The following is a 57671-nucleotide window of genomic DNA, read 5'->3' on the forward strand; positions in this document are numbered from 1 at the left end:
GACCCAGATCACGCCCAGGAACATCAAGACGCCCTCCCCGAACAGCGCCTGATATTGCGCCGCCTGCATCCCGACCTGATAAAGGCTCATCAGTGCCAAGCCGATCAGCGAGACGAGAAAGGCGGTGACCGCGTGTCGGTTACGGAGCAGCAGCAGCAAGGTACCGGCCATCGCACCCCAGACGCCGAGCGCCCAGCCGATATCGGCCCAAACCGGATAGGCGTCGACCCACGCAATCTGCTCGGGCTTCAGGCCTGAGCTTTCGAGATACCAGGCCGCCTTGGTCTTGAAGCCGACATAGTCGGAAACCGGAATGCAGTGCCACAGGAACGACAGGATACCGACGGCCCACAAATGCCACGGCGTTTTTTGCGCTTCGGTCATATTCGTCTCCCCCTCCAGAAAGATGGGGCGAAACTATCATCCTTTGCCGTCGCCAGCAACGTGGTGATTTAGACCCGCAATACAGCTCCTCAGGACGCTTCGCGTTGCCACGAAGGCTTGGCAAGCGCGCGGCGAACCCCGATATGCGTCGGCATGTGCGTCGTCGCCCTTGCCCACCAGGTCCATCCCGACTGGCCGCTCATCCTCATCGGCAATCGCGACGAGTTCCACGCGCGCCCCGCCGCGCCGCTCGCCGCATGGGACGACGGCAGCAGGATCGTCGCAGGCCGCGACATGCAGGCGGGCGGGACGTGGCTGGGGGTGCATCGCCCGAGCGGACGCGTCGTCGTCGTCACCAATGTCCGCGGCGCAATGCCCGATCCCGCGAAGGAGTCGCGCGGCGCGCTGGTATCGGACCTGCTGCGCGGCGAAGGACGATTTGCCGACCCCACGGCCGACGACCTGCCGCGCTTCAACGCGTTCAACCTGTTCGCGGTGGACGGCAGCAAGGCGCGGCTGCTGACCAACCGCCCCGTCCCGCTGATCATGCCGCTCGCCCCCGGCATCCATGCACTCGCCAATGAACCCGTCGACGCGCCCTGCCCGCGCGCCGAGCGGCTGCGCCTTGCCCTCGAAGCGACCGTCGCGGCCGGCAGCGACCCCGAGGGCCTGCTCGACACGCTGATGGCCGAAGACGATCCCGCGCTGTTCCTGCGCGGCGACGTCTATGGCACGCGCGCCTCGACGCTCGTCGCAGTGTCGCCCGGAGGCGACGTCAAAATGATCGAGCGCCGATACGAAAAGGGCGGCCGTCCCGCTGGAACGACCGCCCTCACATTTCGTATCGGCTGAGCCGGTCGCGCTTATTTCGGCGCAATCACCATCAGCATCTGACGGCCTTCGGTGCGGGGATGCGCCTCGACCTTCGCGATTTCCGACGTCAGTTCGGCGACGCGCTGCAGCACGTTGAGACCAAGCTGGGTGTGGCTCATCTCGCGGCCGCGGAAGCGCATGGTCATCTTGACCTTGTCGCCTTCGCCGAGGAAGTCGAAGACCTTCTTCATCTTCACGTCGAAATCATGATCGTCGATGTTCGGACGCATCTTGATCTCTTTGATTTCCTGCGTCTTCTGGCTCTTGCGCGCGAGGTTCGCCTTTTTCTGCGCCTCATACTTGAACTTGCCGACGTCGAGGAACTTGCACACCGGCGGATCGGCGTTCGGAGACACTTCCACCAGGTCGAGACCCACCTCGGCCGCCTGCTCGATCGCTTCGGCCGTCAGCATTACGCCCAGATTTTCGCCTTCCTCGTCGATCACGCGGACCTTCGGAGAGGAGATGAATTCATTGTAACGCGGGCCGTTTTTCGGCGGCATCGGTGCCATTGGGCGACGGGTCATGGGCGGTGGTATAGCTGTATCTCCTGGGTCGTTTAAAAAAGGCGTGCAGCATCGACGCAAAAACACGCGTGACGGTCATATAGTGATCACGGAGCCGTCGTAAAGACCGCCCCGTGCACCTTTTAGCGCTTTTCGGACCGACTGTGGCTGGTCTGCCACTGTCGGCGGACGGCTACCATTTCGTCGGCGCGGGATCGACGACGCGGAAACCGCCGGCGCCGATTTCGCTGACTTCGAGCGCGCGCTCGGCGATGCCGCGATTGCTGAAACGGAAGATGCCGTCGATGCCGCCGAAACCGTCGGCCGCGAGCAGGCGATTCGCCGGGAAATTGGTGCCCGGCTTCCAGTCGCGCGCGATCCGCACCGTCAGCAGCACCGAATCATAGCCGAGGCTGGCAAGGCGGTACGGCGCCTTGCCGAAACGAGTGCGATATTTGGTCGCGAGCTGGCCATAGAGACCGTCGGAGACGCTGGCGAACCACGATCCGCGCATCACCGCGCTGCTGCCGAGCGCGGCGTCGGTGTTCCAGAGTTCGGTGCCGAGGATCTGCTTGCTGCCCGTGCCCTTGATCACCGGCACCGCGCGAATGGCGTTGCCGCCGCTGTCGGCGATCAGCACCGCGTCCATCGCGCCGGCGTTGGCAATCCGCCGCGCCGCGCCGGTGAGCGCCGTCGCGCTCCGATCATAGCTTTCGACCGCGACGAGCGTGCCGCCCGCTTCGGCGACCGCGGCGCGGAACGCGGCGGCCGAGCGGTCGCCATAGACATTCTTGGGCACGAGCGCGCCGAAGCGCTGATGACCTTTCGATCGCGAAAAGGCGACGACGCGCTCGACCGACTGGCCGGGGACGAAGCCCATGATGAAAACGCCGTTGCCCGCGACGCTGCTGTCGTTCGAGAAGCTCAGCACCGGCACCTTCGCCTCGCGCGCGACCGGCGCGACCGCGGTGACATCTTCGCTGAGCAAGGGGCCGAGAATCAGCTTGTTGCCGTCGGCGACCGCCTGCCGCGCCGCCGCGGCGGCGCCGAGCGCGGTATCATAGGTGGTGATACGGACGCGCTCGGTGCGCGAATCGAGCAGCGCCAGCGTCGTCGCATTGGCGATCGCGGTGCCGACGTCGGCGTTCGGACCGGTCTGCGGCACGAGCAGCGCGACGCGGTGGCGATCGGTGTCGGTGGGCAGGCCGGGGCCGACATTGTCGTCGGGATTCGTCGGCGGCGGCGGGGTCGCCGGGCCATTGCTCTTCGGAACGACCTGACACGCCGCAAGCAGCCCCGCCATTGCCACCGCCCCAAGGCCGCGCAACATCTGACGGCGCGGCGATGCTTTATTTTGGCGCTGGTCGGCAGTTTCTGCCATTTTCGGCGTCATGCCAGATTCGAACATCTCAGATTCTCCCTTGCCCGGTCTCTATATCGTCGCGACGCCCATCGGCAACCTTGGCGACATCACTCCGCGTGCCGCCAAAACGCTCGCCTCCGCCGGCGTGATCGCCGCAGAGGATACGCGCGTGACCGCGAAACTGCTGTCGCACCTGGGTTTGCGTGTGCCGATGACCCCCTATCATGATCATAGCGACGAACGCACCCGCGCCGCGCTGGTTGCGCGCATGGAGAGCGAAATTGTCGTTTTGGTGTCGGATGCCGGCACGCCGCTGATTTCGGACCCCGGATACAAGCTGGTGCGCGACGCGCGCGACGCGGGGCGCCACGTCACCACCCTGCCCGGCCCGTGCGCCGCGATCGCCGCGATCACTTTATCGGGGCTGCCGAGCGATCGTTTCCTGTTCGCGGGCTTCCTGCCCAACAAGGCGAAAGCGCGCGCCGACACGCTCGCCGAATTCGCAGCCCTGCGCGCCACGCTGGTCTTCTACGAAAGCGGGCCGCGGCTGTCGGCGTCGCTCGCAGCGATGGCCGAAGGGCTCGGCGACCGCGAGGCGGCGGTCGCGCGCGAGATCAGCAAGATGTTCGAGGAATGCGTCACCGGCACGCTGACCGAACTCGCCGCGCGCTATGCCGACGCGCCGCCGAAGGGCGAGATCGTCGTGATCGTCGGCCCGCCCGGCGAAGCGGCCGCCGAAGAGGCCGACGACGATACGCTCGATGCGGCGCTGCGCGAGGCGATGGCCGACAAGCCCGTTGCGCAGGCGGCGAAGGCGGTCGCGAAACGTTTCGGGCTCGACCGCCACGACGTGTACGCGCGCGCGCTGACGCTGAAAGAGCAGGCTTGAACCGCGCTGCCGCCGAGGCGCGCGGACGCAAGGCCGAGCGCCGCGCCGCCTGGTGGCTGCGCCTCCACGGCTGGCGCATCCTCGGCGAGCGGCTCCGCGTTCCCGTCGGCGAGGTCGACCTCGTCGCGCGGCGCGGCCGCACCGTCGCCTTTATCGAGGTCAAATGGCGCGACCGCGCCGCCGACCTCGACCTCGCGATCGACCATTATCGGCTGCGCCGCGTCGCCGCGGCTGCCGAAATGCTGCGCCCGCGCTTCGCCGGCCCGCGCGACGACATAAGGATCGACGTGATGCTCCTTGCACCAAAGCGCCTGCCACGCCATCTGGTCCACGTCTGGCAACCCTGAGGAAGATCGAATGACCCTGCGCGCCGCGGTACAAATGGACCCGATGGACAATATCAACATCGGGGGCGACAGCAGTTTCGCGCTGATCCTGAAGGCGCTCGAGCGCGGGTACGAGCTCTATCACTATGACGTCCGCGGCCTGACGTGGGAGGCCGGGCGGCTGACGACGAAGGCGCACCGCATCCTCGAGGCACAGCGCGAGGCCGGCGCCCATTATAAATTCGGCGACGAGGTGGTGCTCGACCTCGGCCGCGATATCGATGTCGTGCTGATGCGGCAGGACCCGCCCTTCGACCTCGGCTATCTCACCGGCACCTGGCTGCTCGAACGGCTCGCGGGCGAGACATTGGTCGTCAACGATCCGGTTTCCGTACGCAACGCGCCCGAAAAGGTCTTCGTGCTCGACTTCGCCGAGTTCATGCCGCCGACGATGGTGACACGCGATCTCGACGCCGTGAAGGATTTCCAGGCGCGCCATGGTGCCGTCGTGATCAAGCCGCTCCACGGCAATGGCGGCAAGGCTGTGTTCAAGATCGATGCCGACGGCAGCAATTTGGGCGCGCTCGTCGAGCTGTTCGGGCAGGTCTGGCCCGAACCCTTCATGGTCCAGCAATTCCTGCCCAGCGTGTCGAAGGGCGACAAGCGCATCGTGCTCGTCGACGGCGAGGTCGCGGGCGCGATCAACCGCAAGCCCGGCGAAGGCGAATTCCGGTCGAACCTCGCGGTCGGCGGTTATGCCGAGGCGGCCGAACTCACCCCGCGCGAGCAGGAGATTTGTGACGTCCTGGGGCCGCAGCTTCGCGAACGCGGGCTGGTCTTTGTCGGCATCGACGTGATCGGCGGCGAATGGCTGACCGAAATCAACGTCACTTCGCCCACGGGGATCGTCGCGATCGACCGTTTCAACAACAGCGATACGGCGGGCATGATCTGGGACGCGATCGTCCGCCGGATCGGCTGACGTTTCCGCGCGTTGCCCCCGCATGACCGATTTCATCCTGAACCTGATCCAGAGCTGGGGCTATGTGGGGATTTTCATCCTCATGTTCCTCGAAAATGTGTTCCCGCCGATCCCGTCCGAAGTGATCATGGGGCTCGGCGGCATCGCCGTTTCCAAGGGCCATTTCGATTTCTGGACGCTCGTCGCGGTTGCCGTCGCGGGGACGACAGCGGGTAACTGGATCTGGTACGGCGTCGGTCGCTGGATCGGCTATGAACGGCTCAAACCTTTCATCGACCGCCACGGCCGCTGGCTGACGCTCGACTGGGGCGAGGTCGAGCGGATGCACAATTTCTTCCTGAAATATGGCCCCGCGATCGTCTTCGTCGCGCGCTTCATGCCCGTCGCACGCACGATGGTGTCGCTGCCCGCGGGCATGGTGAAGATGAACCAGGCGAAATTCCTGCTCTGGACCGCCGCCGGCTCGACGATCTGGATCGCGGCGCTCGCGGGCGCGGGCAACTGGTTCGGGGGGCAGTTCGCGAACCTCGACGCCTTCGTCGGTCCCGTCGCGCTGGTGGCGATCGGCTCGCTCGTCGTCGTCTATATCTATCGCATCATCACCTGGAAGCCGAAACAGGCCGACTAGGCCCTGCCCTAAGCGCGCGGGTGCGCGCTCCGGTAGATGTCGAGCAGATGCGCCGCATCGACCGCGGTATAGACCTGCGTCGAGGCGAGGCTCGCATGGCCGAGCAATTCCTGCAAACTGCGAAGATCCGCGCCGCCCGCGAGCAAATGCGTCGCGAAACTGTGGCGCAGCGCATGCGGGGTCGTGCGTTCGGGCAAGCCCAGCGCGCGCCGCGCCGCGCGCACGCTCGCGCGCACGACACCGGGTTGCAGCGGCCCGCCGCGCGCGCCGAGAAACAGCGGCGTTTCCTTCGCGATCGGCCAGGGACAAGCCTCGACATAGCGCGACACCGCGGCAGCAACCGCGGGCAGGATCGGGACGATGCGCGTCTTGTTCCGCTTACCGGTCACGCGCAGCGTCTCGCCAAGCGGCAGCACCGCGCCGGTCAGGCCCAGCGCCTCGCCGATGCGCAATCCCGCGCCATAGAGCAGCAACAGCAGCGCAAAGTCGCGCGCGCCGACCCAGCCCTCGCGCGCATGATCCTCGACATCCTGCACCAGCGCGAGCGCCTCAGCGGGCGAAACCGGACGCGGCAGGCCCTTTTTGACGCGCGGTCCGCGCATCTGCGGCACGCTCGCGTTCGATCCGCCGACGAAGCGCAGGAAGGTGCGCAGCGCCGAAAGCTCCCGCGCCGCCGACGCATTGCCCAGCCCCTCGGCGCGCCGCTCGGCCAGATAGGCGCGCAGGTCGTTCGGGGTCAGCGCCGCCAGCATATGCGCATCGACCGCGCCGCCGCGATGCCGCGACAGGAAAGCGTAGAAGCGTGTCGCGGTGGCGATATAGGCGCGGCGCGTGTGCTCCGACCGGCGCTTCTCGTGCGCCAGATGGGCATCCCAGTCGCGGATCAACATGTCGCTCAAATCGGCCTCGCTTCGGCGCGAGTCTAGCCGGTCCGCACGACCTCGGAAAGGATCGAGTCGAGGAGGAGGATGCCGTCGCCGGTGACGGCGAGCCAATCGCCGTCCCGCCGCATCAGCCCCTGCCCGGTCAGCCGCGCCACCGCCCCGACATCGACGAACGCTGCGTGCGGCAACCCGCTGCGTGCCTCGATCCGCGCGAGGTCGATCCCTTCGGTCAGTCGCAGCCCCATCAGCATCGCCTCGGTCGCGCGTTCGTGCGCCGGCAGATCGCTCTCGACCTTTAACCCGTGGCCGTTGCGTGTCACCGCCGCGACGAAATTCTCGGGCTTCTTGTGCCGCTCGGTCGCCTGCCCCAGCCGCCTTCCATGCGCGCCGGGACCAACCCCCGCATAATCGGCGTAGCGCCAGTAAGCGAGATTGTGGCGGCTCTCCTGCCCGATGCGCGCGTGGTTCGACACTTCGTAGCGCGGCAGCCCCGCAGCGCGCGTCATCGCCTGCGTCGCGTCGAACAGGTCGGCGGCCGCATCGCCGTCGGGAATGGTGAGGTCGCCCTTCGCGGCGAGCGTCGCGAAGCGCGTGCCGGGTTCGATCGTGAGCTGGTAGAGCGAGAGATGGCTGGTGCCGAAGGCGAGCGCCCCCGCCAGCTCGCCTTCCCAAGCGCCGACCGACTGACCCGGCCGCGCATAAATCAGGTCGAAGCTGACGCGCGCGAAATGCTCCTGTGCGGTGGCGATCGCGCGGCGCGCCTCATCCTCGCTGTGCGCGCGGCCAAGGAATTCAAGCACTTCGGAATCGAAGCTCTGGACGCCGATCGAAACGCGGTTGACCCCGGCGGCGGCGAGGTCGGCAAAATTGGCGACCTCGACCGAATTCGGGTTCGCCTCCAGCGTGACCTCGACATCGTCGGTCAGGCCCCATTCGGCCTCGGCCGCCGCAATCACCGCCGCGACGGTCGCGGGCGGCATCAGGCTGGGCGTGCCGCCGCCGAAAAAGATCGACCCGACCGTGCGGCCCGGCAGCAGCGCCGCCTCGTGCCGCAAGTCAGCGAGCAACGCCTCGCGCCACACCGCCTGATCGACGCTTTCACGCACATGGCTGTTGAAGTCGCAATAAGGGCATTTCGACACGCAAAATGGCCAATGGACATAAAGGGCAAGCGGTTCGGCCATGCGGGGCGATATAGTCAATCGTGGGGAAATGTCAGCTTGCACCGATGCTTTACCTGAACCATGAAATGCCATGCCCTCGAAAAGATGGATAACAACGGCCTTGGGCATGATCGCAGCAATGGCGGTCGCATATTGGTATACGCGTCCGGCCTCGCCTGATCCCGACATGGCCAGAAAAATCCTCCAGCATTGCCTCGATCAGTCGGGCGAAGGCTGCTTGATCGAGGACGACACGAAAATTAGCGAGCTGAGGGCGCTGAGCTTCACGCTCGCCGCAACGCATGACTCATCTGAAACCATCGTCGCCTCCTATGAATTCCGCTCGGAGGATCGGCGCTATTGTGCCTATGTCGAAATCGGAAAACGCGAAATGGGTTGGCACCGTGCGACCCAATTCTACCGATGTGCCCGCCGCTCGTCGGTCCATTTGGGACTGGGCTAAAAAGCCCCCGCCACCAGCTTCGCAAACGCATCGGCCCGGTGGCTGATCGCATGCTTTTCCGCCGGATCGATTTCCGCATATGTCAGCGTGTTACCGACTGGAATAAAGACCGGATCATAACCGAAACCGAGCTTGCCGCGCGGCGGCCAAGTCAGGCTGCCCTCGGCAACACCTTCGTAGACATCGGCATGGCCGTCCGGCCAGGCGAGTGCGAGCGTGCAGATGAAGCGCGCGCTGCGGTCGACGTCGGCGCCCTGCTCGGCGAGCAGGCCTTCGACCTTGCCCATCGCCATATACCAGTCGCGCCCCGGATTGCCTTCGAACCATTGCCGTTCGGCCCAGTCGGCGGTGTAGACGCCCGGGCGGCCCGAGAGCGCCGCGACTTCGAGGCCGCTGTCGTCGGCGAGCGCGGGCAGTCCCGAAGCCGACGCGCTCGCATGCGCCTTCAGCAGCGCATTCTCGCGAAAGCTCGTGCCCGTCTCCTCGGGCTCGGGAAGCCCGAGGTCGCCCGCCGACACGGGCTCGACCCCGAAGGGTTCGAGCAGCGCGCGGATTTCGCGCACCTTGCCCGCATTGTGGCTGGCGATCACGAGCTTGCCGGGGGCGAGCCTCCGCGTCATGTCAGCGTCCCGTCGCCTTGTCCTGCGCCGCGAAAATCTCGCCGCAGCCGATGCGCGCGAGGCGGAGCAGGCGGAGCAGGCCTTCCTCGTCATAGGTCGCGCCCTCGGCGCTCGCCTGCACTTCGACGATCTGACCCTTGCCGGTCAGCACGAAATTGCCGTCGGCCTCGGCGACCGAATCCTCGTCATAGTCGAGGTCGAGCACCGGCGTGCCTTGATAAATACCGCACGAGATCGCACCGACCTTGTCCTCGATCGGATCCTCGGCGATCGTCTTTGCCGCGAGCAGCTTGTCGACCGCGAGGCGCAGCGCGACCCACGCACCCGAGATCGAGGCGGTACGCGTGCCGCCGTCGGCCTGGATCACGTCGCAGTCGATGATGATCTGGCGCTCGCCGAGCTTCTTCATGTCGACGACGGCGCGCAAGGAACGGCCGATAAGCCGCTGGATTTCCTGCGTGCGTCCCGACTGCTTGCCCTTCGCCGCTTCGCGGCTGCCGCGCGTGTGCGTCGCGCGGGGCAGCATGCCATATTCGGCCGTCACCCAGCCCTGCCCCTTGCCGCGCAGGAAGGGCGGCACCTTCTCGTCGACGCTCGCGGTGACGAGCACCTTGGTGTTGCCGAAGCTGACGAGCACGCTGCCCTCGGCGTGGATGGTATATTCGGTTTCGATGGCGATGGGACGCATCTGGTCGGGCGCGCGGCCTGAAGGGCGCATGAGATATCCTTTCGACTGGTGATGGCCGAGGCCCTTAGGCGGCTGCCTTCATTCGCTCAACCGCATCTTGAAGAATTCGGGGATTATTGCCAATCGCGCCCGCCCGGTCCCGGGGGACGTTTCTACGCGTCCATCAATCCGAGTAGCTGGTCCGACGGCACCGGCCCCGATTTCAGGAATCCCTGCCAGGTCGCGACGCCGAGTTCGGACAGGCGCGCGAGCTGCCGCTCATTCTCGATCCCCTCGGCGACCACGAGCAGGCCCAGCGCGCGGGCGAGGTCGACGATCGCGCGCACGACGATGCGATCGCGGTCGCTGCCGTCGATCGTGCGGGTAAAGCCACTGTCGATCTTCAGATAGTCGATCGGCAGCCGCGCGAGGAGCGACAGGCTGGAATAGCCGGTGCCGAAATCGTCGATCGCGACCGCGACGCCGAGCGCGCGGATTTGCGCCAGCTGGTCGGCGGCGCTCGCCGGGTCGCTCAGCATCGCCTGTTCGGTCAGCTCGAGCGTCAACCGGTCGGGATCGACCCTCGCCGCCTTGGCCATGCCCGCGAAACGCCCGGCGAATTCGGGATCGCCCAGATCGGCGGCAGTGATGTTGAGCGACACGCGCAGCTTTGCCAATGCCTTCGGCCAGGTTGCCATTTCGGCGAGCGCGACGCGGTGCGCATGTTCGGTGAGTTCGCATTCAAGCCGTGCGGCGCGCGCCGCGGTGACCAGCGGCCCCGCACCGAGCAGCCCGAGTTCGGGATGCTGCCAGCGCAGCAGCGCCTCGACCCCGGTCATCTCGCCGGTGCCGACATCATATTGCGGTTGATAGTGGATCACGACCTCGCCCGCCGACAGCGCGGCGTGGACCATCGCCCCGTCGCGTGCCGACGCAGGGCGCGCGAGTTGGTCGCCCGCCGCGCGGAGCTGTTCGGCGACCGACTCGTCGCGGGTGATCAGCGCCGCCGCGATGCGGATCGACAGCCGGCCGTTCGGGTCACCGACGATGGGCTCGGCAAGCGCGACGTGCAGCGCGCGTTCCTGCGCACGCAGCGCGCCGAGCGACATCGGCGTCGACGGCACGATCAGGAAGCGCGGCCCGTCGAGGCGGTCGACGCACGACCCCTGGCCGAATTCGTCGCTGGCGAAATTTTCGAGCCGCCGTCCGATCTCGTCGAGCACCGAATCGCCCGTCGCGACCCCCGCGCTGTTGTTGATCCGCGCCATCTGGTCGACCTGGACCAGGATGACGCCGGCGTCGGCATTGTGCTGTGCGTGCAGCTTTTCGAGTTTGCGGGCGCAGGCGGAGAGAGATTCGGAAAGGCGATTCATCGATTTTCCCTAGCAGGCTTTGCTTGCCAAGCTCCTGCCTTTTGCATCACAATATGCGCGTGGCTGCCACATTATCCCAACAGGCCGCATCGACGGCGCCCCTGATCGACGGCATTGGCCGCCGGATCAGTTACTTGCGCCTGTCGGTTACCGATCGCTGCGACCTGCGCTGCCGTTATTGCATGGCCGAAGACATGACCTTCCTGCCCAAATCGGCGGTGCTCAGCATAGAGGAAATGGGTGACCTTGCCGAGCGGTTCGTCGCGCGCGGGATCAACCGCATCCGCCTGACCGGCGGCGAACCGCTGGTGCGGCGGGGGATCGACACGCTCGCGATGCGGCTGGGCGCGATGATCGGCCACGGGCTCGACGAACTGACGCTGACCACCAACGCGATGCGCCTCGCCGAACACGCCCCGATGCTCGCCGCGGCGGGGGTGCGGCGGATCAACGTCAGCCTCGACACGCTCGACCCCGACGCCTTCCGTCATATCACGCGCGTCGGCGACCTCACCGTGGCGCTCCGCGGGATCGACGCGGCGCGCGCCGCGGGGCTGGCGGTCAAGATCAACATGGTGGCGCTCGCGGGGCTCAACGAAGACCAACTGCTCCCGATGCTCGACTATTGCGCGGCGAACGGCTGCGACCTCACGCTGATCGAGACGATGCCGCTGGGCGAAGTCTCCGACGACCGCAGCGATCATTATGTCCCGCTCCATCAGTTTATCGCGCCGCTTCGCGAAGTCCGCGCCATCTGGCCGGTCGACCAGCGCACCGGCGGCCCCGCGCGCTATTTCGCGGTCGAAGACAGCCCGGTCACCCTTGGCCTCATCACCCCGCTCAGCGACAATTTCTGTGCGACGTGCAACCGCATCCGCCTGACCGTCGAAGGGCGCGTCTATATGTGCCTTGGGCAGGACGATCATGTCGACCTGCGCGCCGCGCTGCGCGACGACGGCGACGTCGACGGCTTGATTGATGCGGCATTGGCTGGCAAACCCCGCGCGCATGACTTTCATATCGAACGAGAGTCCAAACCGGCGGTCGCGCGTCATATGAGTGCAACGGGGGGCTGACACGCCGCCCCGATATTTTCAGGCACGGGGGGACCGGACCAAATATGCATCGCAAGATTGCGCTTGTCGCATCGAATGCGCCCGCCGCCATGGAGGCGGAGGCCGAACTGCGCCCGCTTTACGATTTCGTCGAGCTGGCCGAGGCTGACCTGTTGATCGCGCTCGGCGGTGACGGCTTCCTGCTGCATATGCTGCACATGCTGCTCGACCAGCGCCGCAGCCTGCCTGTTTTCGGGATGAACCGCGGCACCATCGGCTTCCTGATGAACGAGTTTCGCGTCGAAGGCCTGCTCGACCGGCTCGCCGCCGCGCGCCCGTTCCTCATCCATCCGCTGTCGGGCGATATCACGACGATCAGCGGCGAGCGGCATATCCTGCCGGCGATCAACGAGATTTCGCTGCTGCGCGAGACGCGCCAGGCGGCCAAGCTCGAGGTGATGATCAACGAAAAGACGATGCTCGAAGAGCTGGCGTGCGACGGCGTGCTCGTGTCGACCCCGGCGGGCTCGACCGCGTACAACCTCAGCGCCAACGGTCCGATCCTGCCGCTCGAATCGGAAATGCTGGCGCTGACCCCGATCAGCCCCTTCCGCCCCCGTCGCTGGCGCGGTGCACTCGTCCCCGAAACGACGAGCATCCGCTTCAACGTCCGCGAGGCCGCGAAACGCCCGGTCAGCGCGGTCGCCGACCAGCGCGAAATCCGCGACGTGAAGACGGTTTTGGTGACGACCGACCGCAGCCGGCCGCTGACTTTGCTGTTCGATCCCGACCAGGGATTGGACGAACGCATCGCGATGGAACAATTTATCGCCTGAGAGTCATAAAAGGCGGCAAAACCCCCTTGATAAAGTTGTCGGTTGACGGCAAAGGGGCCGCCTTGTCCGCTTCGGCGGTGTGTTCCTCGGTAGCTCAGCGGTAGAGCAATCGACTGTTAATCGATCGGTCGTAGGTTCGAATCCTACCCGGGGAGCCATTTCTTTCCAGACGCACCCGATACAACGCCAAGGCACCAGCCTTGCGCATCCCAGCTCGCAGTCCACGATCAATCGGCCCCCGACCCCATCGACGATCGCGCGGATTCGTCCGGAGCGGAGCGACGCCGCCTTGATTGCCGACGGCCGCTCCGGGGCGCCGAAGCCCCGAAGCGACCGCCCGCCGAACCGATGTCGGATCGTCTAGCCGCGCTGCGAATCCAGCGGCTCGTGCTCGGTGGCGACCTACTGAGCCTTGGCGTAGCTTTCCATGAGCAACTGATAGGGCGGGAAGATCTTCGTATAGATATGCGCCCATTTTTCGGCATCGTCGCGGTGCCAGCTCTTCTGGACTTCCGACGCGACCGCGGCGGTGTCCATCGGCACGACGCCGGCCTGTACGACGCGGGCGAGCGTGATTTCCTGCGCCATCTTCGAATAGGTGCCCGACGCATCGACGACCGCGAACACCTTATAGCCGTCGTGCACCGCGCTGATCGACGGAAAGGCCATGCAGACGCTGGTGATCGTACCCGCGATGATCAGCGTGCCCCGGCCCGTCGCCTTCACCGCCGCGACGAAATCGGGGTTGTCCCACGCGTTGATCTCACCCTTCCGCGCGACATATTGCGCGTGCGGGGCATTGGCGTGGATTTCGGGGATCAGCGGGCCGTTCGGTCCCTGCGGCACCGACGCGGTCGTGATGACCGGGATGCCCGCAAGCGCGGCGATTGCGGCGAGCGCGCCGGCGCGCTCGCGCAACTCGGTCATCGGCATGTCGGCGACGGTCTGGAACAGGCCGCTCTGATGGTCGATGAGCAGCATCACCGCGTCGTCGGGATCGATCACCGGGCGAGCTCCGGCGAAGTTGGCGGGGGTGGACATGGGTCTTCTCCTTAAGGGGTTCCGCCGGGCGACCTGCGCCGCGCCGACGGAGGCGTTTCGGCTCAATCGGCCTTGTCGTATGAAAACTGGATTCCGGCCGTGCCGCCCGTCTCGATGAACAGGTTCATGAAGGCGGGGACGGTCTCGCTGCGTTTCCAGTCGCGCTGCAATTCGCAGAACAGCTGCGGGACCGAGATCATCTTGCCCCCCGCCTGTTCGATCCGCCGCAGCGCGGCCTCGTGCGCGGCGAGCGAGGTGCCGCCCACCGCATCGACCGGGACATAGACCTCATACCCCTCGGCAAGCGCGTCGAGTGCGGGAAAGGTCAGGCAGGCCTCGGTCCAGAGCGCGGTCATGATCAGCTTCTTGCGCCCGGTGGCTTCAACCGCCTTGCGGAATTCGACATCTTCCCAGCTGTTGATCGTCGTCCGGTCATAGGTCGGATAGTCGCCCAGCACTTTGCGGACCTGCGGCACCGGCGGCTTGTTGAGGCCGGTTTCGACATTCACCGTCGAATGGACGATCGGCAGGTCATAGGCGACCGCCGCCCGGGCGCAGCCGGCGATGTTATTCAGCAGCAACTGCCGGTCCATCGAGGCGATCGAATTCACCTGAACCGGTTGATAATCGATGATGATGAAGGCGGAATTCTGCGGAGTCAGCAGATGGTCGGCCTTCGGGTCGCGGATGGCTTCGCTTGTCATGGGTCTTCTCCTGCATATGGGCGCGCCGAAGGGCCGGCAGGCAACTGCCGTCGCGGCGGGGCACGCGGGTCCACCGTCAATTCATCGAGGGGAGAGAGGACCCGGCTCCCGGGAGGTGGGGGAGGGAGCCGGGTCCGCGTCAGGCTGCGACGGGTGCGAGCCTGCCGTTGCTGAAGTCGTCGATAGCCTGCCGGATTTCAGCTTCGCTGTTCATCACGAAAGGCCCGTAGCCGACGATCGGTTCGTCGATCGGCTCGCCGGTCAGGACAAGGATCGTCGCATCGCCGTCGGCGTGGATCGCGATCGATCCCCCTTCCCGGCTCAGCAACACCATCTCGGCCTCGCCCGCTTCCTCGCTGCCGCCCACGGTGACATGGCCGGCCAGCACCACCAGCATCGCGGTGTGGCCTTCGGGCAGGTCGAGCGTCAGGTCGGCATCGCGGTTCAGCCGGACGTCCCAGACGTTGATCGGGGTGAAGGTCCGCGCCGGGCCTTTCACGCCGAGCATCTCGCCCGCGATCACCCGGCCGAGGCCGGCCCCGTCGGGCAGCTCGACGGTCGGAATGTCCGCCGCCGTGATGCCCTGATAGCCGCCGGGCGCCATCTTGTCCTTCGCGGGCAGGTTGACCCACAGCTGGACCATCCGGAACGAGCCGCCCGTCTTGCCGAACGCCGGCGAGTGATATTCCTCGTGCAGGATCCCGCCCGCCGCCGTCATCCACTGGACGTCGCCGGGGCCGATGATACCGCCGTTACCCGCCGAATCCTTGTGCTCGACCTCGCCGTCATAGACGATCGTCACCGTCTCGAACCCGCGGTGCGGATGCTGGCCGACGCCGCGTCGATCGGTGGTCGGCGCGAAATTATAGGGGCCGGCATAGTCGAGCAGCAGGAACGGGCTAACCCGGTCGCCGAGGCTGTTGTACGAAAAGAGCGAGCGGACCGGAAAGCCGTCGCCGACCCAATGCTGGTTGGGATTGCTGTAAGTGCCAAGGATCGTCTTCATCGTGCATCTCCTGCGCCTCCAGGGGGAGGCATCTGTTGAAAGCACAATAATCCTTCACCAAAGACGCCAAAAGATTGCAAAAATGGACTCAGAGTCCTAAAAATAGGACAATGCAGGATCTCAACGATCTCTATCTCTTTGTTCAGGCGGTCGATCATGGCGGGTTCGCCGCTGCCGCGCGCGCGCTGGGCTTGCAGAAATCGAAGGTCAGCCGCCGCATCGGCCTGCTCGAAGACCGGCTGGGCGTGCGTCTGATCCAGCGCTCGACGCGGCGCTTCTCGGTGACCGAGATCGGCCAGGAATATTACCGCCGCTGCGTCGCCATGCTCGTCGAGGCCGAAGGCGCCCAAACCGTCATCGACCAGTCGCGCGCCGAACCCTGCGGCGTCGTGCGGCTCAGTTGCCCCACGGGCCTGCTCGCCTTCCAGTTCGGCGCATTGTTCGGCCGCTTCATGGCGCTCTATCCCGACGTCGAGCTCCATGTCGAAAGCACCAACCGCCGCGTCGACGTGATCGGCGAAGGGTTCGACCTCGCGATCCGCGTCCGTCCGCCGCCGCTTGCCGAGAGCGAGCTCGTCATGCGGCGTTTCGACGAGCGCACGATCCGGATCGTCGCCAGCCCCGATCTGCTCAAGCAACGGGCCATCACCCTGCCCGCCGACCTCGCAGGCCTGCCCAGCGTCGACTTCGGGCCGGCGGGCGGCGAGCATCGCTGGCGGCTGACCCATGCCGACGGCAGCGTTGCCGAGGTGCGCCATGCGCCGCGGCTGATCACCGACGATATGGCGGTGCTGCGCGACGCCGCGCTTGCCGGGGCCGGAGCCGCGCGCCTGCCGACGCTGGTTGTCTGGGACGATTTGCAAGCAGGGCGGCTGGTGACGTTGCTCCCCGACTGGAAACCGTCGAACGAAATTGTCCATGCGGTCTTTCCATCGCGGCGCGGCCTTCTCCCCTCGGTCCGCGCGCTGCTCGATTTCCTCGCCGACGAATGTGCGGCGCAGCGGCGGCGGGTGCCTGAATCCGGTCACGACTGAGGCTGCCGTCCTTCATCGCGAAATATGGCTCCGGCCGGGCGGCTGCGAAAAAATTTGGATTTCGGGTGTCCCCCTCGCGCGCTCGCGCGTCTACAGCCTCATGCCCATAGTTTCGCAGGACACGCCGCCTTCCCATGCAGCCCGCTAAAGACCAGCTGGACCTCGGTCGCCGTTGGCGGCCCGCGCTGCTGTCCTATTTCCTCCGGCGCGTACGCGACCATGCCGAGGCCGAGGATTTGACGCAGGAACTGATTGCGAAGCTGCTCAAGCATGAAGGCGACCAATTCGCTTCGCCCGAGGCCTATATATTCCAGATGGCGTCCAACCTGCTCGCCGACCGGTCGCGCCGGATGAAGGTGCGCGCGCAATACCGCGAACTGCTCGGCCGCAGCGAAGAGGCCGGGATCGACCCGATCGATCCGTTCCGGGTTGCCGCAGGCCGCGCCGAGCTTTCGGTGCTGGCGACCGCATTGGCATCGCTGCCCGAACGCACGCAGACGATCTTCATCCTCTACCGGCTCGAAAATCTGGGGCAGGACAAGATCGCCGAAACCTTCGGCATTTCGGTAAGCGCGGTCAAAAAACATGTCGCACGCGCGATGGCGGGACTGATGAAGGAAATGAGGAGCGCGCCATGAGCAGCGAAACGACTGCCATGCCCGCCGCCGACGAGGCGATCGAAGCCGCCGCGCTCTGGTGCATCGAGCTGTCCGAAGGCGCGTTGAGCGAGAGCCAATGGGCCGAGTTCGAAGCCTGGCTCGCGGTCCCCGGCCACGCCGACCTGTTCCAGGAAGCGGGTGCGCTTTGGCAGGATTCGGGTGCGGTCGCCGACTGGCCGCAGGTCATCGCGCTGCGGACGAAGGCGCTCACGCAATTCCGCAAGGCGAACCAGCGCCGCTGGCTCGCCGCATCGCCGCGGCGACTGGCATGGATATCCGGCCTCGCCGCGGCCCTGCTGCTTGCGGTCACGCTGGCCCTGTTCTGGCACCTCGACCGGCCGCGCGAATATGAAACGGGGATCGGCGAACGGCAGGTCGCGGTGCTCGACGACGGATCGCGCGTATCGCTCGACGCCGTGACGGTGATGAATGTCCGCATGAAGGACGAAGCCCGCCAGGTCGAACTCGTCGGGGGCCGCGCCAAATTCGACGTCGCGAAGGACCCGCTTCGCCCGTTCACCGTGGCGGCCGGCGACAAGCTCGTGGTCGCCGTGGGGACATCGTTCAGCGTCGAGCTGATCGACGGCGAAGTGCGCGTCATCCTTTACGAAGGCCAGGTCGAAGTCCGCGACCGGTCCGACACCGCCCACTCGGCCGCCGCGGCGCCGCAGCGGCTGATGATGCGGCCCGGCAGCGAGCTCGTCGATTCGGTCGGCTCCGCCACACCGGCGCAGATCGTCCGGCCCGACCTCACCCAATCGCTGAGCTGGGAGCAGGGCCTGATCAATTTCGACGGCGAACCGCTGGCGAGCGCGGTCGAACGCATGAACCGCTATTCGACGAAGCAGGTCCGGCTATCGGACGCCACGCTCGGCGATATCCCGGTCGACGGCATGTTCAAAGCGGGCGACGTCGATGCGTTCGTCGAAGGCATCGCCGCGCTGCACCCGCTCCGGCCGAAACATGTCGGCGGCGAAATCATATTGGAACGCCGATGATCCTTTTTTGTCGCTGCGCCGATGTCCCTCGGGCGGCGTCGTGCGTCCTTGTCCTGTGACTGCCCGGCAAAAGCCAGGCGCAGCAGGGGGGATTATCATGCCGTTTTTCAGATCCGCACTCCGTGGCTCGATCGCCACCACCGCGCTCGTCGCATCAGCGCTCGCCGTCCCGGCAATCGCGCAGGAACGCACCTTCAGCTTTTCGATCCCGGCGCAGGACATGAAGTCGAGCCTGCGCGCACTCGCCCGCGCATCGGGCCAGCAGATCACCTTCGACAGCGGCGCCCTCAAAGGCAAGCGCGCGCCGGCGCTCCGCGGGACGTTCACGGTGCGCGACGGCGTCGCCCGCCTGCTCGCGGGGTCAGGGCTCGAGGCGAGCTGGGGCCGGTCGGGCGTGCTGGTCGTCCGGCCCGCCGGCCGGGTCGCCGACGCATCGGGTGCGGCCTATGCGGCCGTACCGGCGAGCGCGGCGGCGGAGGAAGCCGACCGCGACATCATCGTCACCGGCAGCCGTATCGCGCGTCCGGTCGTCACCGACTCGCCCGTGCCGATCATTGGGATCAGCGAAGAGGATATCCAGGCGTCGGGGGCGACCGAGCTTTCGGAAATCCTTGCCGACTATCCCGGCGTCACGCCCAGCCTCAACCTCGCCAACTCGAACAACCAGATCAATGGCGCCGGGACCTCTTCGGTCGACTTGCGCAGCCTCGGGTCGGATCGCACGCTGACGCTGATCGACGGGCGGCGGACGGTATCGAACCGGATCACGGGCAATGCCGTCAGCCTGAGTTCTATCCCGACGATGTTCGTGGAGCGCGTCGAGGTCATCACCGGCGGCCAGTCGGCGGTCTATGGCTCCGACGCGATCGCGGGCGTCATCAACATCATCACGCGGCGCAAGTTCGACGGCGTCCGGATCGGCGGCCGCGCCGGCATTTCGAGCCAGGGCGACAGCCAGCGGCTCAACCTCGACCTCCTCGTCGGAAAGCGGTTCTTCGATGACCGCGTGTCCGTCATCCTTGGCGCGAGCTATGAAAAGGAAGACGGGATCATGGGCTATCAACGCGCCCGCTCGCTCGAATCGCTGTCCTATAGCCAGTCCGCCGACGCCAATCCGCTCAATCAGGGCGACCTCGGCATCACGCGCCCCGCGAAGAGCAGCAGCGTGCCGGGCGGACGCTTCCTGTCGAGCTCGACCACGGGCGGCGGCTATTTCTATTATGACGCCAACGGCAATCTCGCACGCAGCACGTCGACCGCCGTCTATGGCTGGGAAACGCGCCCCGATCTGCAGATCAGCGGGCCGCGCACCTCGTACCTCGCCGCGGGCAAGCTTTCGGTCGACCTTGGGAGCGACATCGAATTTTTCGGTCAGGTCCAATATTCGAAGGTCAAGACGTCGTCCGAACGCGGCGGCGCCGAAACCGCCGCCTATGACGACGAATTCGGCGATCCCAACAATCTCGAGACGATCGGCCGCATTCCGCGCAATAGCCCCTATGTCCCCGCCGCGATCCGCGCGCTGGCCTCGTCTTCCGGCGTGCAATGGTCGCGCCGGTTCAGCGAGCTCGGTCATTATCGCGTCCTCAACGACCGCCAGACGTGGCGCGCCTGGACCGGGCTACGCGGCACCCTCGCCGACGACTGGAAGTGGGAAATCAGCTACGGCTACGGCCGCTTCCATCAGGATCAGGACCGCGTCAACGTTCTGAACCTCAAGAATCTGCAAAATGCGATCAACACCGAGTTCGACCCCGCCGCACCCGGCGACCTCAGCCGCGTCCGCTGCGTCAATGCGGCAGCGCGCGCCGCGGGCTGCGTTCCGGTCAATCTGTTCGGCCGCGGGTCGATCACCCCGCAGGCCGCCGATTATATCCGCGCCAACCTGAATCTCGACGGCATCATGCGTCAGGACGTGGTGCAGGGCTATATGAGCGGTTCGCTCTTCGACCTGCCGGCAGGCCCTGTGTCGGTCGCGTTCGGCGGCGAATATCGCCGCGATGCGCAAAGCTCGACCACCGACGAGGCAACCCGGCGCGGGTTCGGGTCGGCGTCGTTCATCGCCGAATATGAAGGCAACGTCAAAGCGAAGGAGGTCTTCGGCGAAATCAACGTTCCGCTGCTGCGCGAACAGCCTTTCGCCCATCGCCTCGCGCTCGATGCCGCGGTGCGCGTCGGCGACTACAACATCACCAACGTCGGCTCGGTGCTCAGCTATCGCGTCGGCGGCGAATGGGCGCCGATCGAGGATTTGCGTTTCCGCGCGCAATATGCCCGCGCCCAGCGCGCGCCGACCGTCACCAACCTCTATTCGCCGCCGCGCGACGACGCCGACGATGTTGTCGACCTGTGCGACGGCGTGACCGCCGCGACGGCCGGCACCGTCGCGACCAACTGCCGCTCGATCCCGGCGATCGCGGCGGCGATCGCGGCGAACGGCGTGTTCACCCAGATCACCGACAACATCGAAGGTCCCTCGGCGGGGAACCCCGAACTCAAGGAAGAAACCGCCGACACGATCACGCTCGGCGCGGTGCTCATGCCGCGCGCCCTTCCGGGGCTGTCGCTCACTGTCGATTATTTCAAGATCAAGGTGAAGGATGCCATCTCGGCGCTCGAACCCGATGAATTGCTGCGCGAATGCCTCGGCAACCCCGACGGCCTGACCGACAATTTCTTCTGCAACGAGATTACGCGCAACACCGAAGGCCAGATCACCCGCATCCTCAACCGCGATCTCAATCTCAACCAGATCGTCCGCTCGGGCGTCGATGTCGCGCTCGAGTATCGCTTCGATGCGCCGCAATTCCTGTCGTCGACGGGCAAGTTCGATATACGGCTGCTCTATTCGCGCCTGCTCGACTTCTACACCGTCTTCGACGGAGTGAACGGCGTGTCGCGGACCAACGAGAAGGGCCAGATCGGGTCGTGGCTCAATACGGGGCAGGCACAGCTTGGCTACCGTGACGGCGGCCTGCGGCTGCGCTGGAAGGTCCGCTATACGGGCAAGGCGGTCGACAGCAACCTGCGCCTTGCGGCGGCGGAAAAGGCCGGATCGAACCCGCCCTTCCTGCGGATCGGCGACCGGATACGCCACGATTTCTATGCAAGCGTCGACGTACCGTCGGCGGGCAACGACTTCCGCGCCTATGCCGGCGTCAACAACGCCTTCAACAGCGTCAGCCCTTTCCTGCCGTCGGGAACCGCGTCGGGCAGTTCGCAGAATGTCTCGGGCGATTATGACGTGATCGGCCGCTATTTCTACCTCGGGTTCGAAGCCAAATTCTGACCCTTCCCCGCGCCGTCGTCGCCCTTGTGGACGGCGGCGGCGCGGCCCTTCTGCTGGAGTTCCACCGATGACCCGTCGCAGGATCACCCTTTGCATGGCCGCCCTGTCGTTCGCGCTCGCCGCCTCCCCCGCCGCGGGCCAATCGCTCGAAGGGGTAAAGCGTCCCGAGGGCGAAGCGAAGCCCGTCGGCTATCTGCCCAAGGGCAGCACCGACTATCGCCTGCTCGTCGGGCCGCCGCCAGCGCCCGGTTCGGTCCTCGACCAGCTCGACATGGCGGTTTCGCAGCGCTTTCAGGCCGGGATCGCACCCGATCGCTGGGACGCCGCCGAGCTCGACAGCAAGATGGTCTATCCGCGTTTCGCCGACGCGTTCGGAAAGCCGATCGATCGCGCGAGCAGCCCGCGGCTGATCGCGCTGCTCAACCGCGTGATGCGCGATGCCGCCGACCCGGTCTGGACAGCCAAGGACGCGTTCCAGCGTCCGCGCCCCTATCAACGCTACCAGCTCGCCCGCCGCTGCGGCAGCAGCCCTGTTCCCGCACCCGATCGCGAACCGCGCGGCGGCTCTTCCTATCCTTCGGGGCACACCGTCTATGGCTGGGCGACCGCGCTCCTCCTTGCCGACGTCGCGCCCGGCCGCGCACCACTGATCCTCGAGCGCGGCCGCGACTATGCGCTCAGCCGGGTGATCTGCGGCTATCATTTCCCGACCGACACCGAGGCCGCGCGAACGGTTGCCGCCGCCGTCCTGACCCGGCTGCATGGCAACGAGGCTTTCCTCGCCGACCTGCGTGCCGCGCAGGCAGAATATGGCGCGAGTCCGGCCGCGCCTGTCGAAGCCGCGCCGGCAAGCCCCGCCCGCGACGCCAAACCCGCCGAAGCGCAAGCCGACTGATGATCAGCGCCGGGGCGGCGCGCGATAGATGGATTGATCGAGCTCGCCTTCCCACCGCGCGACGGTCGTCGCAACGGTCAGGTTGGCGCTCGCGCTCGGCACCGTGCGTGTCATGTCGAGCAAGCGGTCGAAGGGCAGGACAAAGCCGACGATCAGCGCCGTCTGCTCCGGCGCGACCCCGACGGCCGATAACACCGCCGCCAACATGAACAGCGACGCCGACGGCACCGGCGCGGTGCCAAAGGCGGCGAGCGCGCCCGTCAACAGCACGATCGCGAGAACCCCCGCATCGATCGGCACGCCGAAGGCCTGCAGGCTGAAGATGCTGAGCAGCCCGACATACATTGCGGTGCCGTCCTTGCCGATGCTCGCCCCAAGCGGCAGCACGGTCGAATAGACGCTGGGCGACACACCCAGATTCTTCCCCGCGACGGTCATCGCGACGGGCAGCGTCGCCGACGAGGAGGCGGTCGAGAAAGCCACCACCAGCGCGTCGATGATGCCGCGGAAAAAGGGAATGACCGGCAGCCGCGCCAAAAGCCGCAGGATCAGGCTGTGGACGAGGACGATCTGGATCAACGACCCGACGACGACGGCGAGCGCCAGCCAGCCGATATTGACGAAGACCGCGGCGCCGTTCGCGGCGACGGCATTGGCGATCAGCGCGAAGACGCCGATCGGGGTCATTTCCATAACCAGCCCGACGATCTTCAGCAGCACCGCCGACAGCGATTGCAACACGCCCGCAAAGGGCTTGCCCGCCTCGCCCGCGAGCACGGTGCCGACGCCGACGAGGATCGCGACGAAGATCAGCGCGAGCATGTCGCCTTTCGCCAGCGCCTCGACGATGTTGAGCGGGATGATGCCGATGAGCTGGTCGTAGAGCGGCACGGGATCGCCGAGCGCCTTCGGCACCGCGTCGCCGACGGGGACGCCGACCCCCGGCTGGATAAGCAGCGCGACCGCCATGCCGACCGACACCGCGATCGCCGTCGTCAGCGCGAACAGCCCGACTGTCCGCCCGCCCAGCGGCCCGAGGCGCTTTGGATCGGCGAGCGAGGTGATCCCGGCCGCGATGGTGACGAGCACGATCGGCGCGACGAGCATACGGATTGCGCGGACGAACAGATCGCCGAAAACCGCGACCTTGGCCGCGGCATCGGGCCAGACCAGCGCGAGCAGGAGTCCCGCGACCAGCCCGCCGAGCACGCGCTTCCACAGCGGGACGGCAAACCACCAGCGCATCAGGACGCGGACCTCTGTGCGGCGGACGCGATTGCTGGAAGACCGGGCCTATATGTCATCGCCCGCCAGCCTAGGCGGACGGGCTCCCCGCCCCGCATATCGATTGTGCGCGCCCCCATAACCATTTGCTATATCCCGTCGATCACCTGCGCCACCACCTTCAGGAAATCGGTCGCGAGCGCGGTCGGCGGCCGGTTGTGCAGGTACATCGCATAGAGGTCGAAGGTCAGCGGCGGCGTGAGCGGGCGGATCGCCAGCCCCGGCGCCAGCGCGGCCTGCGCGGTGAAGCTGTCGACCACCGTCAGCCCGACCCCCGCGCGCACCAGCGCGGTCGCGATGTAAAAGGTCCGCGCCGACATCGCATGGTCGAATTCGAGGCCCAGCCGGCGCTGTTCCTCGACGAACATCTGGCCGATGGGTCCGCTGGCGGCGACGCTGATGAAATGATGTTCGCGCAGGTCGCGCAGCGCGAGGCGCGGCGGCGCGTCGGGTATGTCCGCCTCGCGGTACAGAACGACCAGTTCGCCCTCGCCCAGCCAGCGGCTGCCGATCGGCGCATTTTGCGGCACTTCGACCGCGATCGCGACGTCGGTCTCGCGTTCGTGGAGTTTGCGAACGAGATCGTCGTGATGCACCGTCTGCAGGTCGAAATTCACATTTGGATGGTCGGGCAGGAAGCGCGCCACCGCCTCCGGCAGCACCCCCAGTGCCAGCGAGGGAAGCGCCGAAATGCGCAGCATCATCCCCGTACCGCGCCGCAGGTTGCGCGCGCCTTCGCGCAGCGCATGGACACGCCCCTGGATTTCGCTGACCTCGTCGAACAGCGCATGGGCGTCTTCGGTCGCGACAAGGCGGCCGTTGGCGCGCTCGAACAACGGAAAGCCCAAGATCGATTCGGCGTGGCGAAGCGTCTTCGACACCGACGGCTGCGAAATGTTCAGCGCACGCGCCGCGGCGCTGACCGACCCGTTGGTATAGACGGCATAGAATATCTCGATGTGGCGCAGGTTCATCCCGGCCATCGTGACCGCCGTCCCGCTGCGCGGCAAGTCAATTTGTGCCGCATGGCGTTATCCGGGAGTGCGGAGCAGCACCCGGCCATAACGTTCGGCGGCGGGCTTGCCCTTAACGAGCGCGGCGCGACCGTTGACGAAGACATGGTCCATCCCGACCGAATAGGCATGCGGCTTTTCATAGGTTGCGGCATCGCCAACCGTCGCGGGATCGAAGACGATCACGTCGGCGAACGCCCCGTCGCGCAACACACCGCGATCGGGGATCGCAAAGATCTTTGCGGGCAATCCGGTTGCGGCATAAATTGCCTTCTGCATGCTGATCACCGGCGTATCGAGCACATAATTGCGCAGTTTGCGCGGAAAGGCGCCATAGGCACGCGGATGCTCCGACGTCTCGCCAAAGGGCGGCAGGCCGCCGTCGGTCGAGGTCATCGTCCACGGCTGCCGCATGAAGGCGGCGACATCGGCATCGCTCATGTTGAACGATACGGTCGGCGCGCCGCCGCGTTTCAGCATGTCGATCGCGGCGTCGAGCGGGTCCTTGCCCTGCAGCTTGCCGATCTCGTCGAGGCGTTTGCCTTCCAGCGCCGGTTCGGGCGGGAAACCGCGGATCATGATCGCGTGCGGCCCTGCGCGCCGTTCGAGGTTCGGGACCATCTCGGCGCGGATCTTCGCGCGCATCGCCGGATCTTCGAGCCGCTTGGCGAGCGCCTCGGCGCCGCCCTCCTGCGCCCAGCCGGGGACGAGCGAGGCCATCAGGCTCGATCCCGAGGCGGTATAGGGATATTGATCGGCCCAGATTTCGACGCCCGACGCACGCGCCGCGTCGATCCGCGCGATAACGTCGGCCGACTTGCCCCAGACCTGCGGCCCGAGCACCTTGATGTGGGTGACGACGCCCGGAATCTCGGCCTCGCGCGCGACCGTGATGACTTCGTCGACCGCGGCGACGACGCCGATGTCGTAATTGCCCTCGTCGCGGATATGGCTGATGTAAATCGCGTCGGGGAAATGCGCTGCGGCCTTGGCGAGGCCGACGATCTCGGCGGTGTTCGAATATTTGCTCGGAATATAGAAGGGTCCGTCGGACAGGCCGTAGGCGCCCGCCTGCATCGCCGCGGTGACCAGCGCCTCCATCTTCGCCTGCTCGGCCGGCGTCGCGAGGCGCGCGACATTGCCCATCACCTCGCGGCGCACGGCGTTGTGCCCGATCAGCGGGATCACATTGACCCCCGGGACGTTCGTGCGAAGGTCGGCGATCTGCGGCCCGAGCTCGGCAGGCCCTCCGCCATCGGGGTTGATCGCCAGCGTCGTGATGCCCTGATACAGCATCGGCAGCGCCGCCGCGAGCTTCGCGGTCTGGATGTTCGGCGCGGCGTGCGAATGCGGATCGATGAAGCCCGGCGCGACGATCTTTCCGGTGGCATCGACCAGCGTTGTGGCCGTCGCCGTGGGCGGGACGAGCCCCACGGCGACGACACGGTCGCCGGCGATGGCGACGTCTGCAACGCGGCCCGGCGTATCGCTGCCGTCATAGACGGTGCCGCCGCGGATCAGCACATCATAATGCTGCGCCCACGCGGGAGCGGTGGTGACGAGCAGTGCGGCAAGCGATAGCAGGGCCCTTTTCATCGTCTTTCTCCCGTCACATCTTGAAGCGGACGCCGACGCGGTACGTCCGGCCGAGCAGATCATAGAGCGCCTGATTGGTCGCGGGCGTCGCATAGGCGCTGCCCGCCGGCCCCGGCGCGACGACGGGCGGATCCTTGTCGAACAGATTGTTCGCGCTCAGGAAGAATTGCAGCTCGCGCTCGCCGACCTCGACATCGAACGACAGGGTGGCGTCGACATAGAAAGCGCCCTTGATGCGGTTGTTGTCGATCGTCCGGTTGGTGACCGTCGACGTGGGGCAGCCCGAGGAGCATTCGACGAAGCTGTTGTCATAGACGCCGCTGCTGATCCCACGGCCGGTGAGGTTGAAGGTGAAGCCCTCGTTCGCATAGGTGCCCTGCACGCGGTACAGCCATTTGGGCGCGCCGCCCGCGGCATTCTGCCCCACCGTATCGGTCGGCGCATCGATGCCATTGTCGAAATAATTCTTGATGTACCGGGTCGCCATCGCGCGCAGCGTCAGGTCGCCCGTCCCCACCGGAACGCGGTACGAACTTTCGAAATCGATCCCCTTCGCGCGCTGCGACGCGAAGTTGAACGGGCTTTCGAACACCTGCAGATTGTTGCCGAACGCGTTGGGCCCGCGGACCACCGCGCTGCAGAAGGCCTGTACGCCCTCGGCGCAGCGGTCGACGATCGTCTGCGCCGCGACCGATCCGATCGCGCCCTCGATCTTGATGTCATAATAGTCGGCGGAGAAGGCGAAGCCGGGGATGAAGCGCGGCTGCAGCACCACCCCGACGCCCCATTGGTCGGCGCGTTCGGGCTTCAACAAGGCGTTGCCGCGCGTCGTCCCCGCAAACTGCACCGACGCATTGTTCTGCGTCGGGTCGATCAGCACGTTGATGCGCGTCGACCCCGCCGTGTAAAGTTCGCCGAGGTTGGGCGCGCGAATGTCGCGCGAGCGGGTGGCGCGGAACCGGATGTCGGGGATCGGCTCATAGGTCAGCCCCGCCTTCCACGTCGTGACATAGCCCGAGGTCGAATAGTCGGTGCCGCGCACCGCGCCGTTGAAATCGAGCCCGTCGATGACGGGAACCAGCAGTTCGAGATAGGCTTCGCTGACATTATATTTGCCGAAGCTCGGCAGGAAGTTGCCGACGAACCAGCCCGACTGGAATTGCGTCGGTACCTCTCCCGACACCTTCTCGCGCCGATGCTCGCCGCCGATCGCGACCGACACCGGCCCCGCGGGCAGGTCGAACGCGTCGAACGACAGGTTGGCGGCAAACACATCCTGCTGGAATTTCTGCTCGCGGAACGGATTGCCGAGGACATAGTCGAGCGCCGGCTGGCTCGCGACCCCGATGCCGAGGCGGTTGAGCGGCACGCATCCGTTCGTCGGGCTGGTCAGCGACGAGCGGCAGACGATCGTGCCGGCGGGAACGCCGAGCGCATTGCCCGCGGGCGCGAACACCGCGTCCTGTGCCAGCGCGAGGCGGGCGTTGTTCGTGATGTCGCGCGCCATCTCGCGCGTCTTGCTGATGCCCTTTTGATAATAGACATCCCACCGCGCGGTCGACCCGAACAGGTCGAATTCGCCGTTCGCGCCAACGACATAGCGCTGCAATTCGCGCTTTGTGTCGTTCTTGCGGATCGGCAGGTCGGCGTTCGTCGTGCCGAGCGTGAACTGGGTGACGCCCGCATTGGCGAGCTGCGTGCGCAGCGGTTCCGGAATGAAGGCGTTGTCGGCCCGGATCGTCACATTCGCCTGGTTGAGCTGGACACCCAGCCAGCCGAGGTTCTTCGACTTGGCGTAGGAGGCCTGGACGAAGAGGTTGAGCCCCTCGGTCACCTCGAAGCTCAGCCGGCCGAAGGCGCTCTTGCGGTTCTCTTCGGGGTCGAGCGACTGGAAGCCGTTGACCTGCGTCGATTCCCAGTCGCCGCCGATCATCCACGGGTCGCGAACGGTGCCATAGTTGAACTGGCTGACCGCACCGCCCTGTCCGAACACCGTACCGCGAAACGCGGTGTTGGTGATGATCCCGCCCGGCGTCGCCTGGCTGAGCCCCGCGCCCGACACGATAAGCCGTTCGGGCTGGCCGTTGCCCACGGCATAGGCGGGGTTGTTGATCATGTACCAGCCACGGTTGTTCCAGTCGCGCGGAACCCCGTGCAGCCCCTCCTTGATCGCGATTTCGCCGCTGAGCAGCAAATGGCCGCGGCCGCCCGCAAAGCCGGTACCCGCGGTCAGCGACGCGCGATAGCTCGGCGCATCGCCATATTTGGTGATGCCATATTCGGCGGTGCCCTTGATCCCCGTATATTCCTTGTCGAGGATGAAGTTGACGACGCCCGACACCGCGTCCGAACCATAGGCCGCCGACGCGCCGCCGGTGACGATCTCGACGCTCTTGATCAGCCCCTGCGGGAAGGTGTTGACGTCGACGAGCCCGCCGAGCGTCGAGCCGACCGAGCGCTGCCCGTCGAGCAGCACGAGCGTGCGCGCCGTGCCGAGCGCGCGCAGGTTCAGCGCGTTGACGCCCGCGGTACCCGCGCTGATGTTGAGGTTCGTGCTGGCCGGCGTGTGGCTTCCGACGAGCGAGGGGATGTCGTTGACATAGTCGGCGATGTTCGCCGGCGCCGAGGTTTCGATATCCTCCGAATTGAGGACGGTGAGCGGGGTCGGCGCGCGATAGCCGTCGCGCTGGATGCGCGTGCCGGTGACGGTGATCTCGGTTGGCGCCTCGGTGACGCTCGCATCGTTGTCGGACAGGTCGTCCTGTGCAAACGCGGGCGCGCTCCAGAGCATCGCCACCGCCAGTGCCGTGGTGGATGCGATCGACGTGGATCTCGACATATCTTCCCCTTTTCCTGTTTTTATGGGCGTGAAGAACGCCCGTTGGACCCGCCTGTCGCGACGGTTTGTCCTCCTGCTCTGATTATTTGCAGCCTGTGCCGGCCGCTTTGCGCGGAAGCGGGCGACCGCCCGCGAGCCCGGTGGGCGCACCATTTTCGATCGCCAGCGCCCCGTTGACGGTGACGAAACGCATCCCCGTCGAGAACAAGGTCGGCCGGGCATAGTCGGCGCGCGGCGCGAAGGTCGCCGGGTCGAATGCGATCACATCGGCAAAGGCGCCGGCCTTGAGCTCACCGCGCCCTTCGAGCCCGAACATCCGCGCCGGGGTGGCGGTGCTCTGCCGGATGAAGGTGCCGAGATCGATGACCGCCTTGTCCTTGACATAGGTCGCATATTTGCGCGCGAAGGAGGCGTAATAGCGCGGGTGCCCCTGCGAGGCGTCCGAACTGGTCACGACCCACGGCCGCTTCATGAAGGCCGCGATATCGGCCTCGTCCTGGTTGAAGGAAGCGACGCCCGCCTCGCGCTGTTTCAGGATGAGGATCGCCGCGTCGACGGGATCGATCGCGCGATCCTTGGCGACCTGTTCGAGCGTCTTGCCCTCGAAACCGGCGGGCCCGGACGTGATCAGCAGCGACGCCGGACCGCCGCGACGGCGGAGGTTCTCGGCCATTTCGGGGCGCATCCGCGCCATCGCCGCGCTGTCGTCGAAGCGCTTCAGCATCGCCGCGCGGCCGCCATCCTGCGCCCATCGGGGCAGCAGCGCCGCCGACAGCCCCGTCCCCGACGCCGACCAGGGATATTGGTCGGCATGGACGATCTGCCCCGCCTTCTGTGCCGCCTCGATCTGCGCGATGATCGCGGGGGCCTGTCCGTGGACATCGACGCCCAGCGCCTTGATGTGCGCGATATGGACCGGGATGCGGGCATCGCGCCCAACCGCCAGCGCTTCCTCGACCGCGCCCTTCAGCCCGATCGTGTAACTGGATTCATCGCGAATATGGCTGTCATAGACCCCACCGCGTGCGGCGGCGGCCTTTGCCAGCGTGACGACCTCGTCGCGCTTCGCAAAGCTCTGCGGCGCGTAGAAAAGCCCGGTCGAAAGGCCGAGCGCGCCCTGGCACATCGCGGTGTCGACCAGCGCCGTCATCTGCCTGAGTTCGGCCGGGGTCGGCGCGCGGTCGGCGGCGCCGATCACCTTCGCGCGAACCGCGCCGAGGCCGACATAGGTCGCGAAATTGATCCCGAAGTCGCGCGACGATTGCTCGAGCCCCGCGACGGCGCCCGGCACGCCCGCACTGGTGACGCCGAAGGTGCGCGCCACATCGGGATCGCCCGAACCGTCGACGCCGATAAAGGCGGTGGTCACCCCCTGCGTCAGGAAGGGCAGGACCAGCCGCGCTGCGGGGTCGCCCGACGCGAGCGCATCGTTCACATGCGCGTGCGGGTCGATGAAGCCGGGCGCGACGATCAGCCCCGTCGCGTCGACCGTCTTCGCGGCCGTGCCGGGTGCTTTCGGCCCGACATAGATGATCCGGTCGCCGCGAATGGCGACATCGCCGCGGAACGGCGCCGCATCCCCGGTGTAGATCGTGCCGCCACGGAGGACGAGATCGGCCCCGCCCTGCGGCTCGGCGGCGCCGTGCGGCACCGCGAGGGCTGTCGCAGACAAAAGCGCGATCATTGCCGTCGTGGACTTGATATACCGGATCATTGCGACACCCCGTTTTTTGTTGTTTTACAAAGACGCTAAATCGTTCCCCAAAAGCCTGCGACCGGCGGCGTCAAGACGCCGTCCACACCCTTGACCCCGCCCGCGCGGTCGGCGGCCAGCCACAGCGGGCCGTCGAGATCGACGAAGCTCGACCGCGCCGCGACGACCAGCGCCGGGGCGATCGACAGCGATGTGGAAATCATGCTGCCCGTCATCACGCCAAGCCCGGCGGCGGCGGCGGCATCGGCGAGCGCGAGCGCGCCGGTCAGCCCGCCCGTCTTGTCGAGCTTGATGTTGATGACCTGATATTTGCTCGCAAGCGCGCCGACGTCGTCCGCGACATGCGCCGATTCATCGGCCGCGATCGGGACGAGCGAGCGGAATCCCTCGAGTGCATCGTCCTCGCCCGCCGGCAGCGGCTGCTCGAGCAGGTCGATGCGCAGTTCGGCGAGCAGCGACTGCAACCCTTCGACCTCGGCGATCGTCCAGCTTTCATTGGGGTCGACGATGACCCGCGGGTTCGGCGCCGCGTCGCGCACGGCGCGAATCTGCGCCGCGGGATCGGTGCGATCGACCTTGATCTTGATCAGCGGGACGTCGGAGAGCGTGCGCGCCGCGGCGGCCATCGCGTCGAGCGTGTCCAGGCTGACCGTCATCGCCGTGGGGGTGGGAGCGATATCGGGCTGGCCGAGGCGATCGGTGACGCTACGCCCCGACAATCGGGTTTCGAGGTCCCACAGCGCGCAATCGACGGCATTGCGCGCGGCGCCGGCGGGCATCAGGGTGAGGAGTTCGTCGCGCGTCGCCCCGTCGGCGATCGCGCCGCGCGCGTTCGCGATTTCATCGAGCGCGCCCGCGATCGTTTCACCATAGCGCAGATAGGGCACCGCCTCACCGCGCCCGGTCGCGCCGTCGGCCGCGATCTCGACGGTGACGACATCGGCCACCGTCTTCACCCCCCGCGAAATGCGGAAGGGTTGCGCTAGAGGGAAAGCGTCGCTTCGCGCGACGATGGTTCGAAGCATGCATTGATCCTGTCGATGATGGGGTCCACGCCATGGGCAAAGGGGTCGGTACACGGCAGTCCGAGCAGATCGGACGTTTCGGCGCAGAGGCGCACGGCCTCTTCGGGCGCAAGCTTCGACGTGTTGAGCGCGACGCCGACCGCCTGCACCTGCGGGCTGGTCAATCTTGCGACCCGCAGGTTCGCTTCCAGCGTCTCCTTGAGCCCCGGCATCGGAAAATGCGGCAGGCCGCGCATGTGCGGGCGCACCGGATCGTGGCACAGCAGCAGCGCGTCGGGCTGTGCGCCGTGCAGCAGCCCGGTCGAGACGCCCGCGAACGACGGGTGGAACAGCGAGCCCTGACCTTCGATCAGGTCCCAGCCGTCATCGTCGCGCGCGGGCGAAATCTGTTCGATCGCGCCCGAGATGAAGTCGGCGATCACCGCGTCGAGCGGCACGCCGCTCCCCGCAATGAGGATTCCGGTCTGGCCGGTCGCGCGAAAATCGGCCTTCATGCCGCGTGCGCGCATGCCCTTTTCGAGGCACAAAGTCGCATACATCTTGCCGACCGAGCAATCGGTCCCGACCGCCAGCAACCGCTTGCCGGCGCGCGGCTTGCCATTGCCGACGGGAATGTCGGGACGCGCGTCGCGCACGTCGTGGAGCTGGCGGCCGTGGCGCGCCGCAGCTTCGACCAGCGCCGGCTCGTCACGCAGCCGGTTGTGCAGGCCCGATGCGACGTCGAGGCCCGCCTCGACCGCGGCCAGCGCATCGCGCACCAGGTCGTCGCCCATTTTACCGCCGGGATTGGCAATGCCGAGGACGAGCGTCTTCGCACCCGCGGCGACCGCTTCGGCGAAACCCATGCGCGGCAGTCCGAGCGTGAGTTCGCAATCGTCGTGGCGGAATTCGCCGACGCATTCCTCGGGGCGGAATACCGCCAGACCGCGCGAGGTCTTGATACCGACTTCGTCGTTCACATGGCCGAGGTAGAGAAGATAGGGGCTCGCGATCATGAAGTGCCTCTCTGGTGGGGGACAAGGGCATCATGCGAGAAGTTCGGGATCGATGCGCCTTCAAAGACGATGCGAAGCTATAGCTGAAAGTTATATGGAGGCGCAGACGATCGTCGCCGCGCTTGACGCGCCGCCCCGCCTTGCAGAAGGTCGCGCGCTTGAGATCGGCGTAGACAAGATCGGGGCAAACGGGTCGATGAGAGGGTTTCTTCGCCGCACATTCGCGGCGCTGTTGCAGCAAGGCATGTTTCACGACGATCGTGCGGTCGCGTGCGGAGCGAGCGCGTGACCGCGTCGGCGATCGACGCGAACGCCGTGACAGGCACCCTTCCAGCCGATTGGGAGCATCAGCCGCCCGCCAAGCCGTCGGCGCGGCGCCTGCTCGGCCTCTACCTGCTGCTGGGCTTTGCCGCCGGTCTGCCCTTCTACATGTTCAATGCGGTGCTCGCGCTCCGCCTGTCGAAACATGGTGTCGACATCGTCATCATCGGTTTCTTCGCGTGGATCGCGCTGCTGCCGACTTTCAAATTCGCCTGGGCGCCGCTGATCGAGCGCTATGACGTGCCGGGCTTTGCGCGCTTCTGGGGGCGGCGACGCGGCTGGATCATGCTGTCCCAGCTCGGCATCTTCACCGCGATGGTCGCCATGGCTTTCACGTCCAGCGACAAAAGCCTGCCGCTGACCGCGTTGTTCGCGATCCTGCTGGCCTTCTGGACGACGACATTGGAGGTCGCCGCCGACGGCTGGCGCATCGAGCTCGCCCCCACGCAGGCCGAACAGGCGCCGATCGTCGCGGCCAACCTGTGGGGCTATCGCAGCGCGATGGTCGCGGCGGGCAGCGGCGCGGTCCTCGTGGCCGCCTGGGCCGACTGGACGATCGCCTATCTGGTCGTCGCGGTGGCGGCCTTCGCACCCTTCCCGATCCTCGCCGCGATGCGGCCCGCGCGCGAAGGCGCGAACGGCCGCGTCACGGCGCTCCTCACGGGCGTGGGCGCCAGCCTCGTCATCCTGCTCGCGGCGACGCTCGTCACGGCAGGCATCGGTTGGCTCCTCTTGTCGGCGGCGCAGGGCGCGGGCATTTCGGCGAAGACCAATGTCACCCCCATCGTTCTCGCCGTCGCCCTGCTGCCCTTCGTCCTGCTCGCGCTCGCGCTCCCCCGCATCAACCGCCTGAGCGCCGACGCGATCGCCCGCAAATCGGGTTTCGCCGCGCCGTATGTCGAGCTGTTCTGGCGTTACGGCTATGCCGTGCTCGCGGTGCTTGCCTTCGTGTCGCTCTACCGCATGGGCGACGTGCTGACCTTGACCCTCTCGCAGGTGCTGATGAACGATCGCGGGTACAGCCTGCACCAGATCGGCGTCGCCCAGGGGGTGGTCGCGCTGTCGGCGAGCATGGCGGGCGTCGCGCTCGGCGGCTTTCTGTCGACGCGGCTCTCGCTCGGCTGGACGCTCGGCATCGGCGCGGTGACCGCCGCCGTCGGCAACTGGATCTATGTCTGGCTGGCGTACAGCGCGCCCTCGGATTTCGTCCTCTATACATCGGTCGCGATCGACCAGTTCGGCAATGGCTTCGCGGGCACGGTGTTCGTCATCTATCTCTCGATGCTGGTCAGCCCGACCCATCCGGCGGCGCAATATGCCTTGCTGTCGGGTTTCGCCTTCCTGCTGCCGCGCCTGCTCGCGGGCGCGTCGGGATCGATGCAGACGCAGATCGGCTATGACGGATTTTTCCTGCTGTCGGGCGCGCTGAGCTTCGCGGCGATCTTCCTGTTGCCCGTGATCGCGCGGGTGAAGGGGCGCATCGCGGCATGACGATCGAGACGATTTGCGAACAGGGTTTCGCTCCCGCGCTCGCGGCGGTCGAAAGCGGCCGCATTCCCGGCGCAGCGCTCGGCGTCGTGGGCGCCGACGGCCAGAGCGCCGTGCGTCTCGCCGGAATGGCCGCACTCGTCCCCGAACGCGAGACGCTGACCCGCGACCACTGGTTCGACCTCGCCTCGCTCAGCAAGGTGATCGCGACGACGGTGATGATCCTGACACTCGCCGAACAGGGGCGCATCGACCTCGACCGGCCGCTCACCGACGCCATCCCCGACCTCCGCCAATATGATGTCGCGGGCGCCGCCGAACGCCGGCTGACCTTTCGCGATTGCCTGATGCACCGCAGCTTCCTGCCCGCGGTCGAACCCCTCTATACCTATGGCGACGATCCCGCACGGCTGCGCGCCTTCGTCCTCCAACGCGAATGGCGCCACGGACCGCCGGTCTATTCGGACATTAATTTCATCCTGCTCGGCATCGCGATCGAACGCCTGACCGGCGCGCCGCTTTCGGACTGGCCGCTCGGCGAAGGACTGGACTTCGGCCCGCCCCCCGGCCCGGCCGTCGCAACCGAGCATTGCAGCTGGCGCGGGCGCGTGATGAAGGGCGAGGTGCACGACGAAAATGCTTTCGCGCTCGGCGGTGCACCGGGGCATGCCGGACTGTTCGGCACCGTCGACGGCGTGCTCGGTTTCGCCCGCGCACTGATGGCCGGCGAAATCCTGTCGCCGGCGATGCTCGCCGAAATCCGCACGGCCGGCGAACGCCATCGCACCTGCGGCTGGGAGCGCGCCTTTGCCGGATGGCACGGCGGCGACGCCTGCTCGGCCGAGACAATCGGGCACACGGGCTTTACCGGCACCGGCCTGTGGATCGATTTCGAGCGGGGCCTCGCCTGGACCCTGCTCACCAACCGGGTCCACCCGACCCGCCACGCCGACAGCGGCATCGCGACGCTCCGCCCCGCCGTGGGCGAGCGCGTCATTTCAGCTTGGGACGAACGGACATAATATGACGCCATCGATCGGACGCTTCGCTCTCGCCTCGGCGCTCGCGCTGTCGCTTTCCCTGACTTCGGCCCATGCCCAGACAGCCCCGGCGCCCGCCCCGCTCCAGACCATGGCCGAACAGAAGCTGGCCGAAGGCCCCCCGGGTTCGCGCTTCGGTATGCTCGTCACGACGCTCGACGGCGAAGTGCTGGTGTCGATCGCCCCCGACCAGCGCTTCATCCCGGCATCGAACACCAAGATGTTCACGACCGCGATCGCCTATGCCGAACTGCCGCTGCTCCAGCAGACCGCCAAGGGCGCCGGCGTCCGCCTCGAAGCCGCGGGCAACGGTGCGACCGACGTCATACTGCACGGCCGCGGCGACGCGGTGCTTTCCAGCGCCGACGATTGCACGAGCGATTGCCTGCAGACCCTCGCCGACGCGGTCGCCGCGAAGACGCGCCACGTCCGCAACATCGTCGGCGACGACAGCTGGTTCCCCGACGAGCGCTGGAGCCCGGGGATGAGCTGGAACAATATCTCGTCGCGTTACGGCACCGGCGTGTCGGCGCTGACGCTCGACGACAATGAGCTGGTGGTGAAATTGGCGCCCGGGAAAGCGGGCGCCGCGCCCGTTCTGGAAACGTCGGGCTATTATGTCATCGAAAACCGCGTCGTCACCGTCGCGGGCAAGGAAGAGGCGATCGAGGCCGACCGGATGCCGAACAGCCGCATCCTTCGCCTGACCGGCACCGTCGGCGCCGAGGTCGCGCCGATGACGCTTCGCTACGGCATCGACGATCCGGCGCATTACGCCGCATGGCGGATGCGCGAATTGCTCCGCGCGCGCGGCGTGACCGTCGATGGCGAACCGATGGTCCGCCACCGCCCGCTGACCGCCGCCGACGATCCCGAGAACCGCAAGGGCGCGGCCTCCTCCTTGCCCGCCGAGCCCGCGATGCTCGCCGAACTGCCGGCACCGTCGCTCGCCGACAATATGGTGCGCATCAACAAGGAGAGCCAGAATCTCCACACCGAGCTGATGCTGCGGCGCGTCGCGCGGCACGCGGGCAGCGGCTCGATCGCCGACGGGCAAGCGGTGATGCACAAGGTGATGACCGAAGCGGGGCTGCCCCGGACCAGCTACGACTTTTCGGACGGGTCGGGCATGTCGAGCTACAACCGCATCAGCCCGCGCGCCGCGGTCGGCCTGCTCAGCTGGATCACGCGCCAGCCGTGGAACATGGCGTGGCGCGTGACGCTGCCCATCGCGGGGCGCGACGGCACGCTGCAGAACCGGTTCAAGGGCACGATCCTCGAGGGCAAGCTGTTCGCCAAGACCGGATCGCTCAACGCATCGCGCGCCCTGTCGGGTTACCTCACGACGCGCAGCGGCAAGACGCTGATCTTCTCCGCGCTCGCGAACGACATGCCCGAGGACACCGACGCACAGGCCACCGCCGCGGTCGACCGCGCGCTCGTCGCGATCGCCGAAGCGCTCTAGAAAGTCAGCGCCACCCCCAAAGCCGTTTGTGCTGAGCTTGTCGAAGCACCGTCCTTCTTCTGCCACGCCGAAAGAAAGAACGACCCTTCGACAAGCTCAGGGCGAACGGTCGAGGGGAGTGGCGATCAGTCTGGCGAAGGCGTCAGGGTCAGCCGCGTCGCAGCGTACCGCTCGACCGCCGCCTTGCTGAACCACAAGGGCTGCATCGCCCCTGCGAGCCATTTGGGGTAAAAGTCGCGGTAGTGCGGCGATCGCGGATCGGCGGACTGACCCGGCAGCAGCAGGAAGCGGCTGTTGTCCCACGCACCGACGTCGGCGACGAAGAGATAGCTGGCGCCGTGCGACACGTCGAAGCTGCGTTTGGCGTTGAAACCGCGCGCCATCGGCGTCGTTCCGTCGCCGCCCGACCGGCCGCCCTCGATATTCGGGAAGGCGGCGGCGATCGCGCGGTGCGACACGGACAAGGGATGCGCGATCGTCACGCGGTGCAGGTCGCCCCATTTCCAACCGGCGGGATCGGCACCACCAAGTTCGACCGCCTTCTTCCATCCCGCGGCGAGCGCCCCGTCGACCAGCGCGTCGCGCGCCGCGGCGGGATCGTCGCCCAGCCTTTTGTCGGGCGAAGCGAGGATGCGCAGCATTTCGGACAGGTTGACCGACGGAATGAGGTCGCGTGCCGCCGACGGCACGATCCGGTCGTAAAAGGCCGTGGATAGCGCCGGCATCACCATTTCATAGAGCAGCGCCGCGGCGCTGTCGGCCTCGATCCCGCAATCCCACCGCCGAAGCAGCGCGGCCGCCGGCGCGGCGTCGGCCGAGGGGCTCGTGGGCAGGAGCCTCAGCAGCGCGCGCGCGGGAAGCGACTGGACATCGTGCTGGAGCGCGACGCTGTCCTCGATCCGGTGTTTCGGCTGGTTGCGCAGCACCTCGGCGATGCGATCGTAGCGGAAGGGGTCGCTCCAGGAGAAGCTGATGACGCGTTCGCGATACGGATAGCCCGCGGGCAGGTTCATCTGGTTGGCCGACGCGAACCAGCCTTCGCGCGGGTTATAGACATGCGGCATATCTTCGACGGCAAGGATTCCCGCCCAGTCGAAATCGCCATCGCCCGGCGCGGGGAACAGGCCGTCGTGCTTTGGCCGGCGCGGCGTGAAACCGATCGTCTGCCAGCCGGTGTTGCCGTCGATGTCGGCATAATGGAGGTTGGTCGGCGACACGTGAAGCTTGCACGCCTGCCGCAGCGACGCCCAGTCCTTCGACAGGTTGATCGCGATGATCGCGAAGCGCTGGTTGGCGCCGGGCAACATGCTGACCGTGGCAAAGGCGACCGCGCGGTTTCGGGCGGCGTCCTGCGACACGATCGGGCGGCCCGCGGCATAGCGCAGCGTGACGCGCTCGCTCGGCGCGCCCTTGACGAGAATCTCGTCCTCGAAGGTCTCGAACGCCTTCCATTCGCCCTTGTGCCAATATCGGCCGGCATCACCCTCCTTGGTGCGCAGGATGAACAGGTCGGTCTGGTCGATGTGGAAATTGGTCCGGCCGAAGGCGAAGCGGTCGGTGTGCCCCTGCATGATGCCGGGCAGCCCCGGTGCGCCCGCCCCGATGACATCGAGTCCCGGCGCCGAAAGGTGGCACATGTGGCGCGGGCTGGCGCGCCCGATGCCGAGATGCGGGTCGTTGGCGAGGATCGGGCGCCCCGTCGCGCTGCGCGACGGCGAAATCGTCCAGGCGTTGCTGCCCAGCGCGAAGCGGTCGGCGCGGCGCCCTTCGGCGTCGAACTGCGCCTCCTGAATGGGGTCGAAGGCGGTCGGGCGGCTTGCCGGATCGAGGATGCCAAGATCGGCCTCGCTCACCGCCGCACAGTCGAGCCCCTCGGGAATGGTGAAGGACCATGCGGGGCGCAGCGGCGCCATCAGTTCGTCGGCATCGAGCAGCCCGCGCGCCTGAAGCTGCGCCCGGCGCACCTCGTCGTCGGCGTCGCCCATGCCGATCCCGCGATTGCGCACGAAGTCGGCGATATCCCAGCGCAGCGGGCTGATCCCGAGGATGCCATATTCGAGCGGCAGCGCTGCGGGATCGGCCGCCAGTTCGTCGATGCGGGCATTCACCCCGGCGACATAACCGCGCGCGCATTCGAGCACGTCGGGCGGCAGCGCCGCCAGTTCGGCCTCGACGTCGCCGCGATAGAGGAAGAGCCGCGCCGCCTTGTCGGCGGCGACGAAACGCGGCCCGAAGGCTTCGGCCATCCGCCCCATGTCCCGGCGATGTTCCATGTCGATCTGGAACAGCCGGTCGCGCGCGACCAGATAGCCCTGCCCGAAGAACGCATCTTGCAGCGACGCCGCGCGGACGTGCGGCACGCCCAGTTCGTCTTCGATCACCTCGACCGGCGCGCGCGCGCCCGACAGCCGGGCGGTGCGTGTCGCACCCTTGACCCTCGGTTTCGCCAAAAGGCTTCCGGGCATCGCAACGAGCGCGGCGGAAGCCAGCAGGAACGCACGGCGCTGGATCAACATGTCTCTCCGACAGGGAATGGGGATGGACGAAAGTCCAGCCTATCGCACGACGGGGCCGCCATGCCATAACAAGCACGCGGCGCCCTATAACTGCAAGCTATCTGCGCCCGGCCCGACGCGTTTCGGCGACATCATTCCCTTGGGCTATATATCCATATATTCAGGTTATTAGCCTAGCTGTTGACCTGCTGTCGCCACCCTGTAACCTCGCTGTCATGGAACCGGCTGTCCGCGCGCCTTGGCCGTCGCGATAGCAGGGCCGTACGAACGGATATCATAGAACATAAGAAGGCGGAGCGAGACATCCGCCGGAACAGTCAGGTGGGACAATAGGGTAAGCCGACCCGGCGCTGCGCCGGGACACGCCTCGGGCGGCGTGCGGCTCATCCCTTGGAAATAAAAAGGGGACTGCATAACATGCGTAATCGTGAACAAATTCGCCTGCCGCTGAGCCGCAAGGCCCGCCTCGGCGTCGCCATGACCGCCATCGCGCTGGTCCATAGCGCCCCGGCGCTGGCGCAGGACGCGGCGACCGCCACGACCGAGAATGTCGAAGCGGCGCCCGGCGACCAGATCATCGTCACCGGATCGCGCGTCGCGCGCGACGGCTTCCAGGCCCCGACCCCGCTCGTCGTGCTGACGCAGCAGGATATCCAGAACACCTCGCCGTCGAACAATATCGCCGACTTCGTGAACCAGATGCCGCAACTCGCCGGCTCGACGCGGCCCGCAAACTCGCGCCTCAACATCTCCAACGGCTCGGCGGGCATCAACGCGCTCAACATGCGCAACCTCGGCGAAAGCCGCGTACTCGTCCTCGTCGACGGCCGCCGCTCGGTCGGTTCGACGATCTTCGGCTGGGTCGACATCAACACGATCCCGCAGGCATTGGTCGATCGCGTCGAGGTCGTCACCGGCGGCGCATCGTCGGCCTACGGCTCCGACGCCGTCACCGGCGTCGTCAACTTCGTCCTCAACAAGAAGATGGAGGGGCTGCGCATCACGGGCGACATCGGCGTCACCGACAAGGGCGACGGCTTCAACTATTCGGGCAGCGTCGCGGGCGGCCTCTCGTTCGCCGACGGCCGCGGCCACGCCATCTTCAACGCCGAGATCGCGCATCAGGACGGCATCTACGAAATCGATCCGAAGGACCGGCCGTGGAACCACCGGGGCTATCTGGCCTTCGCGAACCCCGCCTATGTCGTGACGAACGGCGTCGGCAACGGCCAGCCCGCCTTCATCACCTTCCGCCAGAACGCCGGCCAGACCAATCAGGCGCCGGGCGGCTTCATCACGGGTTCGGCAGGCAATAACAACGGGTTGCGCGGCCTCTATTTCGGCGACAATGGTCAGGTCAACCAGTTCAACTATGGCTCGTTCAACTCGCCGGCGCTGAACAGCGGCTCGGCGGTGACGCGCACGGTCGGCGGCGACTGGCGCCTCAATGATTCGGGTCGCCGTATCGGCCTCGCGCCCAAGGATGATCGCTGGGGCGTCTTTGGCCGCCTGAGCTACGAGGTCGCCGACGGCGTCGAAATCTTCGCCGAAGGGTCGTACAACAAGCAGGAAGTCTTCTTCAACGCCGGCCCCAACCTCGGTTCGGCCACGCTCGGCACGGTCGGCTGTACGGTCGTCCCCGTCCCCACGACCTGCAACGCCTTCGCGCTGCAAACCTTGGGTGCCGCGCGCCTCGCGGGCGTCAACAGCATCAGCATCACGACGACCGCAGCGGACCTGCCGTTCCGTGGCATCAACAACAAGCGCGCGGTGCAGCGCTACGTCGTCGGCGCCGAGGGCGAGTTCGACGCATTCGGCAAGGCGGCACGCTGGGACGTCTACGGCCAATATGGCCGCTCGGACCTGCGCGAACAGCTCCGCAACATCATGCACGTCGCGCGCATGACGGCGGCGTCGGACGCCGCCTTTGCACCGGCCGGCAATGCAGGCGGCTATGCTGCGGGCTCGATCCAGTGCCTGATAAACGTCGACGCCAGCACCACCAACAACGATCCGAACTGCGTGCCGCTCAATCGCCTCGGCATCGGCGTCGCCAATCCGGCGGCGATCGACTATGTGCTGGGCGATCCGTATCGCAAGCAGGTGCTGCAACAGTTCGTCACCGGCGCCAACCTGTCGTTGACGCCCTTCGCCACCTGGGCGGGCGACGTCAGCATCGCGATCGGCGCCGAATATCGCAAGGAAAAGATCCGCGGCAGCGTCCCGCAGGAATTCCAGCCGATCGCGACGGTCGACGGCACCGGACGGCCCGGCTTCCGCAACGCCTGGTCGGTCGGCAACTATCTGCCGTTCAAGGGCAGCTATAATGTGAAGGAAGCCTATCTCGAAACCGTGGTCCCGCTGGGCTTTGGCCTCGAGTTCAACGGCGCGGTACGCGCGACCGATTATTCAACCTCGGGCTATGTCACCACCTGGAAACTCGGTGCGACCTGGGCGCCGATCGAGGATATCCGTTTCCGCGTGACGCGGTCGCGCGACATTCGCGCGCCGAACCTGAACGAGCTGTTCCAGGCGGGCACCGCGAACAGCGATTCGGTCCGCAATCCCAAATTCGTTGCCGGCAACCCGGCCAGCGGACCGCAATTCTTCCCCTATTCGGGCCTGACGACCGGCAACCCCGACCTGAAGCCCGAAAAGGCGGATTCGTGGAATATCGGCGCGGTGATCACGCCGCGCTTCCTGCCCGGCTTCTCGGCCTCGGTCGATTATTTCCGCATCGATCTCGACGATGCGATCGACACGATCACCGCGCAGGAAATCGTCAACCGCTGCGACGAGGGACGGCAGGAATATTGCGCCGCGATCACCGAAGATCCGGCGCGCGCGCAGCCCGGCCCGCCGCGCGTGCCGTACCTGCTGATCCGCAGCCAGCCGTTCAACTTCGTCAAAAAGCTGGTGCGCGGCATCGACTTCGACGCCGCCTATCGCCTGCCGGTTGGCGGGGACAGCAGCGTCACGCTGCGCGGCACCGCGACGCGCTATATCGAGAATCTCTCGGACACCGGCATCACCGGTGTCACGCCGGTCAACACCGTCGGCGCGAACGGCGGGCAGGCCAGCACGCCGAAGTGGATTTTCCGCACCAGCCTCAATTACGAGACGCCGACCTTCTCGGGCACCGTCGTCGGCCGCGGGGTCAGCTCGGGCAAATATCTGGCCAATGCGATCGAATGCACGACCGGCTGCCCGACCTCGACCAGCCAGGCGCCGACCTATGACAACAACCACGTCAAGGGGACGTTCTACGTCGACCTCAACCTGACCCAGAAAGTCGCCGTCAAGAGCGGCTCGGAGGCGGAGATCTTCTTCAACGTCACCAATTTGTTCGACGCCGATCCGTTGCTGCTGCCCGAAACCGGCCTCGCCGCGAACAGCACCTTCTCGGACCTGCTCGGCCGTACCTTCCGCCTCGGCGTGCGCTTCAAGATGAAGTGATAAAGCTCCGCTGCGGCGTTGACGTGCAACGCCGCAGCGGGCCTTCCCGAAGCGAACCCTATCGGGCCGCCGCGAGCCGCATCGCCGCACCGCCGCCCGGCGCGAGCCACAATTTGTAGCTATCGCCCTTCTTCACCTTGATCGTCGCATAGGCGATCCGGTGCCGCGCCTCGGTCAGATAGGTCGCGCCCTCGCCATCCTTGTAGATCGTCGCGCTGTAGGTCTTGCCCGGTTCGAGGAAATCGAAGCTGAGGGTCAGCGTCCGCGCAGTACCGTCATTGACGCCGCCGACATACCAGTCGGCGCTCGCGCGATCCTTGCGCGCAAAGATCGCATAGTCGCCGACCGCGCCCGCGATCAGCTTGCTCTCGGCCCAGTCGGCGGGGACCTGCTTGATGAACTCCAGCTCGCGCGGATATTTTTCCAGCGTCTCGGGAAAATCGGCCGCCATCTGGATCGGTGAATAGATGGCGAGGTAGAGCCCGAGCTGCTTGGCCAGCGTCGAGGCGAGCGGCGCCTTGTTCGCGCCCTCGAGGCTCAGCACCCCGGGGGTGAAATCCATCGGCCCCGACAGCATCCGCGTGTAAACGAGCGTCGGGTCATGCTCGGGTCCGTTCGCGAAGGCGCCCCACGCGTTATATTCCATGCCGCGCGCGCCTTCGCGTGCGACCCAGTTCGGATATGTACGACGAAGCCCCGTATCCTTAACCGGTTCGTGCGCGTTGACCGCGACATGATATTTCGCCGCGGTCTCGACCACCTTCAGATGGTGCTGCACCTGGCGCTGGCCGTCGTGCCACTCCATGCGCGTCTCCCCCGGCGCATCGCCCGGGGCGATGATCCCGCCCGCGTCGGCGACATAGCCCGTCTTGACCGTCCCGACGCCGAGCTGGCCGTAGAGCTTCATCGCATCGTCGAGCTGCGCTTCATAAACCGCGATATTGCCGCCGGTTTCATGATGCCCGATCAGCTGGACGTGCTTCTTTCGCGCATAATCGGTGACCGCCTTCAGGTCGAAATCGGGGGTCGCTTCGGTGAAGCTGTATTCGTCGCCATGGCCGAACCAGTTGCCGTTCCAGCCCTTGTTCCATCCCTCGACCAGCACCCCGCCGAAGCCATGCTTGGCAGCGAAATCGATCGTCGCCTTGGTCCGCTCGGTCGTCGCGCCATGCTTCGGCCCTTCGGCCCAGCTCCAGTCGCCGCGGATCATCCCCCACCAGATCCCGACATATTTCATCGGCTTGAACCAGCTGACATCGCCGAGCTTGTTCGGTTCGTTGAGGTTGAGTTCGAGGTCGCTTTCGACCAGCCCCGCCGCGTCGTCGGCGATGCGAATCGTGCGCCAGGGCGTCGCGAACGGCAGGTCGCGCACCACGCGCGGCCCGCGCGACGAGGGCGACAGCGTCGCACGGAACTTCTGCCCCTCGGCGCGTTTCAGCCACATGCCCGAATAATCGACGAGCGCCGCCTCGTGGAACGCGAGGTGCGTCCCGTCGTCGAGCCGCATCGTGATCGGCGTGTGTGCGGTCGCGACCGCGTCGATCGGGGTTTCCTGATAGACCTGCTCGTAGCGGTTCCATTCGCCGCCGGGGATCCACCATGCGGTGCCCTTCGGCGCGATGTCGAACTCGGTGAATTCGTCGGCGATCTTCGCGGTCTTCAGCCCCGGCTGTTCGGGAAGTTCGTAGCGAAAGCCGATGCCGTCGTCGAACAGGCGGAAGCGAACATTCATCAGATGCCCACCCCAGCTTTCGTTCTGGCGGAAACGGACCAGCAGCTCGTTATGATGGTCGCGGACGAAGCGGCGCTCGCCCCACGGCAGTTCCCACCGCGCGTCGCCCTTCGCGTGCTCGACACTTTCGATCGCGAAGCCGCGCTGGAGGCCGATGCGGTCGGTCAGGATGAAACCGAGCTTCGACGGCGCGATCAGCAGCTTGCCCTTGCGCGACAGCGACCAGGTCGGGCGCTGATCATTGTCGGTCGCAACGGTGAGCGTCATCGACCCGTCGGGCGAAGTCGCGGTCGTCGGCGCCTCCTGCGCCGCTGCAGGGGCCGCGACGGCGGCGGCGAGGAGCAACAGGTTACGCATCGTTCGTTTCTTTCATATCGAGCCACAGCGCACCCGCCGGCGGCAATTGTTCCATGTCAGCGCCGTTCACCGTCAGCATCGCCGCACCGCCGGCCGTGTGCGCAGCGATAGCCACCGGCGCCGCGCCGAAATTGAAGAGGCAACGGATATGCTGGCCGCCCGTCACCCGGTCGAAGCCGAGCAGATCGCCCTCGGTCACCCAGCGCGCGTTCGCGCCCTGTCGCAACGCCGGGTTCGCGTCGCGCAGCGCAATCAGTCGCCGCGTGTGGACAAGCATCGATTGCGGGTCGGCGCCCTGCCGGTCGACCGCGAGCGCCGCATGGTCGGGCCCGAGCGGCAGCCACGGATCGGCGTCGGAGAAACCGGCATGCGCCGCGCCCGCGACCCACGGCAACGGCGTCCGCGCGCCGTCGCGCGACAGCGTGAGCGGCCAGTTCTTGAGCGCTTCGGGGTCCTTCACCAGCTCGAACGGGATATCGACCTGCCCCAGCCCCAGCTCCTCGCCATTATAGAGGATGATGCTGCCGCGCAGCGCACACAGCAGCGCCATCTTCATCCGCGCAAAGGCTTGGCGGTCGACACTCTCAGGGGTCCAGCGCGACACCGCGCGCGGCGCATCGTGATTCTCGAACGCCCAGCTCGGCCAGCCCGTGCCCGGCGCGTCGGGCCACGCATCGGCCGCCTCGCGCACCAGCTTCGGCGTCAGGCGGTCGGCGTAGAGGAAGTTGAAGCCATAGGCGCTGTTGAGCCGCCCTTCCCCCTCGGTGAAGCTCTTCATCTCGCGCAGCGCATCGTCGCCGCCGACTTCGGCAACGGTAAAGCGGCCGGGATATTGATCGGTCAGCGCGCGGATGCGTTCGAGGAACAGCGGGATGTCGGGGTGCGACTGGTTGTAGATCTTCTGCTGGAAGTCGAACGGCCGAGTCCGCACCTTGTTCGACGGCGGCGCGGGCGGATTGTCGCGGAGTTCGGGATCATGCATCGAAAAGTTGATCGCATCGATGCGGAAGCCGTCGACGCCGCGGTCGAGCCAGAAGCGCACGACGTCGAGCAACGCATCCTGCACTGCACGATTATGGACGTTGAGCTGCGGCTGGGTGCTGAGGAAATTGTGCAGATAATATTGGCCGCGCCGCGCGTCCCACGTCCACGCGGGGCCGCCGAACACCGACTGCCAGTTGGTCGGCGGCGATCCGTCGGGCTTTGCATCGGCCCAGACGTACCAGTCGGCCTTGTCGCCATGCTTGCCCGCGCGGCTCTCGGCGAACCAGGGATGCTGGTCGGAGGTGTGCGCAAAGACGAGGTCGGTCGTGACCTTCAGCCCCAGCCTGTGGGCTTTCTCGACCAGCGCATCGAAATCGGCAAGCGTCCCGAAGATCGGGTCGACCCCGCAATAATCGGCGATGTCGTAGCCGAAATCGTCCATCGGCGACGGATAGAAGGGCGATAGCCAGATCGCGTCGACGCCGAGCGAGGCGATATGGTCGAGCCGCGCGGTGATGCCGGCGAGGTCGCCGATGCCGTCGCCGTTCGAATCGGCGAAGCTGCGCGGATAGATCTGATAGATTGCCGCGCCTTTCCACCACGGGGCGGCGGGGCTGGTTGCGGTCTGGTCCTGAACGAGGGGGCTGGTCGTGGTCACGCGTGCTTTCGCTTATTCGCTGGCCTGGCAGATGGCGGTGCCAAAGGCGGGGAGGGAAAGATGGATGCTGCCCGGCGCGGTGGGGCTTGCCGGGCAATCGCCATGGAGCGCAGTAAAGCCCGCGCTTTTCATATCGATGGCAATTTGGGCCGACAGCGGCGCCGCTGACGTGTTGAACGCAAGCAGCACCTCGCGCCCGGTGTCGGGGTCGAAACGCGACACCGCGAGCAGGCCGGGCTTGTCGGAGAATGCGCGAACCTTCGTGGCGCCGCGCGTCAGCGCGGGGGTCTTGCGGCGGATTTCGGACAGAGCGGCAATATGGCGATAGAGCGGATGCGCGGGGTCGAAATTGGCGGTCGCCGTCGTCGCATCGCTGCCGATCAGGTCATTGTCGTTATAGGCGGCGACCTTCGACGCGAACATGTCCTCGCGCGCGAGCTGGTCCTTGTCGTCGGAGACGAAGCCCTGCTCGTCGCCATAATAGATCGTCGGGACGCCGCGCAGCGTCAGCAGCATCGAATGGCCGAGCATCACCCGATGAAGCAGTTCGGGTTCGCTCGCCCCCAGGTTCGCCTGTTTAACAAACATCGCAAAACGGCCCATGTCATGGTTGCCGAGGAAGGTCGGAAGCTCCTGCGCCGCGCCTGCTCCGCCCTTGTAGAGCGCGTCGCCGTCGAACAGCTTCGCGAACTGGTCGGTGCCCTTCGTCCCGCTCACCGCATCGATCGCGGCACGCGCAAAACCGAAGTCGAGCACCGCGGGCAGCCCCGCCGCGTGCGTATACCAGGCGAGCGCGCCCGGATCGACCGCATCGACATAGACTTCGCCGAAGATATGGAAATTCGGGATACCGCGCGCCTTCGCGCGCGCCAGCATCGCGGGCACGAACGCCTGCCAGAATTCGGGGTTCACATGCTTGGCGGTGTCGATGCGGAAACCGTCGATCCCGAATTCGTCGATCCAGCGGCCATAGATGTCGATGAAGCCCTGCACGACGCGCGGGTTTTCGGTTGCGAGATCGTCGAGACCGGCGAAGTCGCCATAGAGCGACGATTCGCCGACCCAGTCGCTGTTGCCGCGGTTGTGATAGTAAATCGGGTCGTTGAGCCAGGCGGGCACCTTCACCCGTTCCTCGCCCTTCGACACGACGGGCGTATAGGCAAAAGCCGGATCGGTCAGTTTCTGCCAGTTGCCGGCGTCGGCAACATGATCGCCTGCGAAACCCGGATTGATCGGCGCGCCGTTCACGCCGCCGCGCCGCGAAGTGGGATAGTCGGCTAGGCTGCGATAGCGGAAGCCTTCCGCCGCGCCCTCTTTGTAGGTGATGACGTCGGCGGTGTGGTTGGCGATGATGTCCATATAGACCTTCATCCCCCGCGCGTGCGCGGCATCGACGAACGCCTTGAATTCGGCGTTGGTACCGAAATGCGGGTCTACAGCCGTGAAATCGGTGACCCAATAGCCGTGATAGCCCGCGCTCTCGTCACCTTTCGCTCCCTGCACCGGCTTGTTCTTGAAGATCGGCGCGAACCAGATCGCGGTGACCCCCAGCCCCTCGATATAATCGAGCCGCTTCGTGAGGCCCGCGAGATCCCCGCCATGGAAAAAGCCCTTGGCGGATGGGTCATAACCCGTCGCGAGCCGGTCGCCCTTCAGCCCGCCCCGGTCATTCTTCGGATCGCCATTCTCGAAACGGTCGGGAAGGACGAAATAGATTACCTCGTCTTCGGGCGGCCGCTGGCGGTAATCGCCGGCCGGCGCGGCGCCGCCGAGGGTCAGCGCGATAATCGATGCCAAAAGGCTCATGCGGGCACTCCTGCCGCGCAATGCTGCGCGATAAAATCCTCGTGGGCGGGCAGCTGCGACGCGGTGCGCGCAACGATCGTTTCGATGTCGGCGAAAAAGCCTGCCAGTTCGTCGCGGGCCAGCTGGTCGGCCATCGGGTGATGGCCGCGCGGCGCGATATTCTGGCCGGTGAGCACCTGGAACCAGCCGATTTCGACGAACAGTTCGTCGGCTTCGCGAACGATCTGGCCCTGACTGCGGAACAGCGCGATCTTCTGCGCCAGCGTATCGGGGATCGCCATCTCGCGGCAGCGGATCCAGAAGGACGAGTCGGTCCGCTCATTTGCATGATAGTGGAGGATGACGAAGTCGCGGATGCGTTCATAATCGAAGCGGACGCGGGCATTATAGGCGTCGATGTTCGCGGCATCGAAATCGCGCCCCGGAAAATGCGCGAGCAGCTTCGCGATGCCATTCTGGATCAGGTGGATGCTCGTCGATTCGAGCGGCTCGAGGAAACCCGAGGCAAGGCCGAGCGCGACGACATTGAAGTTCCACGCCTGCTTGCGCATCCCGGTGCGGAAACGCAGCGTCCGCGGTTCGGCGAGCGGGCGGCCCTCGACATTTTCCAGCAGCACCGCGGTCGCCTCATCCTCGCTGATGAAGTCACTGCAAAAGACATGGCCGTTACCCGTCCGGTGCTGGAGCGGGATGCGCCATTGCCAGCCGGCCTTGTGCGCGATCGCCTGCGTATAGGGCCGCGCCGGACCCGCATTTTCGCTCGGCACCGCGATCGCGCGGTCGCAGGGAAGCCAGTGCGTCCAGTCTTCGAACCCGGTTTCGAGCGCCTCCTCGATCAGCAGTGCGCGAAAGCCCGAGCAGTCGATGAAGAGTTCGCCTTCGATCGCCGTACCATCTTCCAGCACGACGGCTTCGACATGCCCGCTTTCGCCGTTCCGGCGGACGTCGGCGATCTTGCCTTCGGTGCGCTCGACGCCCGCGCCTTCGGCGATCCGCCGAAGATAGGCGGCATAGAGCGCCGCGTCGAAATGAAAGGCATAGGCGATGCCGTCGAGGTTCGTGTTCGGGATCTGCGGCAACCGCGCGAAGCGGTTGTGGCGCCCCGCACTTTCGTTCAGCGAATAGTCGCCGAGCCGCCCCGCAACGCCTTCGTTCCGGCCGCGAAGCCAATATTGCTGGAACGGCAGCATGCCGAGGCTCTGCCCGATCTGCCCGAAGGCGTGCATATAGATGTCGCCGATCCGGCCCCAGTCGTGGAACTGGATGCCGAGCTTGAACGTGCCGCGCGTTTCGCGAAGGAACTCATTCTCGTCGATACCGATCAGCGCGTTGAACAGGCGGATCGCGGGGATCGTCGCCTCGCCGACCCCGACGGTGCCGATCTCGTCGCTTTCGACCAGCCGGACCTGGAGGTTGTCCATCGTCCGCGACAGCGCCGCGGCGGCCATCCAGCCCGCGGTTCCGCCACCGACGATGACGACCTTCGTGATGCGACTGTCGCCCACCCTGTTCACTCCCCTTTGTCCGGCGCCGGTGGCGGCGGACGGACCGGACTCGCCGGCCGGCCCGCCCGTCAGGTCAGAACTTGTAAGTGATACCCGCCATGAAGTTGCGACCATAATTCTGATAGTCGCGGATCTGGCGCGGGTCGTTGTTGTAATAGGTCACGAAGGGCTCGTTCGTGAGGTTCGACGCCTGGAGCAGGATGCCCAGTCCTTCGAGCGCCCCGCTCTGGAAGGTATAGCCGACCTGCGCGTCGACCACGAACTCGCTCTTCGCCATGAACATGTCGCGCGCGAGGCTGATCGTCGAAACCTCGGCAAGGAACTTCGAACGATAGCGACCCGATGCACGCACCTGGAAGCCGTCCTTTTCGAAATAGGCGGTTCCGTTGACGACCCATTTCGACAGGCCGGGCATCGAAATCGCGGCATCCCCGCCTTCGCGTACGCGGCTCTTGGTGTAGGAGGCGCTGCCGAGCACCCCGAAGCCGTCGAGCGCCTGCGTGAAGTTGGCGAAGGGCAGCGAGAAGGACGCTTCGGCGCCATAGACGCGGCCGGCGTTGCCGTTCAGCCACTGCTTGCTGAGACCTGCGCGCGTGCCGACCGTTCCGCCGTCAGGAACCTCGAAGTCCGAGAAGTCGAACGGATTGACCTGGCGATAGATGTAATTTTCGAGATATTTGTAGAAGCCACCGATCGAGACATAGCCGCCCTGCCCGAAATATTTCTCGAGCCCCACGTCGACCGTGTCGGCCATCAGCGGACGCAGCTTCGCATTGCCGAGATCGAGCGACCAGGGCGACGCGTTGACGTCGGTGTTGTTGCGCTTCGACGTGTCGAAATTGACGCCGCCACCGGGCTTCAGCTGGTCCATGCGCGCCCGCGCCAGCATCCGCGCCGCGCCGAAGCGCAGGAAGGTGTTGTCGGCGAATTCGACCGACAGGTTCAGGCTCGGCAGGATGTCGGTATATTTGTCGCCATCGACGACCGGCGTCGACTGGGTCACCCCGCCGACGACCTGCGCATAGAAGCTCGACCCCGTCTGGTCCGAATGCACGATCTGGACGCCGACATTGCCGCGGATCGGCGTGCTGCCCGCGTCGGCGTCGAAATTCGCCTGCACGAAGCCGGTCAGCACCTTTTCGCGGATCGTATAATCGTTGAAGACACGCGCCGGATCGAAGCCCGCGCCGTCGGTCAGCGTGTAGTTGCCGTCATTGTAGAAGCGCCAGCTGTCGAACGCGACCATGCCGGGGATGCCGATGAAATCGAGCGATACCGGATCGTAAAGATAGTCGGCCGGTACCGCGGTGTTCGCCGGATAATTCTTGCTCGTCAGCACGAAGCCGCGGTCGTCGAGGCTCTTCTTGCGGTCCGAATAATTGGCACCGACGCGCACGCTGCTGAGTACGCCGTCGAGTTCCTGCGTCGCTTGCAGGCGCAACGACTTCAGTTGGTCCTTGACGCGCGGGGTGTTGACGAAGCCGTCCTGGCAGTTGGGAACCGCACCGCCGCAGCTGTTCCACCCCTGCGGATCGGTGATCACGAACAGATTGGGATCGGCATAGTCGAGCGACGGGTCGAACATGATCCCACCGTTCGGGCGCATCTCGAACCCCAGCGCGGTTTCACGCGCACCGACGCCGGCGCCGCGGCCGGTGCCGAGATAGATTTCGAGATTTTCCTCGGTCTTCTTGATCCGCGAATAGCCAAGATCGAGTTCGAGCGTCAGCCTCTCATTGGGCTTGAACTGCGTGTTCCAGCCGCCCGCGACGATCGTTGAATTGCGATGGACGACGTCGTTGCGCATCACCGCTTCGGTGCCCGTCCAGACACCCTTGGTCACGAGGCCGTCTTCGATGGTAAAGCCGGGCTGGAGGGTCGAATTGCCCCAGAAGAGCGGGAATTCGATGCCGCGCAGCCGCTGCTCGTCCTTGAACTTCGACCAATAGCCGTCGATCGTCGTGTGGAACTTGTCGCTCGGCTCCCATTCGACGACCGCCATCACGCCGTCGCGCTTGAGCTCGTTCGACTTCACATAGGGCTTGGCGCCGCCGATGATGAAGGCGGTGTTCGTCCCGTCGGTCGCCTCGGGATAACCCCATGCGTTGAAGCGTTCCTCGGCGGTCGGCGACTGCATCCGCGCATAACCAATCGCCCAGCCGAGCGTGCCGTCGGCATTCTGGTCGATATAGGAGATGTTGGCGCGGTAGCCTTTGTTCGAGATGTCGGGGTTGAGCTTGCCGAGGTCGTTGACCTCGAAGCGCGCACCCGCCGCAATCGTGCGCTTGCCATAAGCGAGCGGGCGCACCGTGCGCATGTCGATCGTGCCGCCGAGCGCCTGCCCGATCAGCGACGCATCGGGCGTCTTGTAGACGATAGCACCGTTGAGCAGTTCGGACGGATATTGATCGAGCTCGACGCCGCGGTTGTTGCTCGCCGAAACCTGTTCGCGGCCGTTGAGCAGCGTGGTGGTGAAATCGGGCGCGAGGCCGCGGATCGACACGACGTTGGCGCGCCCGTCGAGGCGCTGCGTCGCAAGGCCCGGCAGGCGCGACAGCGATTCGGCGATCGACAGGTCGGGCAGCTTGCCGATGTCTTCCGCCGAGACGACCTCGACGATCGAGGTGCTGTTCTTCTTCGCCTGGACCGAATTGTTGATCGCGCTCCGAATGCCGCTGACGACGATTTCGCCTTCGGCCGGTGCCTCATCGACGGGGGCGGTGCCGGCGTCTTGCGCCATCGCGGCGCCGGGCATGAAAGCGGTCAAGGCAAGGCCGAGCGCGATGGCGCTGGCACCGCGGCGAAGGCTGGTCGGCATGGTCATAGTGGCTCCCCTGGCACGGACGGGCGGTCTTGACCCATGCACCGGGAGGGGGACGCGGGGCGTCCGTCAGGCTCCTCTCCGGCACGTGGGCTTTACCCATCTTGAGCCTCGCAATTGAAACCAATCACGCCGCGCCGCCATAGGGTATACGTATACGCATAATATGCAGTGGACCGCGCTGTCGCCGAAATGTCACGCTTTTGCGCCCGACGCCGCGGCATCGGGCCCGATGCAAATTCTTGGCATCGACCGGACCAATCGCTAGGCTCGCAGCAAGGCAGCCGCCAGCGACAAGGCCGCCATGACCGGGAGACGAGCATGGGGCGCCAGCCCTCATCCAAGCCGACGAGCTTCGATATCGCCTATCTGGCGGGCGTCTCGCAGCCCACCGTGTCGCGCGCGCTGCGCGGCAGCAAATCGGTGAGCGCGGCGACGCGCGCGAACATCGAACGGATCGCGCGCGAACTCAACTACACCGTCGACAAGAACGCCTCGAGCCTGCGCTCGCAGCGCACCCACACACTCGCCCTGCTCTTCTTCGAGGACCCGACTCCCGACCAGTCGATGATCAACCCCTTCTTCCTGTCGATGCTCGGGTCGATCACGCGCCAATGCGCGCTGCGCGGCTATGACCTGCTCATCAGTTTCCAGCAGATGCACAATGACTGGCACGTCGCCTATCAGGACAGCCACCGCTCCGACGGCATCATCCTGCTCGGCTATGGCGATTACCAGCTTTACCGCTCAAAGCTCGAGCATCTGGTCGAAATGGACACGAAGTTCGTGCGCTGGGGATCGGTGTCGGACGACAGCATCGGGCTGACGGTCGGGTCGGACAATGTCGGCGCGGGGATGCAGGCGGGCCGGCACCTGATCGAGATCGGGCGGCGCACCATCGCCTTCCTTGGCGACGCATCGGACCATGCGCCCGAGTTCCAGGATCGCTACGCCGGGCTGTGCCGCGCGATGGAAGCGGCGGGGCTGTCGCCCGACCCCGCACTGCAACGCGACGCGGTGTCGTCCGAAGAATCGGGCCACGCCGCGGCGCGCGCGCTGCTCGCGAGCGGACGGTCCTTCGACGCCATATTCGCCGCCAGCGACCTGATCGCGATCGGCGCGATGCGCGCGTTGACCGAGGCGGGGCTGCGCCTGCCGCACGATGTCGCGATCATCGGCTTCGACGATATCCCCGCCGCCAACCTCACCTCGCCAACGCTGACCACCGTGATGCAGGACATGAAGAGCGCGGGCGAACTGCTTGTCGACGCGCTGCTTCGCCGCCTCGACGACCTGCCCGTCGAACGCGCCGTGCTGCCGACGCGGCTGATCAAACGGCAAAGCACCGCGGTTTAACGTATTCGTATACGCACCCGCCGCGCGGCTTGCCCTCGCTCCCCCGCGCTGCAATCGTCGCGGCGCGCGAGCCGCATCAGCGGCCGCCGGGGAGAGTGATATGGAAAAGCCGAGGCAGGGCTTTCGGGGCCTGTGGAACATCAGCTTCGGCTTTCTGGGAATCCAGATCGGCTTCGCGCTGCAAAATGCGAATATGAGCCGCATATTCCAGACGCTCGGCGCCGAACTCGAAACGCTGCCTGCACTCTGGATCGCCGCGCCGCTCACCGGCCTGCTCGTCCAGCCGATCATCGGCCATATGTCCGACCGCACCTGGCTCGGACGGCTCGGGCGGCGTCGCCCCTATTTCCTCGCCGGCGCGATCCTCGCCGCGCTCGCGCTGTTCATCATGCCCGAATCCTCGGTGCTCTGGTTTTCGGTGCTGATGCTCTGGGTGCTCGACGCGTCGATCAATGTCTCGATGGAGCCGTTTCGCGCCTTTGTCGGCGACATGCTGCGCCGCGACCAGCACAGCATCGGCTATGCGGTGCAGACCTTCTTCATCGGCGTCGGCGCGGTCGTGGGATCGGCCTTCCCCTGGCTGCTCGACCAGTTCGGCGTCGCGAACACCGCGCCGCCGGGCGTCATCCCCGACACCGTGCGCTACAGCTTCTGGGCCGGCGGCCTCGTCTTCTTCCTCTCGGTGCTGTGGACCGTGCTCACGACGCGCGAATATTCGCCCGAAGAGATGGCGGCCTTCGCCGAGAGCGATGCCGTCGCCGACGGCCCCGACACGCTCCGCCTGCTCGCCGCGCGCGGCTTCACGGGCAGCGCGATATGGGCAGCCGCCGGCCTTGCCATCGCCGTCCTCGTCGCCGAGTTCGGCCTCGAAAAGGAGATGTACCTGCTCGCCGCGCTCGTCGCGGGCTATGGCCTCGCCAGCGCGACCGCGATCGCGCTCGCCCGCGCGGGGCGCAGCAACAACATGCTCGCGCATATCGTCGGCGATTTCGCCGGGATGCCCCCGGTGATGAAGAAGCTCGCGCTGGTCCAGTTCTTCAGCTGGTCGGCGCTGTTCATCATGTGGATCAACACCACCCCCGTCGTCGCGCAATATATGTTCGGCAGCAGCGATCCCGCGTCGTCCGCCTATCAGGCGGCGGGAAACTGGGTCGGCGTCCTGTTCGCCGCCTATAACGCCGTCGCGGCGATCGCCGCGCTCACCCTGCTCCCATGGCTGTCGCGGCGCGTCGGGCAGGCGCGCACGCACATGATCTGCCTGCTCGTCGGCGCAGCCGGGTTCGCGAGCTTCCTTTTCCTGCGCGACCCGCAAGCACTGCTCGTGTCCGAAATCGCGATCGGTATCGCCTGGGCTTCGATCCTCGCCATGCCCTACGCGATCCTCGCCTCGAACCTGCCGCAGGCGAAGCTCGGCATCTATATGGGGCTGTTCAACATCTTCGTCGTCGTGCCGCAGCTGCTGGTCGCGACGGTGATGGGGCAAGTGATGAAAGCGCTCTTCCCCGGCGAGCCCGTCTATACGATGGGCTTCGCGGCCGCCGCATGGGTAATCGCGGCCATCGCGATGCTGCGCATCGTGCCCATGGTTCCCCACGGGAACGGCGCCGTCACGGCCCCGCGTTGAATTCGGCTACAAGGTCGAAACGGTCGCCGCGAAACAATTGCCGGACATGCGTGACGACGCGGCCCGCGCGCCATGTCGTGCGGTCGAGTTCGAGGCACGCGGCGCCGGGACCGATCCCCAGCAGCGCCGCTTCCTTGCGCGCCGGGTTCACCGCGCGGATCACGTGCCGCGCCTGCGTCCACGGGATATGGCCGAGCAGCCAGGTTCCCGGCGCCTCTTTTGCAAAGTCGGCGTCCGCCGCCGCGGGCACCTCGCCGAGCGCGATGAACCGCCGTTCGAGCGCGAAGGGCTCGCCCGCCGCGAGGTGCACGCCCTCGATGCGCAGCGCCGGTCCGGCAAGCAGGTCATCACCCGCGTCGGCGGTTTCGAGCGACGCGAGTTCCCAGCGATAGGCCTCGCCGCGCGCCGCGATCAACTCGGCAAGGTCGGGCACCGTCATCACCGCCGAATGGACAGGCGGATGCGCAACGAAGGTCCCCGCCTTGCGGCGCCGTTCGACCAGCCCCGACGCGGCGAGTTCGCCGAGCGCCTTGCTCACCGTCGCGCGCGCGCAGCCGTAGCGCGCCGCGAGCTCCTGCTCGGTCGGCACGCGGTCGCCGGGGCGCCACTCGCCCGACTGGATCGACGCGGCGATCTCTTCGCGGATGCGCCGTGCGGGGTTCACGCGAGCAACCGCGCAACGCACGCACGATAGGAGGCGGCGATGGGTTCGGCCTCGATATGGCGCCCCTTCTCGACGCGCTTCACGCCCGCGCGCCACACGCCGTCGATCGCCCCCGCGCGCGCCGCGAAAATCCAGCGGTCGAGCAAGGTCGCCTCGTCGGTGCCGGCAAAGGCGGGATGATCGAGGTCGAGCGACACGATGTCGGCGGCATGGCCGACGGCGAGCCCCGCGGACACGCCGAGCGCCTGCGCGCCGCCCTGCACCGCATATCCGAACAGGTTCGTCCCGACGAACGGCACATCCTCGCGCGCCAGGAGCGCGCGCGCGCGGTGCGCCAGGCGCTGCGAATATTCGAGCGCGCGCAGTTCCTGCGCTGCGTCGACGAGGATGTTGCTGTCGGTACCGATTCCGAAGCGCCCGCCCGCGGCAAGATAGTCGACTGCGGGAAAAATGCCGTCGCCCAGATTGCCTTCGGTGATCGGGCACAGCCCCGCGACCGCGCCGCTCGCGGCGAGCCGCACCACTTCGGCTTGGTCGAGATGCGTCGAGTGGATCAGGCACCAGCGTCCGTCGACCCCGGCATTGTCGAGCAGCCATTCGACCGGCCGCGCGCCGCTCCAGGCAACGCAATCGGCGACCTCCTTCACCTGCTCGGCGGCGTGGATATGCACCGGACCCGTCGGCGACATGGCGAGCAATGCGGTCAACTCTTCGGGCGTGACGGCGCGCAGCGAATGCGGCGCCACCCCCATATTGGCATCGCCCGACAGCTTC

At 66.4% G+C, this 57671-nt stretch carries 46 protein-coding genes and 1 tRNA gene (2 of these 47 cut by a window edge); 21 read left to right on the top strand and 26 right to left on the bottom strand.

Going from position 1 to position 57671, the window contains the following annotated elements; all coding sequences use genetic code 11:
* Positions 1-384 carry the 5' portion of a hypothetical protein gene (locus ACIPPQ_RS19110; RefSeq protein ID WP_446545639.1) on the bottom strand. The gene continues 60 nt to the left of window position 1, outside the view, so only the first 384 of its 444 coding nucleotides appear in the window; it begins with the start codon at positions 382-384; its stop codon lies off the left edge, out of view.
* A gap of 153 nt (positions 385-537) precedes the next feature.
* On the opposite strand from ACIPPQ_RS19110, the gene ACIPPQ_RS19115 reads away from it, so the two are divergent.
* Entirely contained in the window at positions 538-1236 is a 699-nt protein-coding gene (locus ACIPPQ_RS19115) for an NRDE family protein (RefSeq protein ID WP_446545640.1), read from the top strand.
* 11 nt (positions 1237-1247) lie between these two features.
* Here the strand turns inward: ACIPPQ_RS19115 and infC are convergent, their stop codons facing one another.
* Complete coding sequence (infC, locus tag ACIPPQ_RS19120; RefSeq protein WP_446545641.1) at positions 1248-1784, bottom strand: translation initiation factor IF-3; 537 nt, start codon at positions 1782-1784, stop codon at positions 1248-1250.
* A 172-nt stretch (positions 1785-1956) separates the two neighbouring features.
* Positions 1957-3093 (bottom strand): penicillin-binding protein activator, encoded by a 1137-nt coding sequence (locus ACIPPQ_RS19125; RefSeq protein WP_414713261.1) that lies wholly within the window; start codon positions 3091-3093, stop codon positions 1957-1959.
* 61 nt (positions 3094-3154) lie between these two features.
* Between ACIPPQ_RS19125 and rsmI the strand changes: the two genes are divergently transcribed.
* From rsmI to ACIPPQ_RS19145, 4 genes are read left to right on the top strand one after another with little or no spacing between them, the layout of a single operon-like run.
* Complete coding sequence (gene rsmI / locus ACIPPQ_RS19130; RefSeq protein ID WP_446545642.1) at positions 3155-4015, top strand: 16S rRNA (cytidine(1402)-2'-O)-methyltransferase; 861 nt, start codon at positions 3155-3157, stop codon at positions 4013-4015.
* Positions 4012-4362, top strand: a complete 351-nt coding sequence (locus ACIPPQ_RS19135; protein ID WP_446545643.1) for a YraN family protein — start codon at positions 4012-4014, stop codon at positions 4360-4362. The genes rsmI and ACIPPQ_RS19135 overlap by 4 nt, the downstream gene beginning before the upstream one ends.
* Before the next feature lie 10 nt (positions 4363-4372).
* On the top strand, positions 4373-5323 hold the full coding sequence (gene gshB, locus ACIPPQ_RS19140; RefSeq protein ID WP_446545644.1) for a glutathione synthase: 951 nt from the start codon (positions 4373-4375) through the stop codon (positions 5321-5323).
* A gap of 22 nt (positions 5324-5345) precedes the next feature.
* Complete coding sequence (locus tag ACIPPQ_RS19145) at positions 5346-5951, top strand: DedA family protein (protein ID WP_446545645.1); 606 nt, start codon at positions 5346-5348, stop codon at positions 5949-5951.
* A gap of 8 nt (positions 5952-5959) precedes the next feature.
* Here the strand turns inward: ACIPPQ_RS19145 and ACIPPQ_RS19150 are convergent, their stop codons facing one another.
* Positions 5960-6841 (bottom strand): tyrosine recombinase XerC, encoded by an 882-nt coding sequence (locus ACIPPQ_RS19150; protein WP_446545706.1) that lies wholly within the window; start codon positions 6839-6841, stop codon positions 5960-5962.
* A 32-nt stretch (positions 6842-6873) separates the two neighbouring features.
* Positions 6874-8019, bottom strand: coding sequence for a radical SAM family heme chaperone HemW (gene hemW, locus ACIPPQ_RS19155; protein WP_446545646.1), 1146 nt, complete (start codon positions 8017-8019; stop codon positions 6874-6876).
* Positions 8020-8137: 118 nt separating this feature from the next.
* On the opposite strand from hemW, the gene ACIPPQ_RS19160 reads away from it, so the two are divergent.
* A complete protein-coding gene (locus ACIPPQ_RS19160; protein WP_446545647.1) occupies positions 8138-8461 on the top strand; it encodes a hypothetical protein in 324 nt (107 codons plus the stop codon).
* Here ACIPPQ_RS19160 and rdgB read toward each other — a convergent pair.
* The 3 genes from rdgB to ACIPPQ_RS19175 all read right to left on the bottom strand — a co-directional run bounded on the left by rdgB (position 8458) and on the right by ACIPPQ_RS19175 (position 11121).
* Positions 8458-9081, bottom strand: coding sequence for an RdgB/HAM1 family non-canonical purine NTP pyrophosphatase (gene rdgB, locus ACIPPQ_RS19165; RefSeq protein ID WP_446545648.1), 624 nt, complete (start codon positions 9079-9081; stop codon positions 8458-8460). The genes ACIPPQ_RS19160 and rdgB overlap by 4 nt on opposite strands.
* A 1-nt stretch (position 9082) precedes the next feature.
* Positions 9083-9799 (bottom strand): ribonuclease PH, encoded by a 717-nt coding sequence (gene rph / locus ACIPPQ_RS19170; protein ID WP_446545649.1) that lies wholly within the window; start codon positions 9797-9799, stop codon positions 9083-9085.
* 122 nt (positions 9800-9921) lie between these two features.
* On the bottom strand, positions 9922-11121 hold the full coding sequence (locus ACIPPQ_RS19175; RefSeq protein ID WP_446545650.1) for a GGDEF domain-containing phosphodiesterase: 1200 nt from the start codon (positions 11119-11121) through the stop codon (positions 9922-9924).
* Between the two features lie 53 nt (positions 11122-11174).
* Between ACIPPQ_RS19175 and moaA the strand changes: the two genes are divergently transcribed.
* The 3 genes from moaA to ACIPPQ_RS19190 all read left to right on the top strand — a co-directional run bounded on the left by moaA (position 11175) and on the right by ACIPPQ_RS19190 (position 13170).
* Entirely contained in the window at positions 11175-12197 is a 1023-nt protein-coding gene (gene moaA / locus ACIPPQ_RS19180; RefSeq protein ID WP_446545651.1) for a GTP 3',8-cyclase MoaA, read from the top strand.
* A 44-nt stretch (positions 12198-12241) separates the two neighbouring features.
* Positions 12242-13012 carry an NAD kinase gene (locus ACIPPQ_RS19185; protein WP_446545652.1) on the top strand — a complete coding sequence of 257 codons (771 nt, stop codon included), beginning with the start codon at positions 12242-12244 and terminating at the stop codon, positions 13010-13012.
* A gap of 83 nt (positions 13013-13095) precedes the next feature.
* A tRNA-Asn gene (locus ACIPPQ_RS19190) sits at positions 13096-13170 on the top strand.
* Between the two features lie 244 nt (positions 13171-13414).
* Here ACIPPQ_RS19190 and ACIPPQ_RS19195 read toward each other — a convergent pair.
* From ACIPPQ_RS19195 to ACIPPQ_RS19205, 3 genes are all read right to left on the bottom strand, one after another.
* Positions 13415-14053 (bottom strand): isochorismatase family protein, encoded by a 639-nt coding sequence (locus ACIPPQ_RS19195; RefSeq protein WP_446545653.1) that lies wholly within the window; start codon positions 14051-14053, stop codon positions 13415-13417.
* A 62-nt stretch (positions 14054-14115) separates the two neighbouring features.
* Positions 14116-14757: a hydrolase gene (locus ACIPPQ_RS19200; protein WP_446545654.1), complete on the bottom strand. Its 642-nt coding sequence runs from the start codon at positions 14755-14757 to the stop codon at positions 14116-14118.
* Positions 14758-14896: 139 nt separating this feature from the next.
* Positions 14897-15763, bottom strand: a complete 867-nt coding sequence (locus tag ACIPPQ_RS19205; RefSeq protein WP_446545655.1) for a pirin family protein — start codon at positions 15761-15763, stop codon at positions 14897-14899.
* Between the two features lie 110 nt (positions 15764-15873).
* On the opposite strand from ACIPPQ_RS19205, the gene ACIPPQ_RS19210 reads away from it, so the two are divergent.
* The 5 genes from ACIPPQ_RS19210 to ACIPPQ_RS19230 all read left to right on the top strand — a co-directional run bounded on the left by ACIPPQ_RS19210 (position 15874) and on the right by ACIPPQ_RS19230 (position 22638).
* Entirely contained in the window at positions 15874-16797 is a 924-nt protein-coding gene (locus tag ACIPPQ_RS19210; protein WP_446545656.1) for a LysR substrate-binding domain-containing protein, read from the top strand.
* Between the two features lie 134 nt (positions 16798-16931).
* Positions 16932-17435, top strand: a complete 504-nt coding sequence (locus tag ACIPPQ_RS19215; RefSeq protein WP_446545657.1) for an RNA polymerase sigma factor — start codon at positions 16932-16934, stop codon at positions 17433-17435.
* Positions 17432-18454 carry a FecR family protein gene (locus ACIPPQ_RS19220; protein WP_446545658.1) on the top strand — a complete coding sequence of 341 codons (1023 nt, stop codon included), beginning with the start codon at positions 17432-17434 and terminating at the stop codon, positions 18452-18454. The genes ACIPPQ_RS19215 and ACIPPQ_RS19220 overlap by 4 nt, the downstream gene beginning before the upstream one ends.
* A 97-nt stretch (positions 18455-18551) precedes the next feature.
* The gene (locus ACIPPQ_RS19225; RefSeq protein WP_446545659.1) at positions 18552-21743 is read left to right on the top strand and encodes a TonB-dependent receptor domain-containing protein; all 3192 of its coding nucleotides are present in this window, start codon (positions 18552-18554) and stop codon (positions 21741-21743) included.
* Positions 21744-21810: 67 nt separating this feature from the next.
* A complete protein-coding gene (locus ACIPPQ_RS19230) occupies positions 21811-22638 on the top strand; it encodes an acid phosphatase (RefSeq protein ID WP_446545660.1) in 828 nt (275 codons plus the stop codon).
* Between the two features lie 3 nt (positions 22639-22641).
* Here the strand turns inward: ACIPPQ_RS19230 and ACIPPQ_RS19235 are convergent, their stop codons facing one another.
* From ACIPPQ_RS19235 to dgcN, 7 genes are all read right to left on the bottom strand, one after another.
* On the bottom strand, positions 22642-23883 hold the full coding sequence (locus tag ACIPPQ_RS19235) for a dicarboxylate/amino acid:cation symporter (RefSeq protein ID WP_446545661.1): 1242 nt from the start codon (positions 23881-23883) through the stop codon (positions 22642-22644).
* 128 nt (positions 23884-24011) lie between these two features.
* Complete coding sequence (locus tag ACIPPQ_RS19240) at positions 24012-24896, bottom strand: LysR family transcriptional regulator (RefSeq protein ID WP_446545707.1); 885 nt, start codon at positions 24894-24896, stop codon at positions 24012-24014.
* A gap of 57 nt (positions 24897-24953) precedes the next feature.
* Positions 24954-26531 (bottom strand): N-acyl-D-amino-acid deacylase family protein, encoded by a 1578-nt coding sequence (locus tag ACIPPQ_RS19245; protein ID WP_446545662.1) that lies wholly within the window; start codon positions 26529-26531, stop codon positions 24954-24956.
* Between the two features lie 13 nt (positions 26532-26544).
* Positions 26545-29370, bottom strand: coding sequence for a TonB-dependent receptor domain-containing protein (locus ACIPPQ_RS19250; RefSeq protein ID WP_446545663.1), 2826 nt, complete (start codon positions 29368-29370; stop codon positions 26545-26547).
* 82 nt (positions 29371-29452) lie between these two features.
* Complete coding sequence (locus ACIPPQ_RS19255) at positions 29453-31042, bottom strand: N-acyl-D-amino-acid deacylase family protein (RefSeq protein ID WP_446545664.1); 1590 nt, start codon at positions 31040-31042, stop codon at positions 29453-29455.
* Between the two features lie 77 nt (positions 31043-31119).
* Complete coding sequence (gene dgcA, locus ACIPPQ_RS19260) at positions 31120-32109, bottom strand: N-acetyl-D-Glu racemase DgcA (protein ID WP_446545665.1); 990 nt, start codon at positions 32107-32109, stop codon at positions 31120-31122.
* Complete coding sequence (dgcN, locus tag ACIPPQ_RS19265) at positions 32067-33104, bottom strand: N-acetyltransferase DgcN (protein ID WP_446545666.1); 1038 nt, start codon at positions 33102-33104, stop codon at positions 32067-32069. The genes dgcA and dgcN overlap by 43 nt, the downstream gene beginning before the upstream one ends.
* 94 nt (positions 33105-33198) lie before the next feature.
* Between dgcN and ACIPPQ_RS19270 the strand changes: the two genes are divergently transcribed.
* The 4 genes from ACIPPQ_RS19270 to dacB are packed head-to-tail and all read left to right on the top strand — an operon-like array spanning position 33199 to position 37418.
* Positions 33199-33393 (top strand): hypothetical protein, encoded by a 195-nt coding sequence (locus tag ACIPPQ_RS19270; protein WP_446545667.1) that lies wholly within the window; start codon positions 33199-33201, stop codon positions 33391-33393.
* On the top strand, positions 33390-34916 hold the full coding sequence (locus tag ACIPPQ_RS19275; RefSeq protein WP_446545668.1) for a permease: 1527 nt from the start codon (positions 33390-33392) through the stop codon (positions 34914-34916). The genes ACIPPQ_RS19270 and ACIPPQ_RS19275 overlap by 4 nt, the downstream gene beginning before the upstream one ends.
* Positions 34913-35935 carry a serine hydrolase domain-containing protein gene (locus tag ACIPPQ_RS19280; RefSeq protein ID WP_446545669.1) on the top strand — a complete coding sequence of 341 codons (1023 nt, stop codon included), beginning with the start codon at positions 34913-34915 and terminating at the stop codon, positions 35933-35935. Before ACIPPQ_RS19275 ends, ACIPPQ_RS19280 begins: the two co-directional genes overlap by 4 nt.
* 1 nt (position 35936) lies before the next feature.
* Positions 35937-37418, top strand: coding sequence for a D-alanyl-D-alanine carboxypeptidase/D-alanyl-D-alanine endopeptidase (dacB, locus tag ACIPPQ_RS19285; protein WP_446545670.1), 1482 nt, complete (start codon positions 35937-35939; stop codon positions 37416-37418).
* 125 nt (positions 37419-37543) lie between these two features.
* Here the strand turns inward: dacB and ACIPPQ_RS19290 are convergent, their stop codons facing one another.
* Complete coding sequence (locus tag ACIPPQ_RS19290) at positions 37544-39934, bottom strand: penicillin acylase family protein (protein WP_446545671.1); 2391 nt, start codon at positions 39932-39934, stop codon at positions 37544-37546.
* 417 nt (positions 39935-40351) lie between these two features.
* Between ACIPPQ_RS19290 and ACIPPQ_RS19295 the strand changes: the two genes are divergently transcribed.
* The gene (locus tag ACIPPQ_RS19295) at positions 40352-43390 is read left to right on the top strand and encodes a TonB-dependent receptor plug domain-containing protein (protein ID WP_446545672.1); all 3039 of its coding nucleotides are present in this window, start codon (positions 40352-40354) and stop codon (positions 43388-43390) included.
* Between the two features lie 58 nt (positions 43391-43448).
* On the opposite strand, the gene ACIPPQ_RS19300 is transcribed toward ACIPPQ_RS19295, so the two are convergent.
* The 5 genes from ACIPPQ_RS19300 to ACIPPQ_RS19320 all read right to left on the bottom strand — a co-directional run bounded on the left by ACIPPQ_RS19300 (position 43449) and on the right by ACIPPQ_RS19320 (position 53256).
* Positions 43449-45479 (bottom strand): glycoside hydrolase family 97 protein, encoded by a 2031-nt coding sequence (locus tag ACIPPQ_RS19300; protein ID WP_446545673.1) that lies wholly within the window; start codon positions 45477-45479, stop codon positions 43449-43451.
* Positions 45472-47121, bottom strand: coding sequence for an alpha-amylase family glycosyl hydrolase (locus tag ACIPPQ_RS19305; protein ID WP_446545674.1), 1650 nt, complete (start codon positions 47119-47121; stop codon positions 45472-45474). The genes ACIPPQ_RS19300 and ACIPPQ_RS19305 overlap by 8 nt, the downstream gene beginning before the upstream one ends.
* 12 nt (positions 47122-47133) lie before the next feature.
* Entirely contained in the window at positions 47134-48927 is a 1794-nt protein-coding gene (locus tag ACIPPQ_RS19310) for an alpha-amylase family glycosyl hydrolase (RefSeq protein WP_446545675.1), read from the bottom strand.
* Entirely contained in the window at positions 48924-50432 is a 1509-nt protein-coding gene (locus ACIPPQ_RS19315) for a tryptophan halogenase family protein (protein ID WP_446545676.1), read from the bottom strand. The genes ACIPPQ_RS19310 and ACIPPQ_RS19315 overlap by 4 nt, the downstream gene beginning before the upstream one ends.
* A gap of 73 nt (positions 50433-50505) precedes the next feature.
* A complete protein-coding gene (locus ACIPPQ_RS19320) occupies positions 50506-53256 on the bottom strand; it encodes a TonB-dependent receptor (protein ID WP_446545677.1) in 2751 nt (916 codons plus the stop codon).
* Positions 53257-53574: 318 nt separating this feature from the next.
* Between ACIPPQ_RS19320 and ACIPPQ_RS19325 the strand changes: the two genes are divergently transcribed.
* Both ACIPPQ_RS19325 and ACIPPQ_RS19330 read left to right on the top strand, forming a co-directional pair.
* The gene (locus tag ACIPPQ_RS19325; protein ID WP_446545678.1) at positions 53575-54609 is read left to right on the top strand and encodes a LacI family DNA-binding transcriptional regulator; all 1035 of its coding nucleotides are present in this window, start codon (positions 53575-53577) and stop codon (positions 54607-54609) included.
* Positions 54610-54709: 100 nt separating this feature from the next.
* Positions 54710-56233: an MFS transporter gene (locus tag ACIPPQ_RS19330; RefSeq protein WP_446545679.1), complete on the top strand. Its 1524-nt coding sequence runs from the start codon at positions 54710-54712 to the stop codon at positions 56231-56233.
* On the opposite strand, the gene ACIPPQ_RS19335 is transcribed toward ACIPPQ_RS19330, so the two are convergent.
* Positions 56217-56897 (bottom strand): UTRA domain-containing protein, encoded by a 681-nt coding sequence (locus ACIPPQ_RS19335; protein WP_446545680.1) that lies wholly within the window; start codon positions 56895-56897, stop codon positions 56217-56219. The genes ACIPPQ_RS19330 and ACIPPQ_RS19335 overlap by 17 nt on opposite strands.
* A protein-coding gene (locus ACIPPQ_RS19340; protein WP_446545681.1) for a formimidoylglutamate deiminase crosses the window boundary here: on the bottom strand, positions 56894-57671 show its 3' portion. The gene runs 572 nt beyond the window's last position; only the last 778 of its 1350 coding nucleotides appear in the window; the start codon falls outside the window, past its right edge; its stop codon occupies positions 56894-56896. Before ACIPPQ_RS19340 ends, ACIPPQ_RS19335 begins: the two co-directional genes overlap by 4 nt.

This window comes from Sphingopyxis sp. LARHCG72, from assembly GCF_052871675.1.

Coding starts and splice junctions, on each gene's coding strand:
- ACIPPQ_RS19290 (WP_446545671.1), bottom strand. CDS start 39,934: ATGTTGATCCAGCGCCGTGCGTTCCTGCTGGCTTCCGCCGCGCTCGTT.
- ACIPPQ_RS19215 (WP_446545657.1), top strand. CDS start 16,932: ATGCAGCCCGCTAAAGACCAGCTGGACCTCGGTCGCCGTTGGCGGCCC.
- hemW (WP_446545646.1), bottom strand. CDS start 8,019: ATGGCCGAACCGCTTGCCCTTTATGTCCATTGGCCATTTTGCGTGTCG.
- ACIPPQ_RS19270 (WP_446545667.1), top strand. CDS start 33,199: ATGGAGGCGCAGACGATCGTCGCCGCGCTTGACGCGCCGCCCCGCCTT.
- ACIPPQ_RS19230 (WP_446545660.1), top strand. CDS start 21,811: ATGACCCGTCGCAGGATCACCCTTTGCATGGCCGCCCTGTCGTTCGCG.
- rsmI (WP_446545642.1), top strand. CDS start 3,155: ATGCCAGATTCGAACATCTCAGATTCTCCCTTGCCCGGTCTCTATATC.
- ACIPPQ_RS19150 (WP_446545706.1), bottom strand. CDS start 6,841: ATGTTGATCCGCGACTGGGATGCCCATCTGGCGCACGAGAAGCGCCGG.
- moaA (WP_446545651.1), top strand. CDS start 11,175: ATGCGCGTGGCTGCCACATTATCCCAACAGGCCGCATCGACGGCGCCC.
- ACIPPQ_RS19280 (WP_446545669.1), top strand. CDS start 34,913: ATGACGATCGAGACGATTTGCGAACAGGGTTTCGCTCCCGCGCTCGCG.
- rph (WP_446545649.1), bottom strand. CDS start 9,799: ATGCGCCCTTCAGGCCGCGCGCCCGACCAGATGCGTCCCATCGCCATC.
- ACIPPQ_RS19325 (WP_446545678.1), top strand. CDS start 53,575: ATGGGGCGCCAGCCCTCATCCAAGCCGACGAGCTTCGATATCGCCTAT.
- rdgB (WP_446545648.1), bottom strand. CDS start 9,081: ATGACGCGGAGGCTCGCCCCCGGCAAGCTCGTGATCGCCAGCCACAAT.
- ACIPPQ_RS19295 (WP_446545672.1), top strand. CDS start 40,352: ATGCGTAATCGTGAACAAATTCGCCTGCCGCTGAGCCGCAAGGCCCGC.
- dgcA (WP_446545665.1), bottom strand. CDS start 32,109: ATGCTTCGAACCATCGTCGCGCGAAGCGACGCTTTCCCTCTAGCGCAA.
- ACIPPQ_RS19185 (WP_446545652.1), top strand. CDS start 12,242: ATGCATCGCAAGATTGCGCTTGTCGCATCGAATGCGCCCGCCGCCATG.
- ACIPPQ_RS19245 (WP_446545662.1), bottom strand. CDS start 26,531: ATGAAAAGGGCCCTGCTATCGCTTGCCGCACTGCTCGTCACCACCGCT.
- ACIPPQ_RS19205 (WP_446545655.1), bottom strand. CDS start 15,763: ATGAAGACGATCCTTGGCACTTACAGCAATCCCAACCAGCATTGGGTC.
- ACIPPQ_RS19220 (WP_446545658.1), top strand. CDS start 17,432: ATGAGCAGCGAAACGACTGCCATGCCCGCCGCCGACGAGGCGATCGAA.
- ACIPPQ_RS19225 (WP_446545659.1), top strand. CDS start 18,552: ATGCCGTTTTTCAGATCCGCACTCCGTGGCTCGATCGCCACCACCGCG.
- infC (WP_446545641.1), bottom strand. CDS start 1,784: ATGACCCGTCGCCCAATGGCACCGATGCCGCCGAAAAACGGCCCGCGT.
- ACIPPQ_RS19125 (WP_414713261.1), bottom strand. CDS start 3,093: ATGTTGCGCGGCCTTGGGGCGGTGGCAATGGCGGGGCTGCTTGCGGCG.
- gshB (WP_446545644.1), top strand. CDS start 4,373: ATGACCCTGCGCGCCGCGGTACAAATGGACCCGATGGACAATATCAAC.
- ACIPPQ_RS19310 (WP_446545675.1), bottom strand. CDS start 48,927: ATGAGCCTTTTGGCATCGATTATCGCGCTGACCCTCGGCGGCGCCGCG.
- ACIPPQ_RS19240 (WP_446545707.1), bottom strand. CDS start 24,896: ATGAACCTGCGCCACATCGAGATATTCTATGCCGTCTATACCAACGGG.
- ACIPPQ_RS19330 (WP_446545679.1), top strand. CDS start 54,710: ATGGAAAAGCCGAGGCAGGGCTTTCGGGGCCTGTGGAACATCAGCTTC.
- ACIPPQ_RS19175 (WP_446545650.1), bottom strand. CDS start 11,121: ATGAATCGCCTTTCCGAATCTCTCTCCGCCTGCGCCCGCAAACTCGAA.
- ACIPPQ_RS19200 (WP_446545654.1), bottom strand. CDS start 14,757: ATGACAAGCGAAGCCATCCGCGACCCGAAGGCCGACCATCTGCTGACT.
- ACIPPQ_RS19235 (WP_446545661.1), bottom strand. CDS start 23,883: ATGCGCTGGTGGTTTGCCGTCCCGCTGTGGAAGCGCGTGCTCGGCGGG.
- ACIPPQ_RS19300 (WP_446545673.1), bottom strand. CDS start 45,479: ATGCGTAACCTGTTGCTCCTCGCCGCCGCCGTCGCGGCCCCTGCAGCG.
- ACIPPQ_RS19210 (WP_446545656.1), top strand. CDS start 15,874: ATGCAGGATCTCAACGATCTCTATCTCTTTGTTCAGGCGGTCGATCAT.
- ACIPPQ_RS19320 (WP_446545677.1), bottom strand. CDS start 53,256: ATGACCATGCCGACCAGCCTTCGCCGCGGTGCCAGCGCCATCGCGCTC.
- ACIPPQ_RS19250 (WP_446545663.1), bottom strand. CDS start 29,370: ATGTCGAGATCCACGTCGATCGCATCCACCACGGCACTGGCGGTGGCG.
- ACIPPQ_RS19145 (WP_446545645.1), top strand. CDS start 5,346: ATGACCGATTTCATCCTGAACCTGATCCAGAGCTGGGGCTATGTGGGG.
- dgcN (WP_446545666.1), bottom strand. CDS start 33,104: ATGATCGCGAGCCCCTATCTTCTCTACCTCGGCCATGTGAACGACGAA.
- dacB (WP_446545670.1), top strand. CDS start 35,937: ATGACGCCATCGATCGGACGCTTCGCTCTCGCCTCGGCGCTCGCGCTG.
- ACIPPQ_RS19115 (WP_446545640.1), top strand. CDS start 538: ATGTGCGTCGTCGCCCTTGCCCACCAGGTCCATCCCGACTGGCCGCTC.
- ACIPPQ_RS19160 (WP_446545647.1), top strand. CDS start 8,138: ATGGCGGTCGCATATTGGTATACGCGTCCGGCCTCGCCTGATCCCGAC.
- ACIPPQ_RS19195 (WP_446545653.1), bottom strand. CDS start 14,053: ATGTCCACCCCCGCCAACTTCGCCGGAGCTCGCCCGGTGATCGATCCC.